The sequence below is a fragment of the Streptomyces sp. NPDC107538 genome, assembly GCF_055657445.1.
In genome coordinates this window covers 1-54,933 of the sequence record NZ_JBVKAY010000015.1, presented here as the reverse complement: position 1 = coordinate 54,933, position 54,933 = coordinate 1, and the positions used below count along the sequence as shown (strand labels likewise).

The following is a 54,933-nucleotide window of genomic DNA, read 5'->3' as shown; positions in this document are numbered from 1 at the left end:
GAGGGCCAGGACGCCTATGACGGGGGTGTCGCTCATGGGTGCCTACCAGCCCCGGTTCGCGTAGCGCTCGGCCTCGGGGAGGGTGTCGCAGTTGATGCCGACCATGGCCTCGCCCAGGTTGCGGGAGGCGTCCGCGATGATCTTCGGGTCGTCGTAGAAGGTGGTGGCCTTCACGATGGCGGCGGCGCGCTTGGCCGGGTCGCCGGACTTGAAGATGCCGGAGCCGACGAAGACGCCCTCGGCGCCGAGCTGGCGCATCAGCGCGGCGTCGGCCGGGGTGGCCACGCCACCGGCGGAGAAGAGGACCACGGGCAGCTTGCCCAGCTCGGAGACCTCCTTGACCAGCTCGTACGGGGCGCGCAGCTCCTTGGCGGCGGCGTACAGCTCGTTGTTGTCGAAGCCGCGCAGCTTGGCGATCTCGTTCTTGATCTGGCGCAGGTGGCGCACGGCCTCGACGACGTTGCCGGTGCCGGCCTCGCCCTTGGAGCGGATCATCGCGGCGCCCTCGGCGATACGGCGCAGGGCCTCACCGAGGTTGGTGGCGCCGCAGACGAAGGGGGTGGTGAAGGCGAACTTGTCGCTGTGGTTGACCTCGTCGGCCGGGGTGAGGACCTCGGACTCGTCGATGTAGTCCACGCCGAGGGACTGCAGGACCTGGGCCTCGACGAAGTGGCCGATGCGGGACTTGGCCATGACCGGGATGGAGACGGCCTCGATGATGCCCTCGATCATGTCCGGGTCGGACATCCGGGCCACGCCGCCGTCCTTGCGGATGTCGGCCGGGACCCGCTCCAGGGCCATGACCGCGACCGCGCCCGCGTCCTCGGCGATCTTGGCCTGCTCCGGGGTGACGACGTCCATGATCACCCCGCCCTTGAGCTGCTCGGCCATGCCGCGCTTCACGCGGGCGGTGCCGGTCTCGGGGGTCTGGGCGGTGGGGTTGGAGAGCGTGCTGGACACGGGATTGACCTCGCTCGGGGAAGGGGGTTCTGCGATCTGTGCAGTCGATCTGTGCAGTCGATCTGTGCAGTCACCGAGGAAACGCGAGGGGGGCAGGCCACGGCAAGGGCCAATGGGGAGGCGGTGGATCGTTTTGGTGGGGTGCGTCGTCGGGTGCGGGCCCGGTGGGGCTTCTCGCGCAGTTCCCCGCGCCCCTAAAAGATCAGGCCCCTGCGGGCCTGAAAAGCCACGGCCCTGCGGGCCTGGAAGAGCAGCCCTCCGCGGCCTGAAAGGCGACCGACGGCGGGCCTGAGGAGCACGGGGCGCAGCCCCTGCTTTTCAGGGGCGCGGGGAACTGCGCGAGAAGCCCCACGCACCCGCACCCGCCAACGCAACCCGCACCCCCGAGCCACTAGGCGCCCGAAGCCAACGCCCCCGGCGGCTCGTCGTCCATCTCGAAGGCCATCGGAAACGGCGCATGCCCGGCCAGCCGGAACCAGCGGACCTTACGATGCCGCCGCAACGCCCGCGCCGCCCGCACCGCGTCGTTGTGGAAGCGGCGGGCCATGGGAACCCTCCGCACGGCCTGCGCGAGCTCGTTCGCCGCGTCCTCCCCACCCGGCGCCTCCCGCACCACCTCCACCTGCTGCGGGTCCGCGAACACGGCCCGCAGCGCCTGGCTCAGCTCGCTCTCGGCGACCTCGCGCTGCTCCTCCTCGGCCTGCCGCGCCGCGTGCGCCGCCTCGTAGAGGACGATCGAGGCGGCCGGGTCCAGCACCCCGGAGGTGGCCAGTTCCTGGGCGACCGACGCGCGGCGCAGCAACTGCGCGTCGAGCGCCGCGCGGGCGGCATCGATGCGCGCGTGCAGTCGGTCCAGTCGTCCCGCGGTCCAGCTCAGATAGAGACCGATCGCGAAGAGGACGACCGCGATCCAGATGAGTGTCGAAGTCACGGGCGGCAAGGCTACTACCGGCCCCCGCACACCCCCGGCCGACCCGGCTCCCCCTCGGTCCCGGACGAACTCACCGCGCCCGCCCTCAGTCCCTCACGAACCCCAACCGCGCCCGCAGCCCCGCCCGTTCGTCCGCCGCGACGGAGGCCGCGCCCTCCGTGACCGTCTCGTAGACGCCGAGGATGTCGGCGCCGACGGTCGACCAGTCGAAGCGCCGGACATGCGCGCTGCCGCGTTCGCGCAGCTCGGCGCGGCGGGCCGGGTCGCCGAGCAGCCGTACGGCGGCCGTGGCGAGGGCGTCCGCGTCCTCGTTGGCGAACAACTCGCCCGCGCCGCCCTGGTCCAGGACCTGGGCGAAGGCGTCGAGGTCGGAGGCGAGGACGGGCGCCCCGGCGGACATCGCCTCGACGAGGATGATGCCGAAGCTCTCGCCGCCGGTGTTGGGGGCGACGTAGACGTCGACGCTGCGCAGGAAGCGGGCCTTGTCCTCGTCGCTGACCATGCCGAGGAACTCGACGCGGGAGCGCAGTTCCTTGGGCAGGGTCTCGACCGCCTCCTTCTCGTCCCCGCGCCCGGCGACCAGCAGCCGAGCCTTGGGGCGCTCGGCGAAGATCCTCGGGAGGGCCTTCATCAGCACCGGCAGCCCCTTGCGGGGTTCGTCGATGCGGCCGACGAAGCCGAGGGTGTCGCCCTGCCAGTCGGGGTGGGGCTTGGCGCGGGCGAAGAAGTCGACGTCGACGCCGTTCGGGATGACGACCGCGTCGCCGCCGAGGTGTTCGACGAGGGTGCGGCGGGCGTACTCGCTCACCGCGATCCGCGCGCTGATCTTCTCCAGGGCGGGCTGGAGGATCGGGTAGGCCGCGATCATCGCCCGGGAGCGCGGGTTGGAGGTGTGGAAGGTGGCGACGATGGGTCCCTGCGCGGCCCAGCAGGCCAGCAGGCCGAGCGACGGGGAGGCCGGCTCATGGATGTGGATCACGTCGAACGTGCCGTCGTGCAGCCAGCGCCGCACCCGGGCCGCCGAGAGGAAACCGAAGTTGAGCCGGGCGACCGAGCCGTTGTACGGCACCGGGACCGCTCGGCCCGCGGAGACGACGTACGGCGGCAGCGGGGTGTCGTCGTCGGCGGGGGCGAGCACCGACACCTCGTGGCCGAGGCGGATGAGGTGGTCGGCCAGGTCGCGGATGTGGAACTGGACTCCCCCGGGCACGTCCCAGGAGTACGGGCAGACGATCCCGATCTTCACGGGCGTCCCTTCTCGGATCCGGGGGCCTCGGAACCGGTCTCGGAACCGGCCTCGGGAGCGGCTTCGGACCCGGTCCCGGGACTCTTCGCGGGGTCGAGGTCCGCGAGCCACAAGCGCTGGAGCATGTGCCAGTCCTCCGGGTGGTCGGCGATGCCGGTGGCGAAGGCGTCTGCCAGCGCCTGTGTCATGACAGACGTCTTCTCGGCGCGGGTACCTGCCTCGGGTACCTCGACCGGGGCGTGCACGCGTCCCCGCATGACGGGCGAGTCGTCGTACCAGAGCGTCACCGGCAGCAGCAGCGCGCCGGTCTGCTGGGCGAGGAGGGCCGGTCCGGCGGGCATCCGGGTCGGCTCGCCGAAGAAGTCGACCTCGACACCGGACGCGGAGAGATCGCGGTCGGCGACCAGGCAGACCAGGCCGCCGTCGCGCAGCCGCCGGGCGAGGGTGCCGAAGGCGGAGCCGCCGCTGTGCGGGAGGACCTCCATGCCGAGGCCCTCGCGGTAGGCGACGAAGCGGTCGTAGAGCGTCTCGGGCTTCAGGCGTTCGGCGACCGTCGTGAACGGCGTCTTCAGCTCGGTGGTGACCCAGGCGCCGGCGAGGTCCCAGTTGGCCAGGTGCGGCAGCGCGAGTACGACGCCCCGGCCGGCGGCGAGGCCGTCGGTGAGGTGGTGCAGGTCCTTGGGGTCGAAGCCGGTCCTGACGCGCTCCTCGCTCCAGGCGGGGAGGCGGAACGACTCCATCCAGTAGCGCAGATAGGAGCGCATGCCCGCGCGGGACAGCTCGGCCAGGCGCTCGGGGCTCGCGCCGGGCACCACGCGCGCGTAGTTGGATTCCAGGCGGCGTACGAGGGGGCCGCGCCGCTTCCAGGTGGCGTCGGCGATCGTCCGGCCGAGGCGTACGGCGACGGGCTCCGGGAGCTTCTTGACCGTGCCCCAGCCGAGGCCGTACAGCCCGTCGGTGAGCCGCTCCCGCAGAGCGCTCACGGGGTGGCCTCGCTGTTGCGGGTGGTGTCCGGGGCCTCCTGGGCGGCTGCCGCGGCGGCCTCCGCCTCGGCCTCTGCGGACTCGCGGCGGACGGTGACGACCCGCTGGATCAGCGTGACGAAGCTGCCGACGGCGACGATCCACAGGGCGATGGGCAGCAGGACGTCGATACCGGGCACACCGAACGCGTGCAGACCCGAGAGCCCGGCCGCGACCAGCGAGATCACCAGGCGCTCGGCACGCTCCACCAGGCCGTTCACCGCCACCGGCAGTCCGATCGACTCGCCGCGCGCCTTGGTGTACGACACCACCTGGCCGCTCGCCAGACAGAAGATCGAGACGGCGCACAGCACGTTGTCGTCGCCGTTGCCCGCGTACCAGAGGGCGAAGCCGCCGAAGATCGCGCCGTCGGCGACCCGGTCGAGCGTGGAGTCGAGGAAGGCGCCCCAGCGGCTGGAGCGGCCCATCTGCCGGGCCATGTTGCCGTCGACGAGGTCCGAGAACACGAAGAGCGTGATGACGATCGTGCCCCAGAAGAACTCGCCCCGGGGGTAGAAGACCAGCGCGCCCGCGATCACTCCGGCGGTGCCGAGGAGCGTGACCGTGTCGGGGCTGACGCCCCTGCGGATCAGAAACGCGGCGAACGGTGTGAGGACACGCGTGAAGAATGCACGCGCGTACTTGTTCAGCATGGCCTTCCCGAGGGTCGGTGTCGCCGCGTGGCCCCTGTTGGCCATCCGGCTGGCCCATCGTAGCCACGCGCGCGCGTGTGCGACCGTCGGGCACCAGCCCGCCGTGTCCTGTCCGGATCGCGCCGGTGGCGGGGTGCGTCGCGACGCGGGTGCCCCGGGGCTCACAGGTACCGCGCGGAGCGATCGCGTCCCTCGTATGGACGAGCGGTGACGCGAGTGCAAAGCTCGAAGACACCGCGGGCGTCATCGGGGCCGCCATCGCACGCGGATCCGCATGTCCGCGCCCGCGCCCACAGTGACCTCACCGTGCACGGGAGGCAGGACCATGGGCGACAAGGCGAACACCCACCCCGGAGCCGCCGGCAGGGCTACGGCGGCCGACCACCCCGCGTCCGTACGGAATGTGGTGCTGGTCGGCCACTCCGGTTCGGGCAAGACGACTCTGGTGGAGGCTCTCGCGCTGACGGCGGGAGCGGTGAACCGGGCGGGCCGTGTGGAGGACGGCGGCACCGTCTCCGACTACGACGAGATCGAACACCGGCAGCAACGCTCGGTGCAGCTCTCCCTCGTCCCCGTCGAATGGGGCGGGTACAAGATCAATTTGTTGGACACCCCCGGATACGCCGACTTCGTCGGGGAACTCAGGGCCGGTCTGCGAGCGGCGGACGCGGCCCTTTTCGTGGTCTCGGCCTCCGACGGCGTGGACGGCTCGACCCGCATGGTGTGGGAGGAGTGCGCGGCGGTCGGGATGCCCCGGGCGATCGTGGTGACGCACCTGGAGGCCGCGCGGGCGGACTTCGAGGAGATGACCAGGAGCTGCGCGGAGACGTTCGGCGGGGACGACCCCGACGCCGTACTGCCGCTCTATCTGCCGCTGCGCGGCCCGCAGGGGCCGGACGGGCACGCGCCCGTGACCGGACTGACCGGGCTGCTGTCGCAGAAGCTGTTCGACTACTCCTCCGGCGAGCGCAAGGAGTCCGAGCCGGGCCCCGAGCAGCTGCCCGCCATCGAGGAGGCCCGTAACCGGCTCATCGAGGGGATCATCGCCGAGAGCGAGGACGAGACCCTCATGGACCGCTATCTCGGCGGCGAGGAGATCGACATCAACACGCTCGTCGACGACCTGGAACGGGCCGTCGCGCGCGGGGTCTTCCACCCCGTGCTGGCCGCGGCGCCCGCGGCCGACGGCGCGAAGCAGGGCCTCGGCACGGTCGAGCTGCTCGAACTGGTCACCGGCGGCTTCCCCACCCCGCTGGAGCGCGAGACGCCCGTCGTCACCACCCCGGAAGGCCGCCCCCGCGAGATCAAGGCGACCTGCGACCCGGACGGACCGCTGGTCGCCGAGGTCGTGAAGACGGCCAGCGACCCCTATGTGGGCCGTATCTCGCTGGTGCGGGTCTTCTCCGGGACCCTGCACCCCGACGAGACGGTGCATGTCTCCGGGCACGGGCTCGCCGACCGGGGGCACGAGGACCACGACGTCGACGAACGGATCGGCGCCCTGTCCACACCGTTCGGCAAGCAGCAGCGGACCCTCACGCACTGCATCGCGGGCGACCTCGCGTGCGTGGCGAAACTGAGTCGCGCGGAGACCGGGGACACGCTCTCGGCCAAGGACGACCCGCTGCTCATGGAGCCGTGGGAGATGCCCGACCCGCTGCTGCCGCTGGCCATCCAGGCGCACAGCAAGGCCGACGAGGACAAGCTCTCCCAGGGCCTCGCGCGACTGGTCGCCGAGGACCCGACGATGCGGCTCGAACAGAACCAGGACACGCACCAGGTGGTCCTGTGGTGCCTGGGTGAGGCACACGCCGACGTGGCCCTGGAACGGCTGCGCAGCCGCTACGGCGTCCAGGTCGACGTCGTGGCGCACCGGGTCTCCCTGCGGGAGACGTTCGCCGACCGGTCGGCCGGGCGCGGGCGGCATGTGAAGCAGTCCGGCGGGCACGGACAGTACGCGATCTGCGAGATCGAGGTGGAGCCGCTGCCCGGCGGCTCGGGCATCGAGTTCGTCGACAAGGTCGTCGGCGGCGCGGTGCCCCGGCAGTTCATCCCGTCCGTCGAGAAGGGGGTGCGGGCGCAGGCCGCCAAGGGCGTCGCGGCCGGCTATCCGCTCATCGACGTACGGATCACTCTGCGGGACGGCAAGGCGCACTCGGTGGACTCCTCGGACGCCGCGTTCCAGACGGCGGGCGCGCTCGCGCTGCGCGAGGCCGCGGTGGACGCGAAGATCCATCTCCTGGAGCCGGTGGCCGAGGTGTCCGTGCTGGTCGGGGACTCGTACGTGGGCCCGGTGATGAGCGATCTGTCCGGGCGGCGCGGCCGGGTCGTCGGCACCGAGCAGGCGGGCGGGGGACGCACGCTCGTCCGGGCCGAGGTGCCGGAGATCGAGATCGACCGGTACGCCGTCGACCTGCGCTCCCTGTCCCACGGCACCGCGCGCTTCGGCCGGCGCTACACACGGCACGAGCCGATGCCCTCCCATGTGGCGGAGAAGGTCCGCGAGCGGACGAAGGAGCACTGAGCCCGAGCGCCGGGGGCGGGCGGTTCCGGCCGTCCGCCCCGGATACGGGGGAGGTGCGGGGGCGCGCGAGGGGCCCAAGTCCGGTGCACGGGCGGTGGGTTCCGTGAATGTCCGTTCTTCGCGCCGCGCGATGTCCGTGGCTGCGGATACGCTGATCACCTGATCGACAAGTATGGCTCGATCAGGACCGGATCGGGTTATGACCTGATCAACAGGTGTGCGGAGCACGGAAGTCGGGAAGAGCCGCAGGAGCGAGTGTGCGGCGATGGGGGCGGCGGCGGTGGCGGACGAATTCGATTTCACTCCCGGGGCACAGGTGCCGCTGACGGGCACCGCGGGCCAGACCGCGGCGACGTACGCCCTGGCGTCCGCGGCCTACCGGGACAACGAGATCGCGGAGATCCTCAAGGCCAACAACGACTGGCACAAGTCCTCGGTCAAACCGGGCCGCAAGTGGGCCACCATCTTCCGGCCGAATCTCGGGGAGGCGTTCTCCAACGCGGTCCGGGACCGCATGGTCGGCGCGGGCCGCAAACCGCTCATCCAGTCCTTCGGCATGGAGCCCCAGGTCGTCGTCGAGCACTGCCTCGCGGCGAACAACATCCGCCGGGACCGCGACAACCGGCTGTCGGCGGTGATGGTCCTGTGCGGTCTGCTCTTCCTGCCCGGACTGCTGCTGTGGCTGCTGGTCTTCCAGATCCGTACGACGATCGCCAAGCGTGACGACAAACGGGCCGGTGCCCTCGGCACCACCCTGCTGGTCGCCGTGGGCGCGCTCGCCGTGATCTTCCTGTTGAAGATGCCGTTCGACGGCTTCTGGGCCTGGTACGCGCGTGCGTGCGTCGTGCTGCCCGTGGTCGGCTGGTTCTGGGCCAAGCAGATCTGCGAGCGCGCCGCCAAGGACCTGCGGGACCGCTGGTCGGGGCTGCTGGCCGGCGGCGGCATCGGCGCCAAGATCCCCGAGGCCGTGCCCGGCAGCCCCGGCGAGACCAAGGCCGAGCAGCTGCGCAAGGAACTGGCCCGGCTCAGCGCCGAGCAGCGCTCCAACCTCGTCTTCTACGCCGGCCCCAAGGGCATCCTCGGCATGGGCACCCGCTGGGGTGCCTGGCAGCTCGCCGAGGACCTCCTGCCGGCCGACTCCGGCAAGGAGATCCACCCGTTCCGCAGCTGGGACGTCATACGCGCCATCCACGACCAGCTGCGCATGCTGGAGCGCACTCCCCTCAACACCGGTGGTTTCACGGCGCCTTCGATCAAGCACTGGATCGTCAGCCCCATCGGCGAGGGCGCCGGCGCGGTCGCCCGGCCCGACAGCACCGACGTGGACGCGTACCAGTACAAGAACCACGCCATACAGGAGATCTGCAACAAGCAGCATTTCGGCAGCGGCAACCGGCACTACCTGGGCGTGCAGTGGACGCTCTGGGACGGCCAGTTGATCATCACCATGCTGGTCACGGTCACCGTGCTGCACCAGACGCTCCGCATCGAGGTGACCGGGCACGCCCTGGGCCCGGTGCACGGCCTGTTCACCACCGGACCGGCGGCCAAGGAGAAGGAAGTCCAGAAGTCGCTGCGGTTCTGGGAGACCCGCAAGATCAAGCTCCCCCTCGTCGACACCGACGAGGTCGTACGGCTCACCGCGCGCGCCCCGCTGACCTGGTACCCGCCGCTGCTCAACTGGCTCGGCGGCTCCATCGGCCTGCCCGAGCCGTTCGGACTGCGGCACGCCTGGGCCGACCAGCCGTGGCGGCACCGCTTCATGGCCGACGACGCGCTGCGCGCCGCCACGCCCGTGCTCCGCGTGGTGCACAACGCCGCGATCAAGGTGCTCAAGGAGAACGGCGTCGACACCGAGAAGTTCGGGACCCGGGCCGGGTTCCTCAGCGGGGCGGTACAGGACGCTTCGCCGCGGAAGGCTGACCTCTACGACGCGTGAGCGCTGCGCCGGCCTTGGCCGGGGGGTGCGTGGGGGTGGGGCGCCGATTTCGGGTGCGGGCCCGGTGGGGCTTCTCGCGCAGTTCCCCGCGCCCCTGAAAAGCCGGGGCTGCGCCCCTTTGCTTTTCAGGCCCCGCCCCCGGTCGCCTTTCAGGCCGCGGAGGGCTGGTCTTTCAGGCCCGCAGGGGCCTGGTCTTTTAGGGGCGCGGGGAACTGCGCGAGAAGCCCCACGCACCCCGCAGACGAACAACTACCTGACCCGGCAGTCACACGGTGGGCCACGCCTCCGCGAGCATCTTCCTCGTGTCGGCCAGGAGCTGCGGGAGGATGCGGGTGTGGCCGACGACCGGCATGAAGTTGGTGTCGCCGCCCCAGCGGGGCACGATGTGCTGGTGGAGGTGGGCCGCGATACCGGCCCCCGCGACCGTGCCCTGGTTCATGCCGATATTGAAACCGTGCGCACCGGACGCGGTGCGCAGCGCGGTCATGGACTGCTTGGTCAGCTCGGCCAGCTCGGCGGTCTCCGCCCCGGTGAGGTCCGTGTAGTCGGCGACGTGCCGGTAGGGCACGACCATGAGGTGGCCGCCGTTGTACGGGTAGAGGTTGAGCACCGCGTACACATGCTCCCCGCGCCTGATGACCAGGCCGTCCTCGTCCGATTTCGCCGGGATCGAGCAGAACGGACAGCCGTCGTCGGCCCCGGGGCCGGTCGGCTTGTTCTCACCCTGGATGTACGCCATCCGGTGGGGCGTCCACAGGCGCTGGAACGCGTCCTGCGTTCCCACTCCGATCTGCTGCTCCGGCTCACTCGTCATGCAGTGCAGCATATGGCTTCGCCCGTTCGCGGCGTGTCGCCGGGTGCCGGGGCGGGACGGGCGGGGCCAAGCTGAGGCGATGGACCACGACAGCCGCGCGCTCCGCTGGGAGCAGCGCAACGGACGCGTCCTCGCCGGGGCGTCGGCCCTCTTCCTCACCTCGTACGCGGTACGGGTGCTGGCCCACGACCTCTCCCGGGGCTGGCTCGATCTCTGTCTCGCGGTGACCCTGCTGTGCTGGGCGGTCTTCGCCGTCGACTACGCGGCGCGCTGGCGGCTGAGCGGGCTGGGCCCGAGCTTCGTCCGCGTCCACTGGCTGGACACCCTGGTGCTTCTCCTGCCGCTGCTGCGACCGCTGCGGATCGTCCAGATGCACGACGCCGTGCAACGTCACCACGACCGGCCCCGGCTCTCCCTGCACGCGCGCGTGGCCGTCTACGCGGGCCTGTCGGTGACCCTGCTCGGCTTCACCGGCGCCCTCGCGGTCTACCAGCAGGAACACGACGCACCGGACGCGACGATCCTGACCTTCGGCGACTCCGTGTGGTGGACCTGCGCCACGCTCGCGACGGTCGGCTACGGGGACGTCACTCCCGTGACCCCGATGGGCCGCTCCATCGCCGTGTTCCTGATGGCCTGCGGCCTCGCCCTGCTCGGCACGGTCACGGGGTCGTTCGGCACGTGGCTGCTCCATGTCTTCGCGCGGGAGGACGAAGAGAGGCCCCCGGGGAACTGAACCCCGGGGGCCTCCCACACCGTGCTTCTCAGATCTGGACGCGGTCCTCCACGACCTTCGCGATCTTGGCGATGGCCTCCTCGACGGGGATGCCGTTCTCCTGGGAGCCGTCGCGGTAGCGGAAGGAGACGGCACCGGCCGCCATGTCCTCGTCGCCCGCGATGACCATGAAGGGCACCTTGGCCTTCTGGGCGTTGCGGATCTTCTTCTGCATACGGTCGGAGGAGGCGTCGACGTCGACGCGCAGGCCCTTCTTCTTCGCCTCGGCCGCGAACTTCTGCAGATACTCCACGTGCGCGTCGCCGATCGGGATGCCGACCGCCTGGACGGGCGCCAGCCACGCCGGGAACGCCCCCGCGTAGTGCTCCAGGAGCACCGCGAAGAACCGCTCGATCGAGCCGAACAGCGCGCGGTGGATCATGACCGGACGCTGCTTGGAGCCGTCCGGACCGGTGTACTCCAGGTCGAAGCGCTCGGGCAGGTTGAAGTCGAGCTGGACCGTGGACATCTGCCAGGTGCGACCGATCGCATCGCGCGCCTGAACAGAGATCTTCGGGCCGTAGAACGCGGCGCCGCCCGGGTCCGGGACCAGCGGGAGGCCCTGCTTCTCGGCGACCTGTCGGAGCGTCTCGGTGGCCTCCTCCCACGCCTCGTCCGAGCCGACGAACTTCTCCGGGTCCTTGGTGGACAGCTCCAGATAGAAGTCCGTGAGCCCGTAGTCGCGCAGCAGGTTCAGGACGAACGTGAGCGTCTTGTCCAGCTCGTCCGCCATCTGCTCGCGGGTGCAGTAGATGTGCGCGTCGTCCTGGGTGAAGCCCCGGGCACGGGTGAGGCCGTGCACGACGCCGGACTTCTCGTACCGGTACACAGTGCCGAACTCAAACAAACGCAAGGGCAGTTCACGGTACGAGCGACCGCGCGCGTCGAAGATCAGGTTGTGCATCGGGCAGTTCATGGGCTTGAGGTAGTAGTCCACGCCCTCGTCGAGCTGCATGGGCGGGTACATGCCGTCGGCGTACCAGTCCAGGTGGCCCGAGACCTCGAAGAGCTTCCCCTTCGTGGCGTGCGGGGTGTAGACGAACTCGTAGCCCTCCTCCTCGTGCCGGCGGCGCGAGTAGTCCTCCATGACCCGGCGGATGATGCCGCCCTTGGGGTGGAAGACGGCGAGGCCGGAGCCGATCTCGTCGGGGATGGAGAACAGGTCGAGTTCGTTGCCCAGCTTGCGGTGGTCGCGCTTCTCGGCCTCGGCGAGGAAGTCGAGGTGCGCCTTCAGCTCCTCCTTGGAGGGCCAGGCGGTGCCGTAGATGCGCTGGAGCATCGGGTTCTTCTCGCTGCCGCGCCAGTACGCGGCGGCGTTGCGCATCAGCTTGAACGCCGGGATGTTGCGGGTGGTCGGCAGGTGGGGACCGCGGCAGAGGTCCTTCCAGCACAGGTCACCGGTCTTGGCGTCCAGGTTGTCGTAGATCGTCAGCTCGCCGGCGCCGACCTCGACGTCCGCGCCGTCGTCGGAGGAGGCCGAGCCCTTGAGGCCGATCAGCTCCAGCTTGTACGGCTCGTTCGCCAGTTCCTCGCGGGCGGCCTCGTCGGTGACGACGCGGCGCGAGAAGCGCTGGCCGCGCTTCTGGATCTCCTGCATCTTCTTCTCGACGGCCTTGAGGTCCTCGGGCGTGAACGGCTTCTCGACGTCGAAGTCGTAGTAGAAGCCGTCGCGGACCGGCGGCCCGATCCCCAGCTTCGCCTCGGGGAACAGCTCCTGCACGGCCTGGGCCATGACGTGCGCGGTGGAGTGGCGGAGGATGTTGAGGCCGTCCTCGGAGGAGATCTCCACGGCCTCGACGGTCTCGCCGTCCTTCACCTCGTACGCGAGGTCCTTCAGCTCACCGGCCACGCGGGCCGCGACGACGGTCCGTTCACCGGCGAAGAGGTCGGCGGCCGTAGTGCCCGTCGTCACCACGCGCTCGTCCCGCTCGGAATCGCGTTGGATGATCACACGGACGTCGGACACCGGTCTCTCCTGACTGAAGGGGACCACATACGAAATTTTTCGTATGTGGTCCCCGAATCGTACCGAGCCAAGGGCGCCCTCTGCGAAACGGTTAAGGACAGCGGCCGTCAGTCCCCTCCGCAGGCCTCCTCGAAGAACGCCGTGATCTCCGCGGTCTCCTGGAGCGACTTCATCAGCCGGTCCCGCTCGGCCTCGTCGACCTGCACGGGCGCGACCCCGTCGGCGCCGGTGAGCCTGCGGAAACCGCCCCGGCTCTCCAGCCTCCCGTGCACCCGGACCGGCAGACCGACGAGATGGGCCTGCCCCGCGATCCGGTACGCCTCCTCGTCCAGGGTCATCCGGACGTGCGGGACCTCGACGCCGGCGATGACCCGCAGCCGTACCGTGCCCTCGCCGCGCGCCCCCGACCGGCGCATCCGCACCACGGCCCCGGTGATCCGCACCGGCATGGCGGGTTCCTCGCGCAGATAGCGGGCCCCGGCCTCGCGCAGCACAGGCAGGTCGCCCGGGGAGAACTCGACGGGCTCGGCCGGTGGCGCCCCGCCTTCGGGGATCCCGGCGGCGGGTGCCCAGTCGACGGCGACGCGGGCGCCCTCGGTGCCGCGGACCAGGGCGACGAGGGCCTCGGTCAGTTCATGGCTGACCCCGGCCTCGACGGCGCCGTCGAAGGCGTCCATGCCGCCGGTGGCGCGCTGGTAGTCGATGGCCTCGCGGGTGGCGTACAGGGCCTGGTGCAGGCGTAAGGCGAGGGGGCGGCCGGTGGCCACGGGGACGAAGGCGGTGAGGCTGCGGCCGCCGGGGGCGGCGCCGACGAGGACGCCGTCGAGGGAGGCCGCGGCGGGCCGGCGGTGCCGGGCGCCGTAGTAGCCGGCGCGGGCGCGGGTGGCCAGCGCCGCCGCGAGGAGCATCTGGCGGGCGGCGGAGCGCAGTTGGTCCTCGACGACCCAGGAGGCGGTGCCCAGCGGGCCGGTCGGCACGTCCCGCCACCAGTGGATCTCGTCGCTGGGCACGGCGAGGGCGACCAGTACGTCCCGTGCGGCGGGCGAACCGCTGCGGGACAGCGCGGTGAGGGCTTCGCCGAGCAGGTCGTCGCTGTCGGGGAAGGCCCGGTTCTCGGGCACGAGCAGGCTCATGCCCCGCCCGGCCGGTCCCGGTGGGGTCCAGCGGCCGTACCGTCCGGCGGCTCCGCCGCGCCGCTGCCAGCCGTGCCGGCGCAGCAGGGCGCCGAGGACGGCCGGGTCGACCTGGGCGGGGTCGGGCGGCTGGGTCCAGGTGGGCTCGACGGGGTGGGCCCGCACGGGACGTACGGGTTCGCCGATGGGACGGCGTACGGACGGGTCCTCCTCGTGGGGACGGCTCGTCCGCGCGCCCTCGCCGCGGGGACGGCCCGTCGGCGCGTCCTCGGCGCGGGGGCGGCGGCCGGGCGGGTCGGCGCGGTGCGGGCGCCGGCCGGAGGCGTCGTCGTAGGGGCGTCGGCCGGGTCCCTCGCCGTGGGGGCGCGGGCCGGTGCCGTCGTCGTCGATGGGGCCGTGGGTCACGGTCTGCCTCCCGTTCCGACCCGCGTCATGATCTCGCAGAGCGCTCGGTCGTCGAAGATGCGCGAGGTCGGTATGCGCACGGTGGTGCGGCGCCTACCGGTGATCGGGTGTCCGGCGAGGTTGATCCAGTAGCAGCAGTGCCGCAGGTCGAGCCGGTCGTGGCCGGCGCGCAGCCACTGCTCCTGCGATCTGGGGACGATCATCACGACCAGGATCTTGTGCACCGAGACGGGGGTGCGGGCGAGCTTCGCGAGGTGCTGGTTGTCCAGGGTGAAGGAGAAGGACCGGCCCGGTGGGCTGGGCGGGAGCTGGTAGGTGGCCTTGAGCTGCACCTTGATGGTGACTTCGTCGTCGACGGTGTGGCCGGGCGAGCCGTGGCTGACGTGCCAGTCGATGCCGTTGTCCGGAAAGGGCTGGGAGAGCGAGCAGCCGGCCGCGGCTGCCACGGCGTGCAGATAGCCCACCTGCAGGGTCTCCATGCAGGCGGTGGTGGCGAGGGAGCCGCGGAGCGGTGCCGCGTGCTCGGGCAGCAGCCCGCCCCGCTCGGGCTGCGCTATGGCCATGACCAACAGCCTTCCCCTACTGGTGTTTCCCCGTGCCGGGCCTCTGAACTGCACGGACCCGTACTTCTGTTGTCTCCTTCCGGCGTACGGCGCAAACAGCCCGGGTATCACCAAACAGGCAGAAGACGGGACGTCAGCTGCCGTGGGTGAACGAGGAGTTGTGGACACATGACGTGTTGGTACGAGGGGCCCTTGGCGGCGTTCGACACGGAGACCACGGGTGTGGACGTCGAGACCGACCGGATCGTGTCGGCCGCCGTCGTCGTCCAGGACGCGCCCGGGACCCGCCCCCGGGTGACCCGGTGGCTGGTGAACCCGGGCGTGCCGGTGCCCGCCGGGGCGACGGCGGTGCACGGGCTGACGGACGAGCGGTTGCAGCGCGACGGCCGGTGGCCGGCGCCGGTGATGGAGGAGATAGCCAGGGCGCTGGCCGAGCAGGCGGTGCGCGGCCGTCCGCTGGTCGTGATGAACGCGCCGTTCGATCTGACCATGCTGGACCGTGAGTTGCGGCGGCATCGCGCCTCGTCGCTGGACCGCTGGTTCGAGACGACGCCGTTGCGGGTGCTCGATCCGCGGGTCCTGGACAAGCATCTGGACCGCTACCGCAAGGGCCGGCGCACGCTCACCGATCTGTGCGCGCACTACGAGGTCGTCCTGGAGGGCGCGCACGACGCGGGTGCCGACGCGCAGGCCGCGATGGACGTGGTGCGCGCGGTCGGGCGCCGTTTCGCGCCCCGGCTCGCGCGCCTGTCCCCCGCCGAACTGCACACGCTCCAGGCCGTCTGGCACGCGGCCCAGGCCCGCGGCCTCCAGGCCTGGTTCGCCCGCAGCGGCACGGAGGAAGCGGTCGACCCGGCGTGGCCGCTGCGCCCGGACCTGCCGGCGGCGGCCTGAGCGCCGTCAGCCGAAGACCGTCACGGGGCATGAAAAAAGCCGGTCCGCTCGATGCGGACCGGCCTTTACCCGGTGGGCGATACTGGGTTCGAACCAGTGACCTCTTCGGTGTGAACGAAGCGCTCTCCCACTGAGCTAATCGCCCGGGAACGGACTGAACAATACAGGCCCCGGCGGGTCTGGTTCAAACCGCTTGTCCCCGGGCCGTGAGGTACGTGAGGAGTCCGCGTCGTCCCGCGCGCATCATCAGCGCGTGGTTGGCGCGGAACACGGGCCGCCCCGGTACGGCGAGCCGTCGCATCAGGGGCTTGGTGACGTCGACCTCCTGGTCGTAGCGGGCGAGGGTGCCGGTCCCGTCGGCGGTGACCGTCCAGCGGGCCCAGCCGTCCAGGTCGCCGGTCATCCCGATCTCCAGGACCCCGGCGGCCTGGTCACGCCGTACCTCCCGCGCGGTGAAGGTGAGGTCGTACGGCAGGAGGGAGCGGATCCGGACGGTGCCGGTGAGGTCGTCGATCCGGGTCACCTCGCGGACCTGCGGCCACCAGCGCGGGTAGTCGTCGGCCCGCCGGAGCACGTCGTACACGGCGGCGGGCGGCGCGGGCAGGTTCCAGTGGCTTCGGAAGCGGTAGTGACACCAGTCCATGGGCGGATTCTGCCCGCACGGGGCGGTTTCGCGCGGGATCTGAGTACGTCCTCTGAGTATGCGCGCTCATGTCGTGCGGCGTGACCGGGACCACACTCCGACGCATGACGCATTTTCCGTCCCCTGCCGAGGAGTTGCGGGTCCTCGACGCCGAACTGCGGCACCTCGACGCCCGCCGCGCCGTCCTGCTGACCCGGCGCGCCTGGCTGGTCAACGCGCTGTACGCGGCGCGGCCCGCGCCCGTCGCACCAGCCGCGCGCCGTCCCGAGGCGTCGGCACCCGGCGTCCAGAACGTGCTGCTAGTCCTCGGGGGCGTGCTGCTGACCGTCGCGGCGATCGCGTTCACGCTGGTCAGCTGGGGACATATGGGTATCGCCGGCCGGGCCCTGGTGCTCGGCGCGGTCACCGTGGCCGCGCTCGGCGCTCCCGTGCCGCTCCTGCGCCGGGGTCTGCGCTCGACCGCCGAGGCGGTGGCCGGTCTCGCCCTCGCGCTGACGGTCCTGGACGCGTACGCCCTGCACGAGGTGGCGTTCGCCGGGGCGGACGGCACGGGGTACGCGGCGGTCGCGACGGCGGTGCTCGCGGTGACATGGGCGGCGTACGGCCGGGGCCTCCGCGCACCGGCGCCCGAGCCGGCGGACACCGACTCGACACTCCCCCGCACCACCCTCACTCTCGCCCTGCCCCTCCCCCTCGCCCTGGTTGCCGCTCAACTCCCCCTCCTTCTCTGGTCGTTCGCGACGAACGCGAGCGTGGAGACGGTCACGGCCGCACTGCTGGTGACAGCGGCGGCCGACACCGCGATCGCGCTCCGAGGGCCCCTGAAGCCGGTACGGATCGTCGCCATGGTGGGCGCGTTCGGCTGGGGTGCCTCGGGTGTACTGGCGGCCGGGTGGCTCTCGTGGGCCGCCGTCGGCCCGGGCGCCGTCGGCCCGGGCGCCGCCGCCCGTGCGGCGGCGCTCCTCGCCCTCGCGGCAGCGACCGCCCTGACGGCCGCCCGGCTCACGCCGAAGCCGGCCCTGGCCCTCGGCACCGCCCTCACCGGCGGGCTCCTCGCGGTGACCGGCCTCGGCGGCATCGCCCGCGCGGCCCTGCCCGAGGGGTGGACGGTTCCCGGCTATCTCCTCTGCGGGCTGGCCCTGTTGACAGCCGTACGGGCACACGCCCCCGAGCCCGTACGGCGCGGTCTCCTCCGCGCCTCCGCCGTCGTCCAGGTTCTCGCCCTGGTCACCGCGCTGCCGGTGGTGGCCATCGCGCTGCTGGGCCCGGTCGGCCTGCTGGAGCGCGTCTGGTCGGGTGCGCCGGCGGACGCCCGAGCGGCGGTGACCCTCGACGCGCCCTGGCCCCCGGACACGGCGGCCGTGCCTCTTGTGCTCGCCGTCGTCGCCGGGGTGCTGGCCCTGTCCGCGCGCACCGTGGCCGCAGGCACCACGCCCTGGCGCACCCCGGCCCGGGTCGGCGCCCTCGTCCTCGCCTGGGCGACGGCCCTGGTCCTCCCGGCGGTCCTCGAACTCCCGTACGCGGCCGGTCTGGTGGTGGACGGTCTGCTGATCGTGGCCCTGCTGGTCTTCGCGGGAACCGCACGCTCGGCGGAGCCCGAATCCCCCCAGCCGACCGACCCCGCGTCCCCCCAGCCGACCGAGCCGGTGTCCGCCGAGCCGACCGAGCCGGTGTCCGCCGAGCCGACCGAGCCGGTGTCCGCCGAGCCGACCGAGCCGGTGTCCGCCGAGCCGCTCCGGTCGGCGATCCCCGCGCGCCTCCGGTCGCCCCTCCCCCTCGCCGCCACCGTCCTGGCCCTGATCACCTCCCTGAGCCTGGCCCTGGCCTCCCTCGCCACCGAAGCGGCGACCCTCACGGTCCTTGCCACCTCGACCACCCTGTTCGCCACGGCCGCATGGCTCCGGCGCACGGACCTCGGCGCTCTCACCGCGCCCGCCGCCCTCGTCCACGTCACCGCCCTGACCTGCGCGATCGGCGCCTCCGCCGGCTGGGAGCCGCAGCACACGGCCCTGCTCGTCCTCACCGTCCCGACCGTCGCCGCGCTGCTCGCGGCCCGCCTCGACGACTCGCCCATGACCATTCCGGTCGAGGCGACCGGAGCCGCGGCAGGCCTCCTGGCCATCGCCCTCTCCGCCACCCACCCACCGCTGCTGGCTCTGACCCTGGCGCTCTGCGGAGTGATCGTCGCGGGTACGGCCGTACGACCGGACCGCCGGAACCTCGGCTACGTGGCCGCCGCGCTCTTCGTCCTGGCCTCCTGGGTACGGCTGGCGGTCTGGGAGGTCGGCTCACCGGAGGCGTACACGCTGCCGGTGACCGTCCCGGCCCTGATCGTCGGCCGACTGCGCCGGCGCCGGGACCCGGCGGCCTCGTCCTGGACGGCGTACGGCCCGGGACTCGCCGTCACCCTCGTCCCGAGCCTCGTCGCGGCCTGGGGCGACACCCACTGGCTGCGCCCCCTGCTGCTGGGCACCGCCGCCCTGGCCGTCACCCTCCTCGGCGCCCACCACCGCCTCCAGTCCCCCCTCCTCCTCGGCGGCACCACCCTCACCCTGGTCACCCTGCACGAACTGGCGCCCTACATAGCCCAGGTCGTGGACGCCCTCCCCCGTTGGGCGCCCCCGGCCCTCGCAGGCCTGGCCCTCCTCGCGGCAGGCGCCACCTACGAACAACGCCTGCGCGACGCACGCCGAGTACGGAACCTCCTCGGAAAGCTGACCTGAGGCGCGCGCCCCGTCAGGGGCGCGGGGAACTGCGCGAGAAGCCCCACCGGGCCCGCAGTTCCCCACCCACCCCAGGCACCCCGAACCCCCCGGCGCCCCCAGCGGAGCGTCACGGCATCTTGTCGCCCACCAGCGCCAGGTTCTGGATCGCCGCCAGCCCGTACAGCGCCGTCGCGTTGGTCGACACCCACGCCGCCTCACTGCCCGGTACGAGCGCCGTCGGCCCCTCGATCTTCTTCGTGGACCAGTCGGTCGACTCCTTGTAGTCCCAGGGGTCGGCGCTGTTGTAGAACTGCCGCCACGCACGGGCCGCCAGCTTGTCGTCGCCCAGTTGGACCGCCGCGTACGCGTCCTGCCGCGAGTGGCCCTGGAAGAGCAGCAGGGTCCCGAAGTTGGAGCCGTAGCGGGCGGTCTGCTCGGCCTTGGTCGCGTTGAAGTAGCGGCAGTAGTCGAGCCAGGCCTCCTTGAACTTGGGCATCTCGATCTGGTCGAGGAGTTCCGCGCACATCTCGACCAGCCCGAACATGGCCGACAGGTGCGAGACCCCGACCACGGGCTTGTCGGCGACGGCGAACTTCCCGGTGTCCAGGTCGTACAGCCCGTTGCCCTGGACGAAGCCGTTGGGCTGGGCGGCGATTGTCTCCATGGTCGACAGCACCCGTGCCTTGGCCTTCTCCCACTTGGGGCCGCGCCGCTCCCACTCGGTCAGCCACGCCGACACCAGGCCCGACCAGTCGGTGCCGAACCCGATCGACAGCGCGTTGCGGTCGGGGGTGTACGGCTCGGTGCGGATCTTGCGGATTGGATCGAGGACGAGGAACGTCTCGTCGGAGTCGACGTTGGCGTGCATGAGGTCGCCGACGCGTTCGTCGGCGGTGAGGAAGTAGTAGTAGCGGCGGTACGTGGTGTTGGCGATCCGCTGCTGCTTGGCGCTGTCGGCGTAGTGCTGGACGCCGTGCCGGGTGCCGAGGCCGGCCCACTTGCCGAGGTGGTACACGTCGACCTCGCCGGTGTGGCGGGTCATGGCCTCGGCGAAGCGGAAGATGTCCGCGCGACCGGAGCGCATGTACGCGAACCAGAGCCACAGGTCGGGCGAGAGTTCGGAGTTGTCCCAGGCGTAGCCGCCGACGTCGTAGCACCACTGGTGGCGGCTGGGGTCGTAGCTGTGCATGATGTCGCCGTAGTCCCAGAAGCCGTACCACCGGCGCATCTCCACCTGGTCCTTGTAGTAGGTGAAGAGGAAGTCGAGGTGGTCCTCGATCTTGGCCTTGGGGGCGGTGGAGCGGTCCGGTTCGGAGAAGAGCTGGCCGAAGACGCCCGCCTTGATGAGCTGCTTGGGCGGGGTGGCGAGCTGCGGGGGTGTGCGGACGGCCTCGACCTGCTGGGCCATGGCCTCGGCGCCGGGCGTGGACTCGTGGGCCCAGAAGAGGAGTTCGCTGGTGCGGGCGATGCCGTAGGGGGTGCCGAACTCGGGCTCGTAGTCCTCGTAGGTGATGTTGAGGCCTTCGAGCTGCTCGGGGTAGGTGTCCTGGCCCATGCCGTCGTGGTAGAAGCGCAGGTCCATGGGCTGCGCCTCGGGCGACCAGAGCCAGAGGGTGACCTCGGCGGTGTCGGTGTGGGCGTCGCGGATGTCGAGCTGGGCGGGGAACTTCTCCCAGAAGTCCCGCAGCCCGAACGCGAACCCGCCGGACGCGCCGCCGACGTAGCCGAAGCCGCTCGCGCGTCGGCCGCCGCCGGCCGGGATCCAGCCGTGGCCCTTCTTGGTGCGCTTGCGGACCCCGAAGCCGTCGGCGGAGAGCTGCGAGAGCGTGTAGTCGCCCCACTCGGGGATGTACTGGAGTCGGGTGGTGACCCGCTGGTCCCAGGTGGAGGGGTCGGGCAGCTTCTTGCCCTCGAACTGGGCGGTGCGCACGGCCGCGCCCGGGTCGCGCCGCAGCCCGGTGATGCCCTTCACGGCCTCCCGCAGCAGGCCCGTTCCCTCGCCGCCGATCCGGATGTGCCGGTCGTACGCGGCGTCGCGCATCGGCACCTCGAAGCGGACGCCGATGCCGCGGACGAAGTCACCGCCGGCCTTTCCGGGCTCCTGGTTGCCGTCGAAGGTGATGGTGTGCACCATGCGGAACGACTCGGCGCCCGCGTAGAAGTAGAGGCGGATCGAGAAGGGCAGCCAGCTGTGGCTTCCCTTGCGGTGCTTGCCGTCGATGCGGACCACGGCACGCACCGGGCCCTCCTGCTCGACCTCGACCTTGTCGATGAGGCTCTCGTAGCGCTGGGTCTTCTCCGTGCCCTGGTCGCCGTCCTCGATCTCGGGCTGGCGCAGCAGCACCAGATGGCCCTTCTGAGCGATCTCGGTGGAGCCGCGCAGCACGGACTTCACGAGCGTGGAGCCGGACTTGCCGATCTTGACGGTGATGACACCGGTCGACACGTCGATGGTGCCGCCGCTCTTGTCGACGGTGACCTTCTTCTCCGGCGCGGCCGGCGTGCCCGCGGCGAGGGTGAGCTTGCCTGCGCCGGCGCCCGCGCCCACCGCGTGCGCGGTCCACTTCACGGAGCCGTCGGGCCAGTAGCCGATCGGCCAGGACTGCACGGCCACGGCCTTGCCGTCCGCGTCAGTCAAGGAAAACGACTGTTCTTTTTCGTACGCGCCCTTCGGCCAGGGCACGCCGACTGTCGAACCGGGTGCGGCGCCGAGTCCGCCGTCCTCCAGCCAGTCCAGGGTCACCGGCTCGGCCTCGGCCGTCTCGGCTCTGGGCGCGGCCTGCGCGTGCGAACTCCCTAGCGCCCAGCTCATCTGCGTGGCGGCTCCGGCGACGGCGGCCGCCTTGAGAAGGGACCTGCGGTCGATGGGGGACATGGCCTTTCCTTTCCGAACGGGAAGTCCTGCGTGCGGGTAGTCAGGGGCATGACAGAGAGAGGTGCGGCGCCTCCGGAGACGCCGACCCGGGTACGGGGCACCGCCGCGGGTCAGCGGCGGCGCCGGTGCCGCTCCTCCACGGCGAGGGCCGCCGCCGCGACGGCCCCGAGGACCGGGACCGCCAGCGGCGCGACGAACCAGGCGGAACAGGCCACCACGGCCAGCCCGCCGACGAGCAGAAAGGATCCGGCAGGGTCGAGCACGGTCCGCCGCCCGGCCGCGCCGAGCAGGGCCCGCCAGGTGGTGCCGGGCCGCCACACCGCCGCCGCGCGCAGCCCGGCGACGACGGCACCGATCAGCGCGAGCACCCCGATCGCGCCGACCAGCGGCCCGCCCGGGATGCCGGCGCGTACGGCCAGGACGTCCACCCAGACCACCGCGCAGGCCGCCCATCCGGCGAGCCCGACGAGCCAGCCGCCGCGCACCGCCGCCCGGAAGTCGGCCACGAACTCCCGCCATCCGCCGCCCTCATGGGCGGTACGGCGCCTCAGATGCCGGGCGCCGGCGGCGAACGCGGCGGGGTACGTCACCAGCGGCAGCGAGGCCAGCGCGATCCACACCCCGGTGAGCAGACACTCGGCGAACAGCGCGAACCGCTGGGCGAGCAGGGACTCCTCACGGGGTGCGGCGGACTTCGCGGGGGCGCGGGTACGGGTGCGGGCCAGGGCCATGGTCAGCTCACCTCAGCCCTTCAGACCCGAGGTGGCCATACCGTCGATCAGATAGCGCTGGAAGGCGAGGAAGAAGGCGAGCACCGGCAGCAGTGCCACCAGGGACATCGCGATCATGCCGCCGTAGTTGGCCACGGCGTCCTGGTCCACGAACATCTTCAGCCCGAGCGAGACCGTGTACTTGTCGGGCTCGTTCAGATAGATCAGCGGGCCCATGAAGTCGTTCCAGGCGTTGATGAAGGTGAAGATCGCGCTGGTGATGAGCGCGGGCCGGCACAGCGGCAGCACGATCGACCAGTAGATCCGGAAGTGCCCGCAGCCGTCGAGCCGGGCCGCCTCGTCGAGCTCCTTGGGCAGGTTCCGCATGAACTGCACCATCAGGAAGACGAAGAACGCCTCCGTGGCCAGGTACTTCGGCAGCAGCAGCGGGGTGTAGGTGTTGATCAGGTCCATGTTGCGGAACAGCACGTACTGCGGGATCAGCAGCACGTGGTACGGCAGCAGGAGCGTGCCGATCATCAGCGTGAAGAGCAGATTGCGCCCGGCGAACCTGATCTTCGCGAAGGCGTACGCCGTCAGCGAGCAGGACACCAGGATCCCGACCACCGAACCGAGCGCGAGCGTGAGCGAGTTGAGGAAGAACGTGGAGATCGGGATGTCGGCGATGCCGTCGGAGAGCCGGGTGTAGTTGGTGATGATCGGGTCGCTCGGGAGCAGGTCCAGGCTGCCGATGATGTCGTCGCTGTCCTTGAAGGAGCCGCCGATCACCCAGATCACCGGGTAGAGGATCACCGCGAGGATGAGCAACGACCCGAGGTGCCAGGCGAGCGAGCCGGGCAGCTTGCGCCGGAGGGCACCCGACCCACCGGACGGGGCCGGTGCCGGGGCGATCTCGGTGGCCTGTGCGCTCATCAGGCGCCCTCCTCGTAGTGCACCCAGCGCTTCTGGGACCAGAACAGAACCGCCGTCACCAGGGCGACCCCGACGAGCAGCACCCAGGCCATGGCGGAGGCCAGGCCCATCCGGCTGTTCTCGAAGCCCTGGACGTACAGATAACAGGTGTAGACCATCGAGCCGTCGGCCGGACCGCAGGCGCTGCCGCCGGCGCCGCCACCGACGATGTACGCCGAGCTGAAGATCTGGAAGGAGTGGATCGTCTCCAGCAGGACGTTGAAGAAGAGGACCGGGGAGATCATCGGCAGGGTGATGTTCCAGAACCGCCGGAGCGTGCCCGCCCCGTCGACCTCGGCCGCCTCGTACAGCTCGCGCGGGACCTGCTTGAGACCGGCGAGGAAGATCACCATCGGGGCGCCGAACTGCCAGACGGTGAGCGCCACCAGGCTGTAGATGATCAGGTCCGGGTCACCGGTCCAGCCGCCGACGTCGATCCCGAAGAGCTGCTGCGTACGGTCGACGATGGCGTCGTCCGAGAAGATCGCCTTCCACACGATCGCGATGGAGACGCTCGCCCCGATCAGCGACGGAGCGTAGAAGGCGGCCCGGTAGAAGGCCTGCCCGCGCCGCTTCTGGGCCAGCAGCAGCGCCACACCGAGGGCGGCGAGCAGCTTGATCGGCGTACCGACGACGACGTACCAGAGCGTCACCTTCACCGAGTTCTGCCAGCGCGGATCGGCGAACATCTCGGAGAAGTTGTCGAGGCCGATCCACTTCGGCGCGTCGAACAGGTTGTAGTCGGTGAAGGCGAAGTAGAGCGACGCGACCATCGGGCCCGCTGTCAGCAGCAGGAACCCGGCGATCCAGGGGGACATGAAGAGGTAGCCGGCCAGTGTCTCCCGGCGGCCCCGCCGCTTGAGTGCGGCGGGGCGCGGAGGCTTGGCCGGACGGTGCCGCGGCTCGGAGTCCTTGGTCAGGTCCTCCATCGCAGGGGCGTGTGTCACGGCGGTTCCCATCAGCTGCCGAGAGCCGTCTTCGACTCGGTGAAGAACTGCTTGACGGCGTCGTCGACCGACCGCTTGCCCAGGGCGAGCTCCTCGGCGATGCGCATGAATGCCGCCTCGCAGATGTCCGCGCCGTTCGGATGCGGGGTGATGGGTTCCAGGACGCCCGCCGCCACGAGGGACTCCTCGTACTCGGCGATGGCCTTGTTGACCGGGTCGGTCGGCTGGAACGCGTCGTACTGGGCCTGCGTCGCGGGCACTCCGCGGTCATAGCCCATGATCTTGGCGACCTCGGGATCGTGCACCATGAAGTCGATGAACTGTGCGACTTCCTTGGGGTGCTGGGTGCGCTTGGACGCGCTGAGCATGAGGGAACCGAGGTACTGCCCGGTCTTCTTGCCGTCGGTGGTCGGGATGGGCGCCAGCCCGTACTCGCTCTTGCCCTCGGAGGTGTAGCGGACGGTGAAGTTGTCCCAGGTGAACTCACCGGCGGCGAGTTCCGCGGCGACCGCCGACTTGGGCTTGGTCTGGGCGACCTTCTTGGGGTCGGCGAAGATGCCCTCCTCCAGGCCCTTCTCGGCCTTCGTCCACCAGGCCTTCAGGTCGGCCTCGGTGAAGCCGAGCCCGTCCTCGGTGAAGAACGCCTTGCCGTTCTGGCGCAGATAGAGGTCGTAGAGGTACATGACGCCGTACATGCCGCTGTCACCGGCCCGGCCCGCCTTCTCCCGGATCTTCTTCATCGCCGCGTCGAAGTCGTCCCAGGTCCAGCCCTGCTCCGGCTTCACGCCGGACTTGGTGTAGACGGGCTTGTCGATGACCAGGGCCATCGAGTTCGAGCCGACCGGGACGCCGAGCAGTTTTCCGTCGACCTCGCCGAACTTCTCCAGTCCGGCTCTGAAGCCGTCCATGGAGAGGTTGCCCGCCTCGACCTGGGGGCTCAGATCGAGCAGCACATTCTTCGCGTCATATTTCCGCAGGAAACCGATGGCATTCTGGAACACATCCGGCGGATTTCCACCGGAGGCCTGGGTGTTGAACTTCTTCCAGAAGTCGGGATAGACCTGGAAGTCGGTCTTCACCTTGATCTTCGGGTACTTCTTCTCGAAAAGCGCGATGGACTTCTTGATGCGCTGCGCGCGGTCCTCGGCGCCCCACCAGGCGTAACGGATCGTCACCGTCCCGTCTCCCGCGCCACTGCCCCCGCCACACGCCGTGGCCGTCGCCCCCAGCCCCGCGACGGCCAGTGAGGCTCCCGCCGCCTTGAGGACCGTCCGCCTCTCAACGTTCCTGTTTTGCTGCATGGTTGAGCCTCCCCGCGACGCCGAGTCCCGCGCCATGAATCGTTTCAAGTAAGCGCTTGCTGGCACAAGGTACGGAGCCCCTCAGGAGACGTCAATGATTCGGACAGGAATTGATGGAAAGCGCAGCGGCCGCCAGGCCGGGCGCGACGGCACCGCAGGTGACGGCAGCTCAACTGAAAGCCCAGGTAGGGGAGTTGCGATCGACGGGTCGAACGTCACAGGGGCCGGTGGACGACGAACGGACGAGACTGAAAGGAGTCAGTGGGGCGACCCCGGCACCGCTCGCCGAACCATCCCCGAAGCACGGCGGACCAACCGGACGCGGCCCCCGACCGCGGGCGCCGAAGCACCGGATCCGGCCAAAAAACGACGGATTCCGGAAGCATCGACACAGCCACTGACGGCCGTCGGCCAACCCGTGCCGAATCGCGGCCCATCGGGAGCCGTACGACCCTTCCGGCGCCCCGGAAACCCATGCCGGACCGCAACGAAAAGCGACCCGGCCCACGTTTCCGTGGACCGGGTCGCCATCATCCGGTGGGCGATACTGGGTTCGAACCAGTGACCTCTTCGGTGTGAACGAAGCGCTCTCCCACTGAGCTAATCGCCCGGACGCAGGAAGAACATTACCCCATGTCAGGGGATGCCTCCGACCACGTTCCGCAGCCCCGCACCGGCCCGCCCGTGATCACTGGTCCTTGATGTTCCAGGGCATCTCGAGGCCGAACTTCCAGACATAGACACCGACGAGAACGGCCACGATCACCAGGCCGATCGTCGTCAGAATGATGTTGCGCCGCCGGACCTTGGGGTCCAGGGCGCGCTCGGTGGCCTCGGTGACCTTCCGCTTGGTCCAGCGGAGCACCAGCTGGGCCCAGACGAATTCGGTCGCCCAGATCGCCATGCCGCCGAAGATCACGAGCCAGCCGGGGCCCGGCAGTGGCAGCATGATCACACCCGCTATCACCACCGCGAGGCCGACGATGAAGATCGCCACCTGCCAGCTGAGGTGCAGCATCCGCCGGGCTCTGACGAATTCCGGCGCACGAGATCCGAGCGGCGCTTCGTTCTTGGCCACATCGGCCTCACTGTTCGCTACGTTTGTGTCACTCTTCGTTCCGTCGGTCGCCACGGCGACCTCCCCCGTTCCGTAACTCCCCGTGTCCATACGGCCAAACCCTACCGGAGAGAAACCGGTCACCGGAATGGTCGTACCCACAGAAGACGGTCTCGGCCGGATGAGCTACCAAAAGCGACGCAAAACTCCCAGAGGGGTTTACAACGGCACCGTAGGTGGCATGTCGATTTCGCCGACGTGCGAATCCCCGAGCGCACACTGAGCGAAAGGCCTTGGCGCTTATGAACACCACGGTCAGCTGCGAGCTGCACCTGCGCCTCGTTGTGTCGAGCGAGTCCTCACTGCCCGTTCCAGCGGGACTGCGGTATGACACGGCCGATCCCTACGCCGTGCACGCCACCTTCCACACCGGAGCAGAGGAAACGGTCGAATGGGTGTTCGCCCGCGACCTCCTCGCCGAGGGGCTGCACCGGCCCACCGGCACCGGCGACGTCCGTGTCTGGCCGTCGCGCAGCCATGGCCAGGGCGTCGTGTGCATCGCCCTGAGCTCCCCGGAGGGCGAGGCCCTCCTCGAAGCCCCGGCGCGGGCCCTGGAGTCCTTCCTGAAGCGCACGGACGCCGCCGTGCCACCCGGCACGGAGCACCGGCACTTCGACCTCGATCAGGAGCTCTCGCACATCCTGGCCGAGAGCTAGGGCGAGGCCCACAGAGCCGCCCGGCGCCGTCCACTCGGGGAGACGGCTCGGGCCAAGACAACCGAATACGGCTTCAGGCCGACCCAACGACGCCGTCGTCGCGGACCTCCGCGCGGCGGCGTCGCCCTGTCGTCACCGAGCGCGACGGGATCGGGCACCAATCGCGCCCCTGGCCCGTTCCGCTCGTACCAGGGCGCTCCGGGGCCGGTCCGCACCGGTCCACCGCCTCGCCGAGCGATTACCATCGGCCAGCATCGGCGGGCGCCCGCCCGACCCTCGCAGGCCAGGGAGCGAAACGTGCTGATCACCCACGACACCCGGTGTTCCCTCGACGCCGTGGTGGATCTGGTGAACACCGTGCCGGAGAACGACGCGGCGACCGACGGGCTCGCGACCGTAGCCGCGCTCGCCGACTTCGTACGAAACCACGAGGTCAGCGATGTCGGTGTGCTGTCGGAGTTCGACCTCGCGGCCGTGCGCAAGGTCCGGGGCCGGTTCGCGGAGGTCTTCGCCGCGCCCGACGCGGCCTCGGCCGCCTCGGTCATCAACGAGCTGATCGCCGCGGCCGGCACCACGCCCCGGCTCACCGATCACGACGGCTACGACTGGCATGTGCACTACTTCGCGCCCGGCGCGTCGCTCGCCGACCATCTCTCGGCCGACTGCGGCATGGCGCTCGCCTTCTTCGTCGTCGCCGGGGAGCAGGAGCGGCTGCGCCGCTGCGAGGCCCCCGACTGCCGGCGCGCCTTCGTCGACCTCTCCCGTAACCGCTCGCGCCGCTACTGCGACAGCCGCACCTGTGGAAACCGTCTGCATGTGGCCGCCTACCGGGCGCGCCGCAAGGAGGCGGCGGGCTGAGGCGACGGTCGGCGGACGCGTGGGGTGCGGGGCTGACGGAGCCCTCGACGGGTGGCGTCAGGGGCTCCGTTTACGGCTCAGAGCATCAGCAGGTCGTGCAGTGACGCCATGAGCAGCAGGCAGCCGATCACCGCTAGGAAGATCATCAGCGGTGGCTGGGAGAGAGCGAAGAGACAACCTCGCCGCTCCTCCGGTGGGACGACGGTGTCGCTCTGTGTTGTTGTGTCCAGCATCTCGTGGCGATGATGACGCAGCGGAGACCCTCCGCGCGATCAACCGACCCGGAATGACGGAGAGTTCGCCAATATCCACAACGTACGGAGCGAACGTGATCACTTCGGCGTCGCGGCTCGACCTACTGTGTCGTTTCAGTCCGCGGCGGCCCGGCGGGTCAGATGCCGTGCTTCTTGAGGATCGCCTCGATGTCGCTGAAGTCGTCCGCCGCGGGCTTTCCCGCGCCGCCGGCCCGGGGTGATGCCGCCGGGCGTCCCGCCGGTCGGGCGCCCTGCCCCAGCGAGGGTGCGGAGGCCGCGGGGGCTATCGCCTCGGTGCGGGACGCCTTGGCCGCCTTGCGGTCCTTGCCGGTGACCCCGCGGCGCCGCTCCACGGCGCGGGTGGTCATGAACAGCAGCCAGGCGGCGCCGAGCACCCCGAAGCCGGCCCACGCGGTCGGACTGAAGGCGGTGTCGGCCACCCACTCGACGACCCCGGTCATCACCAGACCGAGGGGCACCAGGGAATAGGCGGCGATACGAGTCGCCCGGAGGAAACGCTTCCGATACGCCGTGATGGCGGCGATGCCCAGGCCTGCCGCGGCCACGGCGGCACAGACTGTCTCGGCAATCATCCGGTCCTCCAGGCGGTGCTCGGGCGGGCGGTCTCGTTCCGTCCCTTCCATCCTGCACCGCCACGCGTCCGATATGCCATGGTCCGGGAAGACCTCAGGGACATCTCCGGGTCGTCTCGGGGTCGGTGCCCCCTCCCGTTCCGGTCCGGCTCACTCCCCGGGAGCTGGGAGACTGGCCCCATGAACGACTCGTCCCCCGTACCGTCCGCCGTCGTCCTGGACGTCTGGTGCGAACTCCAGTGTCCCGACTGCCGAAGCGCCCTCGACGACATCCGCGCGCTGCGGGCCCGCTACGGCGACCGGCTCGACGTACGGCTGCGGCACTTCCCGTTGGAGAAGCACAAGCACGCCTTCGCCGCCGCGCAGGCCGCCGAGGAGGCCGCGGAGCAGGGGCGGGCGTGGCCGTATGTCGAGGCCGTGCTCGGCCGGGTCGAGGAACTGGACCGGGCCGGCGAGCCGTTCCTGGTCGAGGCGGCCCGTGAACTCGGGCTGGACGCCGAGGAGTTCGACACCGCGCTGATCGACGGCCGGCACATCCTGATCGTCGACGCCGACCAGGCCGAGGGCAAGGCGATCGGCGTGACCGGCACCCCGACGTACGTCATCGGCGGCGAGCGCCTCGACGGCGGCAAGAGCCAGGCGGGGCTGCGCGAACGGATCGAGGAGATCGCCGACCGGCTGCTGGCCGGCGGCGCCTGACCCCCACCTCACCCTCGCCGGGGCTCCGCCCGGCAGGCCCTCAGAGCAGGGGCTTGGACAGGTGGTGGGCCGTCGTCTGGTAGCCGAGCGAGTCGTAGAGGCATTCGGCCCGGACGTTCCCCGCGAAGACGTTGAGCGCGATGGTGGGCTTCCCGGCCGCCACGGCCTGGGCCTCGGCCAGCAGCATGAGCGTACGGCCGTGGCCTCTGCCCCGGTGGGCGGCGTCCGCCTCCACTTCGTAGACGAAGGCCTTGTCGTCGGTCAGCCACAGCCAGAGGGTGCCGACTCTCGTGCCCTCGTGTTCCAGCACGCTGAGGAGGCTGCCGGCGGAGGCCACGCCCTGCGGCAGGCATCGCACGTATTCCTCGCCGGCCCTGCCGTAGGCCTCCGCCTCGGGTACGCCGCGGCTGATCAGGTCCTGCGCGTAGCCCTCCAGGCCGTTCGCCTTCCAGGGCTCGTACTCGGCCTCGGTCATGGGCCGGCCCCGGCTGCCCTCGGGCAGGTCGGGCGGGGTGCCGTCTAGGGGCTTGGTCATGCTCCGGTTGCGCAGGACGTAGCCGAGTGCCTGGGTCAGGCGCAGGGCGGGCTCGGCGTCGGCCGGGACGCTGGTCTCGATGCGTCGGCAGCCCCAGCCCCGGGCGACCTCCTCGGCGGCGAGCGCGGCGACCGTGGCCCGGCCGCGCCGCCGGTCCGGTTCGTCGATCCACAGGTCCAGGATGCGGGCGGCCGTGGCCCCGGGGTCGGGGCGCGTGCCGAGGTGTATCCGGCCGACGGGACGGCTGTTCACACATACCTGGTAGCGGCGCGAACGGGACCCGTCGGCGGCGTGCTGAAGCGGCTCGATGGGCCGCAGGGTGGTGGTCATCAGGGGTGTTCTACCCGCCACGGCGCGCGGAGTCCGCCGAATATCCTCAGCCTTTACGGATCGAGCGCCGCATCGAGAGGTTCACGGATCGAGGTCGTCGCCGGAGCGCTCGTCGAAGATCCGCATGGCCTTCGCCGTCACGGGGCCCGGGGTGGTGGAGAGTTCGCGGGCGTCGACGCGGTGCACGGACTGCACGTCACGCAGGCTCGACGTCAGGAAGATCTCGTCGGCGCGGTCCAGGACGTCCAGCGGCAGGTCGGTCTCACGGGCGCCGGTCCATTCGACGACCAAGGCGCGGGTGATGCCCGCGAGGCAGCCGGAGGCGACGGGCGGGGTGTGGAGCTCGCCGTCGAGGACGACGAAGACATTGGAGCCCGTGCCCTCGCAGAGCTGTCCCACGGTGTTGGCGAACAGGGCCTCGGTGGCGCCCTGTTCGTGGGCGCGGGCGAGGGCGACGACGTTCTCGGCGTACGAGGTGGTCTTCAGGCCGGTGAGGACGCCGCGCTCGTTGCGGGTCCACGGGACGGTGATCGTGGCGGTGGAGTCGGCGCGCCGGGCGGTCTCGCCGAGGGCGACGACGAGGGTCGGGCCGTGGTCGCCGCGGTCGGAGCCGAGCGGGGAGACCCCGCCGGTGTAGGTGATGCGCAGCCGGCCGAGGGCCATCGGGTTGGCCTCCACGACGGCGGCGCAGGCGCGGCGGACCTCGTCGAGGTCGGGCTCGGGCAGGCCGAGGCCGCAGGCCGAGCGGGCCAGCCGGTCGAGGTGGCGGGTCAGCGCGAACGGCCGCCCGTCGACCGCCTTCGCGGTCTCGAAGACGCCGTCGCCCACGGTCAGTCCGTGGTCGAGGACGGAGACACGGGCGGAGTCGATGTCCTGCAGTCCGCCGTCGAGCCAGATCTTCACGTAAGGGTCCTCCCACTCGCCTCGTACGTCCCCGACGCTACCGCGAGCAGCCGGGCGGCCTTCAGCTCGGTCTCCCGCCACTCCGCCTCGGGGTCCGAGCCCCAGGTGATGCCCGCGCCCGTGCCGAAGCGCAGCTCGCCGGCCGTCCGGTCGATCCAGAAGGTGCGGATGCCGACGGCCAGCTCCGCGGTGCGCCGGTCGGCGTCGACCCAGCCGATGCCGCCGGTGTACGGGCCGCGCGGGGCGGTCTCCAGGGCGTCGATGATCCGCAGGGCGCTGGACTTGGGCGCGCCGGTGACGGAGCCGGGCGGGAAGGCGGCGGCGAGCAGCTCGGGCCAGCCGGCGGTCTCGGGCAGCTCGCCCCGGACGAGCGAGACGAGGTGGACCAGCCCGGGGTGTTTCTCGACGACGCAGAGGTCGGGCACGGTCACCGAGCCGGTGGCGCAGACCTGGCCGATGTCGTTGCGGACCAGGTCGACGATCATGACGTTCTCGGCGTAGTCCTTCTCCAGGAGGTCCGCTTCGGTGCGTCCGGTGCCCTTGATCGGGCCGGACTCGACGGTCCGGCCGTCGCGGCGCAGGAAGAGTTCGGGGGAGGCGGTGGCTATCTCGACGCCGTGCGCCGGGAGGCGAATCGTTCCTGCGAAGGGTGCGGGGTTGCCGCGGGCCAGCAGCGCGGTCAGGGCGTCCACGTCGGCGTCCGGGGCGACGGGCGCGGACAGCACCCGGCAGAGGTTGGCCTGGTACACCTCGCCGGCCGCGATGTGCTCACGGATCCGGCGGACGCCCGCCGTGTACGCGGCGCGGTCGAGCGAGGACGTCCAGTCGTCGACGCCCGGCCCGTGCCACTCCCCCGGCACCGGGGCGGGCGCGGGCTCGCGACGTACGTCACGGAAGCGCGCGCACACCAGACCGCCCTCGTAGTCCGCGCACACGGCCCAGAAGCCGGCGGAGTCCAGGGCGGCGGCGTCGCTGGTCACATCGGTGAGACCGGTGGCCACGAGGTTGCCGAAGCGGGCGAGCGGAGGGAGGTCGGACACACAGTCGAGTCTAGGACGGGTGCCTGGTGGGCGGCCCCGACCGGGTCTCGGACTGGACGCAGGGCAGCACGCTGCACAAACGCGTTTTTGTGCTGGCCCCGGAATCCGCTAGAGTTCAACTCGTCGCCGGGCCGCGGAAGCGGAACGGAAACGACAAGCGGACGTAGCTCAGTTGGTAGAGCGCAACCTTGCCAAGGTTGAGGTCGCCAGTTCGAACCTGGTCGTCCGCTCGCAGGAACGTGGGGGATCTTCCCGAACCCCCACAACTCCTGGTGGAGTGGCCGAGAGGCGAGGCAACGGCCTGCAAAGCCGTCTACACGGGTTCAAATCCCGTCTCCACCTCCAAGGACGATTAGCTCAGCGGGAGAGCGCTTCCCTGACACGGAAGAGGTCACTGGTTCAATCCCAGTATCGTCCACTGATCCGGTTCAACGGGTCCCCGCGCGATTAGCTCAGCGGGAGAGCGCTTCCCTGACACGGAAGAGGTCACTGGTTCAATCCCAGTATCGCGCACGCAAGATCCACCGCCTCCGGGCTGTGATCCCGAGGACGATTAGCTCAGCGGGAGAGCGCTTCCCTGACACGGAAGAGGTCACTGGTTCAATCCCAGTATCGTCCACACGCACCGAGCCCCCGACCGTCTCGTACGGCCGGGGGCTTCGTCGTGCGAGCGGGGGCGCGATGCGCCCCGCGCGCCTCAGCTGGAGAACAGCATGTGGCCGAAGCCCCGGTTGTGGTGACCCCCGTGGTGGCCGCCGTGGTGCCCACCATGGTGACCGCCGTGCGGGGCGCCCCAGGCCGGGGCGTTGTGGCCGCCGCCCGCCGGGTACTGCGGTGCGGCCGGCGGCGGGGGAACGCCCGGGCCGCCCGCCCACTGGCCCTCCAGGCGGGTCAGCGCCTCCAGCTCGCCGTAGTCGAGGAAGATCCCGCGGCATCCGCTGCACTGCTCGATCTGGACGCCATTGCGGTTGTAGGTGTGCATCGGCGCATGGCACTTCGGACACTGCATGTGCATGGTTCGGCTCAACTCCTCGCCGTTCGGTCCTGCTTCGCGTTACGCCAGGACAGACACTGTCCGGCTGCGGTCGGTTGCACCCTACTTCGGGAAAGGTTCCACCAACTCCGGCGGGATGCCTCCCATTCGGTCACATGCGTCCACAACGGACCGCTGGGCGTCGTCGAGGGGGCGGCCGGCCGCGGTGGACTTCGCGATCGCCAGGGCCGCGGTCTGCACGGTGAGTGCGCGGGCCGGTACGTCCAGTGCGGGCCAGGGGTCGCCGTGCGCGGGGACCGCCGGGCCGCCGGCCTGCCGGTAGGCGGTGAGGAAGCGGGTCCACTCGTCGGGGAGGAGGAGGCCGCAGGCGTACCAGGCGGCGGGGCGGGCGAGGTCCCAGGTGGGGACGCCCACGCCCAGGTCGTCGACGTCGATGAGCCGCCAGGGGCCGGTGGCCGCGGGGTGGCGGACGAGTTGGCCGAGGTGCAGGTCGCCGTGGCAGAGGGTGGTGGTGTCGGGCATGGGGGCCTCGGCTCTGGCCCAGGTCGGGAGGGTGTGCCAGGCACGGAGTACGGCGGGGGTGGCGGGGTCGTGGGGGGCGGTGGCGCGGAGGCGGGCGATGGCCTGGGCCGCCTTGGCCGGGCCCCGCATGGGTGGCAGGCCGGGGGGTGGGGGCCGTCGGTGGAGGTGAGCGAGGAGGGTGGCCGCGGCCTCCCAGGGGGCGTGCTCGGGGGCTTCGGGGTCGACCGGGGTGCCGTACGGCCAGAGCGTGACGAGGCGGTCGTGGAGGGGGGTGGGAGTGGGGTGCAGCGGGGCGAGGAGGGTGTCCGGGTGGGTGGTGGCGACCTGGAGGCGGAGGGTCAGGTGGGTGGGGTCGGTGTCGGGGGCGTGGGCCTTGGCGACGGTGTTCGCGTGGCGGACGACTGTGCCGTCGGGGCGTTCCGCGAGGACCGTGTCGGGGTGGGAGCAGGGGGTGGAGCCGGGGTGGGCCGTGCGGCGTAGCTTCGCCTTGAGGGCGGGGAGTACGGCGGGGTCGGCGCCTGTGCCGGTGTGTGTGCCGGTGGTGGTCATGGGGCCCCCTGCGTCCTGCGTCGTCGTACGGCCGTTGTCGTACGGCGCCGGGGCTGAGCCTACGTTTCGGGTGCGCCTTGCCGGGGGTTCCGGGCGGGGTTCCGCGGCTCGGCGGTCACGAGGCGCCGCCTGCGCCCACCCGTGCCGCCCCAGCGGCACGATTGCCCGCAGATTGGGCGGGGTGGGTGGGGGTGCAGGCGGAGGGGGTGTGGACGTCGTCGGGGGGTGTGGGGGAAAGACAACGCCCGCGCAGCTCCCCAGCTGCGCGGGCGTTTATTTGCCGTCCGCCGCACCCCCGTCCCCACGGGGTTTCATGGATGGATGTCCCCGCCCGGACCGCTCTTCCGGGCCTGGGGTCGCCGCTCAGCGCCCCAGCATCACACCCACGGACGACGCTTGTGTGACCACTGCTTCCCAGCCGCCGAAGGCGTACACGAGCAGGGCCGCCAGAGGGAGGACCATCGCGGTCGCCACCAAGGGGTGGCGACGACCCGGACGGCGGTCGGCGGTGAACGTCCTGCGCTCCCGTGTGCGGATCGCGGTCCGCGGTGCCGTGTGGGCCATGGTCCCTCCTCTGACCTTCTTGTCGATCTTGCGTTGTGGTTGGCAGCGGCGGGTGTCTGACCTCGGGGGACGAGTGCTGCACCCGCCGCTTGACCTCAAATCTAGGCGCGCGGCGGGTGCGGGTCGTCATGCCCTCGTACCGATTGGCGGGCCTCCCGGAGGATGAGCGATGACCTGCGGTGTACTCCCCAGGGTGGAGACGAGGTCCTAGGTCTCGGGGTCATCCCGGAAGGGACGCCCGGTCTGCCCCTTCTGTTACGCGGTCTGTTACGCGGTTTGCTACTCGGCCTGTTACGCGTCGCGCTCCGAGTCGGCCTCGCGGGGCACCGGCTGTTCGACCAGGGCCAGGACCCGGTTCGCCATGAACCTGGCGGTCCGTACCACGGTGCCGATGGGGGTCCCCCCGCGCGAGCGAAGCCGAGCGTGGGGGAGGGTGACTTCGCTCACTTCCACGACACCTCGGCGTACCGCCGTCTCCACCCGGCGGCCCGCCCTGCTCGCGATCACCTCGTAGGTACGCGTCGTGTCCCCGGCGTCCACGACTATCTCCACACGGTCACCCTTCACGGGTTCAATCCCCCTTCTGTGGCGGGTGGTTGGGATTACAGGCAGCCCAACACCGTCCCGAACTCCTGTTCCCTGACCACCCTTCAAGTTTCCCACCCGGCACTGACAATCCATCGAGTTGTGAGGGCGCGGCCTCTGCGCACCCCCGGCCGTGGAAACGTAAGCTGTGGCTCGTCAGACGGAACGGGCAGCGGGGATGAACATGGCGATGATGCGCCTGAGGCGCGAGGACCCGCGCGTCGTCGGCTCGTTCAGGATCCACAGACGGCTGGGCGCGGGCGGAATGGGCGTCGTCTACCTGGGCTCCGACCGGCGCGGGCAGCGCGTCGCGCTCAAGGTGATCCGCCCGGACCTGGCGGAGGATCAGGAGTTCCGGTCGCGGTTCGCGCGCGAGGTGTCGGCCGCGCGGCGGATCAGGGGCGGGTGCACCGCCCGGCTGGTCGCCGCCGATCTGGAGGCGGACCGTCCGTGGTTCGCCACGCAGTACGTTCCGGGGCCCTCGCTGCACGACAAGGTCGCCGAGGAAGGGCCCATGACGGCCGCCGATGTGGCCGCCGTCGGTGCCGCGCTCTCCGAGGGGCTCGTGGCGGTGCACGAGGCCGGGGTCGTCCACCGGGACCTGAAGCCGTCCAACATCCTGCTGTCCCCGAAGGGGCCGCGGATCATCGACTTCGGTATCGCCTGGGCGACCGGGGCCTCGACCCTGACCCATGTCGGTACGGCCGTGGGGTCGCCCGGCTTCCTCGCGCCCGAACAGGTGCGCGGGGCCGCCGTCACCCCGGCCACGGACGTCTTCTCCCTCGGGGCCACGCTCGCCTACGCGGCCACCTCCGACTCGCCCTTCGGACACGGCAGTTCGGAGGTCATGCTCTACCGCGTGGTGCACGAGGAGCCGCAGCTGCGCGGGGTGCCGGACGCGCTGGCCCCCCTGGTGCGGGCCTGTCTGGCGAAGGACCCCGAGGAGCGGCCCAGCACGCTGCAACTGTCGTTGCGGCTCAAGGAGATCGCCGCCCGCGAGGCGCAGGGGCTGGCCGATGTTCGGCCGCCCGCGCCGCGCAGCGATCCGGACCGGCCCTCGGGGCGGCTCGCGGAGCAGTACGTCGAGCAGCGGACGTTGCGGCAGCCGCCGGAGACCCGCAGGACGCAGCCGGGTCAGTCCGGGGCGCCCGGTACGCCGCCGCCGCGGAACGGTTCCCGTACGGGCGGGGGCGTTTCACGGACCGGGGGTGGCGGTTCACGGACGGGCGGTGGGTCCCGCTCCGGGGCCAGGCCCGTGCCGTCGCGGAACACCAGCGGGTCCGGGAAGCGGCCCGCGCCGCGCAGTGGGGCGGGGCGGTCGGGGCCGCGGAACACCGGGACGGGGCGCAGGCCCGCCAATCCCCGGCTGTTGCGGCAGCGGCTCTTCGTGTTCGTCGTGGTGACGTTGCTGGCCGCGCTCGGGATCGCCACGGCGCAGGGGTGTCAGGGGCCGGCTCGGGGGCTCGGGGGGGCCGGCCTCCGGCCTGAGCTGACGATGGTGGAGTCGGGCGGCAGTTGAGGGGTTGCTCCGGGCAGCGCGAAGAGCAGCGCTCGGGGCTACTGCTTGGTTGTTCACCGCGGGTGAGTGGGGGCTTGTCGCGCGGTTCCTCGCGCCCCTTACGGGGCCGGGTGCGGGCGGCCCGTTGCCACCGCGTAGAAGGCGACCGCCGCTGCCGCGCCCACGTTGAGGGAGTCGACTCCGTGGGCCATGGGGATGCGGACCCATTCGTCGGCGGACATGAGGGCCTTGGTGGAGAGGCCGTCGCCCTCGGCGCCGAGCATGAGGGCGACGCGGTCCATGTGGTGCGGGGCGGCCTCGTCCAGGGACTTGGCCTTCTCGTCCGGGGTGAGGGCGAGCAGGGTGAAGCCGGCGTCGCGGACCGCGTCGAGGCCCTTGGGCCAGGTGTCGAGACGGGCGTACGGGACGGAGAAGACGGCGCCCATGGAGACCTTGACGCTCCGGCGGTAGAGCGGGTCGGCGCAGTCCGGGGAGAGCAGGACCGCGTCCATGCCGAGGGCGGCGGCCGAGCGGAAGATCGCGCCGATGTTGGTGTGGTCGTTGACCGACTCCATGATCACCACGCGGCGGGCGGCGCCCAGGAGTTGGTCGGCCGTCGGCAGGGGCTTGCGCTGCATGGAGGCGAGGGCGCCCCGGTGCACGTGGTAGCCGGTGACCTGTTCGGCCAGCTCGGGGCTGACCGCGTAGACGGGGGCGGGGAGTTCGTCGATGACGTCGCGCATGACGTCGACCCACTTGGCGGAGAGCAGCATCGAGCGCATCTCGTAGCCGGCTTCCTTGGCCCGTCTGATGACCTTCTCGCCCTCGGCGATGAAGAGGCCCTCGGCGGGTTCGCGCCTGCGGCGCAGCTCCACGTCGGTCAGGCCGGTGTAGTCGCGCAGGCGCGGGTCGTCGGGGTCCTCAACGGTGATGAGATCGGCCACAGGGTGATACTGCCTTGTCCTGGGTGTGGTGCCAACGGCTTGGGACGGGTCGGGTTACCGGTGGTTACGGTTCCGCTCCGGCTACGGTCCGGGATCGTCTCCCGGGGGTCACGCCTCCGTCCCGGGCCCCACCTTCACGACCTCGCCGATCACGATGACCGCCGGCGGCCTGACCTCCCGCTCCCGCACGGTCTCGGCGACCGTGGCGAGGGTCGCGTCGACCCGGCGCTGGGCGGCCGTGGTGCCCTCCTGGATCAGGGCGACCGGGGTGTCCGGGGACTTGCCGTTCGCCACCAGCGTCTCGGCGATCCGGCCGATCTTGTCGACGCCCATCAGGATCACCAGGGTGCCGGTGAGCCGGGCGAGCGCGGGCCAGTCGACCAGGGAGCGCTCGTCGTCGGGGGCCACATGGCCGCTGACCACGGTGAACTCATGGGCCACGCCCCGGTGGGTGACCGGGATGCCGGCCGCGCTCGGGACCGAGATCGAGCTGGAGATGCCGGGGACGACGGTGCAGGTGATGCCGGCTTCGGCGAGGGCCTGGAGTTCCTCCATGCCGCGGCCGAAGACGTACGGGTCGCCACCCTTGAGCCGGACGACCGACTTGCCCTGCTTGGCGTGCTCGATCAGCGCGTTGTTGATCGCCTCCTGCGCCATGAAACGGCCGTACGGGATCTTCGCCGCGTCGATCACCTCGACGTGGGGCGGGAGTTCGGCGAGCAGGTCGCGCGGGCCGAGGCGGTCGGCGATGACGACGTCGGCCTCGGCGAGGAGACGCCGGCCGCGCACGGTGATCAGGTCCGGGTCGCCGGGGCCGCCGCCGACCAGGGCGACACCGGGGGTGCGGGTGCGGTGGTGGGGGGCGACGAGGGTGCCGTCGCGCAGACCCTCGACGACCGCGTCGCGGATGGCGGCGGTGTGGCGGGGGTCGCGGCCCTCGGCGCGGGCCGTCAGGACGGCGACCGTGACGCCCTCGCTGTGGCCGGTCGCCGGGGTCCACGCGGTGGCTTCCTCGGCGTTGTCGGAGCGGACGCACCAGACGCGGTGGCGCTCCGCCTCGGCGGAGGCACGGGCGTTCGCCTCCGGGTCGCCGGTGGCGATGAGGACGTACCAGGCCTCGGCGAGGTCGCCCTCCGTGTAGCGGCGCCGCTCCCAGGTCAGCTCGCCCGCGTCCACCATCGCCTCCACGGACGGGGTCGCCGACGGGGAGACGAGGAGGATGTCGGCGCCGGCCGCGATGAGGGCGGGGAGGCGGCGCTGGGCGACCTGGCCGCCGCCGATGACGACCACGCGGCGGCCGGTGAGGCGGAGGCCTACGGGGTAGGCGGGGTGTTCGGCCATGAGGGTGCGGCTCCCTGCGGGGCTTTGTGCGGGTGAGGTGCGCTGCGGCTCTGGAGCGCCTCTGACGTGCGGATTCTAAGGGGCGGGTGGGGGGTGCGGCTCGGCAGGTGCAGGGGCTGAGCGCCCTTGCTGAGTACAGCCCGGTGGGCACAGCCTGGTGGGCACAGCCTGGGCCGGGTCGGAGAAGAACCCGGCGCCCGCTCCCCCTGCTTGCTTCGCCTACTTCTCAGTTACCCCCGCCGAGTCGAACGTCGCGACCTCGTGCATCGCTCTCGCCGCGCTCTGGACGACCGGGAGGGCGAGGAGGGCTCCGGTGCCCTCGCCGAGGCGGAGGTCGAGGTCGACCAGGGGGCGGAGGCCCAGTTTCTGGAGGGCGGCCACGTGGCCCGGTTCGGCGCTGCGGTGGCCGGCGATGCAGGCGGCGAGGACCTCGGGGGCGATGGCGCGGGCCACCAGGGCGGCGGCGCCGGCGCTGACGCCGTCGAGGATCACCGGCGTACGCAGGGAGGCGCCGCCGAGGAGGAGGCCGACGATGGCGGCGTGTTCGAAGCCGCCGATGGCCGCCAGGACGCCGATGGGGTCGGCGGGGTCCGGCTGGTGGAGCTCGATGGCGCGGCGGACGACCTCGGTCTTGCGGGCGAGGGTCTCGTCGTTGATGCCGGTGCCCCGGCCGGTGACCTCGGCGGGGTCGGCGCCGGTGAAGACGGCGATCAGGGCGGCGGAGGCCGTGGTGTTGGCGATGCCCATCTCACCGGTGAGCAGGGCCTTGTTACCGGCCGCGACCAGGTCGCGGGCCGTCTCGATGCCCACCTCGATGGCCTGCTTGGCCTCCTCGCGGGTCATCGCCGGGCCGGTCGTCATGTCGGACGTACCGGCACGCACCTTGCGCGGCAGCAGCCCCGGGGTGGCCGGGAGGTCGCTCGCCACGCCCACGTCGACGACGCAGACCTCGGCGCCCACCTGGGCGGCGAAGGCGTTGCAGACCGCTCCCCCGCCGAGGAAGTTGGCGACCATCTGGGCCGTCACCTCCTGCGGCCAGGGGGTGACGCCCTGGGCGTGGACACCGTGGTCACCCGCGAAGATCGCGACGGCCGCGGGCTCCGGGAGCGGCGGCGGGCACTGCCGGGACAGGCCGGACAGCTGGGCGGAGATGATCTCCAGCATGCCGAGCGCGCCGGCCGGCTTGGTCATGCGCTTCTGGCGTTCCCAGGCCTCGCCGAGCGCCTTGGCGTCCAGCGGGCGGATACCGGCGACGGTCTCGGCGAGCAGGTCGTGCGGTTCGGCGCCGGGCAGGGCGCGGCGGCCGTACGTCTCCTCGTGGACGACCCAGGACAGCGGGCGGCGCTTGGCCCAGCCCGCCTGCATCAGCTCGGGCTCCTCCGGGAACTCGTCGACGTACCCGACGCACAGGTACGCCACGACCTCCAGGTGCTCGGGCAGGCCGAGGGCGCGGACCATCTCGCGCTCGTCGAAGAAGCTGACCCAGCCGACGCCGAGGCCCTCGGCGCGGGCCGCGAGCCAGAGGTTCTCGACCGCGAGGGCGGAGGAGTACGGGGCCATCTGCGGCTGGGTGTGGCGGCCCAGGGTGTGCCGGCCGCCGCGGGTGGGGTCGGCGGTGACGACGATGTTGACCGGGGTGTCGAGGATGGCCTCGATCTTCAGTTCCTTGAACTGCTTGGCCCGGCCCTTCGGCAGTGACTTCGCGTACGCCTCGCGCTGGCGCTGGGCCAGTTCGTGCATCGTGCGGCGGGTCTCGGCCGAGCGGATGACGACGAAGTCCCAGGGCTGCGAGTGGCCGACGGAGGGTGCCGTGTGGGCGGCCTCCAGGACGCGGAGCAGCACGTCGTGCGGGATCGGGTCGTCGCGGAAGCCGTTGCGGATGTCGCGGCGCTCGCGCATGACCTTGAGGACGGCCTCGCGTTCGGCGTCGTCGTAGGCGGGGGCGGCGGGGCCCGTGGGCCGCCGCACCTGGTCCGGGGCCTCCTCCGGTGCCTCGTCCCGAGCGTCTGCGGGTGCGTCTTCTGGTGCGTCTTCGGGTGCTTCTTCCACCGGGGCCGTGCTCTCTTCGGCTGCTGCTGTCTGTGCTGCCTGCGCGTCCGCCGCGTTCTGCGCCGTCGCCTCGCCGTCTTCCTGGTCGGCGGCCCTGGTGTCCAGGTCCTCGGCGTTCTGGAGGACATCGGGGTGCGCGTCGGCCGACGCCGCGAGCGGTTGCGGTACGACGATCGTCTCGGCCTCGGAGTCCCTGGGGGCGGGGACCGTGGCCACGCGCTCCCCTTCCTGCTGCAACGACGGGACGACCATGCCGTGGGGCGGGGCCGGGGCCTGCTGCGGGCTGGTCGGCACCGAGCCGTCCACGGGCACGGACTCGCCCGGCTGCTGATCGTCGGCGTCGGCCTGGGGCGCGGGCTCTGCGGGGGCGCCCGCGAGGGGCGCGTCGGGGGCGTGCTCGGCCGGGGTCCGCACCACGGCGCCCTGGGGGGCGTCGATCTGGGAGGCCACCGGGGTCGGCGCCTCGACGGGGGGCTCAGCGGCGGGGGGTTCAGCGGCTGCGGGGTCCACGGTCGTGGGGTCCATGGTCGCGGGGGCCATGGCGGCCACCGGGTCGGCCGCGGGCTCGGCGGGGGCGGGCGCGGCCTCGCCGGTCGGCTGGGGCGCCTGGTCGGTGGGGGTCGGTTCCGGGGCGGCCGTGGTGTCGGCCGACGGGTCCGGGGCGGTTGCCTCCGTGGTCTCGGGCTCGGGCGCGGCCTCCGGGGCGGGCGGCTGCGTGGCCTCCGGGTGGGGGGCGGATTCGGCGGGCTGCGCCGCCGGGACCTCGGGCTGGTCCGTGGTCGAGCCTTCGACCGGGTTCTCGTCCGGGATCGGGGCCAGGTTCTCGTCCTGGTCCGCGGCGCGTGCGATCGGGTCGGTGACCTGCGGAGTCTGCACGGCGGGCAGGGGCTCCGGCTGGGCCGGGTCCAGCGGCTGGAACTCGTCGGTCGCTGCCTCGGTCTCCGCTACGGGCACGGGCTCGGGCTCAGTGTCAGCCTCGGGCCGCGCGGGCTCCTCCGGGGCCTCCGGGGCACCCGGAGCCGCGACCTCGGCCGTCCCGGCCTCCGCCGAGTCCTCGGAGTCCTCGGAGTCCTCGGAGTCCTCGGAGTCCTGGGGGTCCTGTGCGGGGGCGGTGTCCTGCGCCGGAGCCGGTGCGGCGTCGGCGGTCGGCTCGTCCGGGGACGGGAGGGCGGTCCCGTCGGCCGGCGCGGGGACCTGGAGCTGCGGGTTCGGCAGGCCGGCGGCGGTCTGCTCGTCGGCCTCGGCGGGCGTCGGCTGGTGCTCGGGGGTGGCGGCCTCGGCCGCGGGTGCGTCGGCCTGTGCGGGGACAACGGCCGCCTCGTCAGCCTGTGGCGCCACGTCGGCCTCGATGACCTGGGCCGGAGCGGCCGTGGCGACGGACTCGGCGCTCTCCTCGGGCTCCTGCGGGGCCTGGGGGACGTCCTGGGCCTCGGCGACGGTCTGGGCCTGGACCGGCTCGGGGTCCTGGGCGGCCGGGGGGAAGGGGGTCGTCTCCGGCAGTTGCGCGGCGGACAGGGCCTCCTCGGCGGCTTGCGGCTCGGCGCCCTGCGGGTCATCGGCCGACGGAGCCTGCGCGGCGTCCACGGCGGCCGGGGCCTCGGTGGCTTCGGGTGCCGAGGGGTCGGCGGGTGCCTCCATGGGCGTAGGGCCTGCGGCCGGGTCTTCGACCGCCTCCGGGACCTCGGTCTCTACGGCGGCCGAGGCCTCGACCGCCTCCGGAACCTGAGCGTCGAGGGCGGCCGGCGCTTCCACGGCCACGGAAACCTCGACCTCGGCCGCAGAGACCTCGGACTCGGCGTCGGCCACGAGGACCTCAGCCTCAGCCACGGGGACCTCGGCCTCCTCCGGCTCCTGGAGCTGCGCGGCGACCGGCGTCCCCACGGCCTCCGGCGTCCGGAACTGCGCGACCGCGGCCTCCTGGGCCAGGGCGTAGGCGGCGTCCTGGGCCTGGTGGAGGGCCTCGAGATCCTGGATTTCTTCCGGTGCGTCCGCGGTCTGCGGGGCCTCCGCCGCCAGGGGCGTCTCCGCCACGGCGACGGAGAGCTGTGCCTCCTGCGGAGCGACCGTTTCTGCAGCCGCTCCCCCTGCGGGCACTCCCGGCGCGGGGGCGGCCGGGGCGCCGACCCACTGCGACACGGGCTGCTGGGGCACGTCGAGGTACTCGGGGCCGGTGGTGGGCGGGCCGGGGTGGCGCAGGGCGCCGGGCGGGACGGGGGCACCCGCCGGGCCCCGGTCGGCGAGGGAGCGGACCGGGCTGGCGGAGGCGTCGGGGGTGGGCGGACCGAGGTGCAGCGGGCGGCGGGCCACCGGCGGCTGCGGGACGGGCGTCGCGACGGGAGTACGGACGGCGCTGAGGTCGTGCGAGCCGCTGTCGCGGCCGGACATCTCGTGCGGGCCCGGCTCGTGGACGACCTGGACGACGGGCTCGGGAGCGGGCGGCGGCATCTCGTTGCCCCAGGCGCCCTGGGCGCCCGGCAGCAGGAGGTCCTCGTCCTCGGCGGCGGTTTCGGAGAGGTAGGTGTACGCACCCGGCGCGGGGACGCCCGGCTGCTCCACCATGCCTGCACTCTCCGGCAGTCCCTCGCCCGGGACCTGGCCGGTGTCGGTCATGCGTACCCCTCGCCCATCGGTTAGTGCCTCCATGCCAGCTGGCCCGGGAACGGCGCACCTACCGCCCCACTGTGGAGAACGAGCGTGCGTGCCCAGCGGCACGTGACGACCCGCCTGCATGTCGACAAAGCCATTGAAGGGCCATTGTCCCGGTCGTCCCCCCGTCGCGACAGCTTGATCCGCGACGGTCCGCTGTGGACTGCGCCACGTTGCGCGTCCTCCCCGTTGCGCCGTACCACACACGCCCTCAAAACGGGCGCGCTTTTAGGACATTGACCGACGAAGTGCCGGGTGCCGAAGTGCGGTACAACAGTCCGCCAGCCTACCGCGCCGGTACGACAACCGGATCACAGGGAACGTTCGGGCAGCGTCCCGCTGAGCAGGAACGCGACGCTCCGTTCCCGCTCCGTCCAGGCCCTTGTGTCGAGTTCGACGGACTGGACGAAGTCGCAGCGGACCTCGTACCCGTGTTCGGTCAGGTCCCGGCCGATGCGCTCTGCGGCGGGGCGGGTGAGGGCGTGGGTGACGATGCGCTGGGGCCGGCGGTCGACGACGGCGGAGACCACGGCCGCTCCCCCGCCGCCGACGCGTACGACGTCGGGTTCGGGGAGGTTCTCCAGGACGTGCGGGGCGGCGCCGTGCACGACCTGGAGTTGGACGCCGAAGCGGCGGGCGGCGAGGGTCGTACGGCCGCAGGCCTCGGGGTCGCGGTCGACGGCTATGACGGCGGCGCCGCAGCGGGCCGCCTCGGTGGCGAAGGCGCCGCTGCCGGAGCCGATGTCCCACACGAGGTCGCCCACGCGCGGGCCCAGGCGGGCCAGTTGGGAGGAGCGCAGCAGTTCGGCCTCGCCCTCGCCCAGGTGGTGGCCGTAGACGCCGGAGGGCTGGGCCCAGCCGCGCGGTCCGGTGCCGGGGTCGCGGCCGGCGAGCCAGCCGCCGCCCTCGACGGCGCCGGCGTGGCCGCCTATGACGATGACGAGGTTGGGGTCGCGCCAGGTGCGGTCGACCGCCTTGTCGGAGGCGACGATGGTGACCCGCTCGCGTTCGGTGCCGAGTTCCTCGCCGACCACGAAGGTGCGGTGAACTCCGTCGAGGAGCAGGCCGAGTTCGGCGGGTCCGGCGCCGGGCGAGGTGAGGACGGCGACCTTGGTGTGGGCGCGGCACACGTTCACCGCGCGGCGCAGCGTACGGCGGTGGGCGACGACCACCTGGGCGTCGTCCCAGGGCATGCCGGCGCGGGCGAAGGCGGCGGCCACGGAGGAGACGCCGGGGACGACCTCGACCTCCAGGCCGAACTCGGGGTCCCTGAGGGTGCGGACGACGCCGAAGAAGCCCGGGTCGCCGTCGGCGAGGACCACAGCGGTGCCTCGGTGGCCGGCGATACGGCGGGCGGCGAGGGCGACGCTGCCGAGCCGGATGCGCTCGGCGGCCGGGGGCACTTCGGGGAGGGCGAGGTGGTGGGCCGCGCCGGCCACCAGGGTGGCGGCCGCGAGGGCGGAGCGCGCCGCGGCGGTCAGGGGGGAGCCGTCCCAGCCGATCACCGTGACCCGGTCGGCCATCGTCGTCAGTCTCCAGAGTCTCTTCGCAGGTCGTCGGGGATGCCCGCGGAGGTCCCGTGAGACTACCTGGTGACGTGGTGGGCCCCGGCGGCCGGGCGTGCGGCCTCGCGTGCCCGTGGGTGGTTCAGTTCCAGTCCGAGTAGGACCCGAAACCACCACTGTCGGCCAGTTCCTCGCTGACGCCCTCGATGTCCTCCGGGAGGAGGCTCCAGACGATGAAGTCGGTACGGACCTCGGTCCAGCCGTCCTCGGCGGTGCGGGCGCGCGCTATGCAGGCGTTGCGCAGCACGCCCTCGCTGATACAGCCGATCTTCTGCGCGACCTGCTGCGAGGCGGTGTTGTCGGCGGCGGTGCGCAGCTCGATCCGTTCGAACTTCTGCTCGCGGAACAGCCATTGGGCGGTGGCGAGGGCGGCCTCGGAGGCGTACCCCTCGCCGCGCGCCCAGGGGGCGACGACGTACGACAGTTCCGTCGCCCGCACGTGCCAGTCGGTCTTCGTCAACTGGATGACGCCGACCAGGCGCTGGGTGAGGAACTCGGTGACCGCGAGGTCGAGGCCGCGTCCGGAGGTGCGTTCGGTGGGCGCGTACTCGGTGATCCAGGTACGCGCCTCGCGTTCGGTGAAGGGCTGCGGGACCTCGGTCCAGGTCATCACCTGTTCGTCGTTCATCATCTCGGTGAACGCCTGGATGTCGTCCTCGTCGAACGGGCGCAGAACCAACCGATCCGTGCTGATGGAGATGTCGGGAAAGGTGCTCATCATGCGCCGCTCCGTAACCTTCGAAAACTTTGAGAGCCTGCTGAACTGCCCAGCATGCAGCATGAAAGCACTGAATCGCACCACAGGGGTCCACTCCCCGTGAGGGAGCGGACCCCATGCGTGGCGATACGCCGTATACGTACGGTCAGAATATGTACGGATCGGGGAACGGTCAGAAGGACGGGATGACGGAGCCGTTGCTCCACTTGTCCTCGATGAACTTCCTGACCTCGTCCGAGGTGAGGAGCTTGGCGAGCTTCTTGACGCGCGGGTCGTCCTCGTTGCCCTCCTTGACGGCGAGGAAGTTGCCGTTCGGGTTGTCCTTGGCGGGCTCGACGGCGAGGGCGTCGTCGGCGGGCGAGAGGTCGGCCTCGATGGCGTAGTTGCCGTTGATCACGGCGGCGTCGACGTCGTCCAGGGAGCGCGGGGTCTGGGCCGCCTCCAGCTCCTTGAACTCGAGCTTCTTCGGGTTCTCGGTGATGTCGGCGGGGGTCGCGTCGGTGCCGACGCCGTCCTTGAGCGTGATGATCCCGGCGGAGTCGAGGAGCTTGAGGGCACGCGCCTCGTTGACCGTGTCGTTCGGGACGGCGACGGTCGCGCCGGTCTTGAGGTCGTCCTTGCTCTTGACCTTGTTCGAGTAGAGGCCGAGCGGCTCCAGGTGCACGGTGACGACGGGCACGATGTGGGTGCCCCTCTCCTTGTTGAAGTCGTCCAGGTACGGCTGGTTCTGGAAGTAGTTGGCGTCCACGGAGCCGTCCTCGGTCGCCGGGTTCGGCAGGACGTAGTCGGTGAACTCCTTGACCTCCAGGTCGAGGCCCGCCTTCTCCGCCAGGTTGTCCTTGACGAAGTTCAGGATCTCGGCGTGCGGAGTGGGGCTGGCGGCGACGACCAGCGGGCCGCTCGTGTCGGAGGCGGAGTTCTCCCCCGCGCCGCAAGCGGTGAGCCCGAGGGTGAGGGCCCCGGCGGCGAGGACGGCGGTGGTGAGCTTGGCGGTGTTACGCACGAAAAGTGCCTTTCCTTTTGGGTGGAGCGGTCCCGTCGTGGGTGGGACGGGAAATCTGTGGGTGCCCGGGATGCGGGGGTCAGGTCTTGGCGGCCCGGCCGCCGCGCCGGTGCAGGGCGCGGGCGGCGAAGTCGCCGGCGAACTGGATGACGGAGATGACGACCGCGAGGACCGCCACGGTGATCCACATCAAGTCGGTCTCGAAGCGCTGGTAGCCGTACCGGATGGCGATGTCGCCGAGGCCGCCCGCGCCGACGGTGCCGGCCATGGCCGAGTAGCCGATGAGGGCGACGACGGTCGTGGTGGCGGAGGAGATCAGCGAGGGCAGGGACTCGGGGACGAGGACCCGGCGGACGACGGTCCAGGTGTTGCCGCCCATGGCCTGCACGGCCTCGACGAGCCCGTGGTCCACTTCGCGGACGGCCGTCTCGACGAGGCGCGCGAAGAACGGGATCGCGCCGATGGCGAGCGGCACGATCGCGGCCTCACGGCCGATGGTCGAGCCGGTGACCCAGCGGGTGAAGCCCATCAGGGCGACCATCAGGATGATGAAGGGCATCGAGCGGGCGATGTTCACGATCTGCCCGATGACCTTGTTGGCGAGGACGTTCTGGAGCAGGCCGCCCCGGTCGGTGAGGACGAGGAGGATGCCGAGCGGGAGTCCGCCGACGATCGCGATGAGGGTGGACCAGCCGACCATGTAGAGGGTGTCCCCACACGCCTGCTCCAGCAGCGGTCGCATCTCGGACCAGGTCACTTGGCACCTTCCTTCGCCAGTACCGGCTCCTGGCCGACGACATCGATCCGCAGGCCCTGTTCGCGCAGGAAGCCGACGGGGACCACGTTGTCCTCGTAGCGGCCGGGCAGTTCGATGCGCATCCGGCCGATCTGGAGGCCGCCGACGGTGTCGATGGCGGCGCCGAGGATCGAGATGTCGATGTTGTACGTGCGGGAGAGCTGCGAGATGACCGGCTGGGTGGCGGCCTCGCCCTGGAAGGTGACGTCGAGGACCGTGCGGTCGTCGCCGGTGGTCTCGCCGCCGACCGGGAAGAGGGCGGCGGCCAGTTCGGAGCCGGGGGTGGCGAGCAGTTCGCTGACGGTGCCGGATTCGACGATGCGCCCCTTCTCCATGAGGGCGGCGGAGTCGCAGATGCTCTTCACGACGTCCATCTCGTGCGTGATGAGCAGGACGGTCAGGCCCAGTTGCCGGTTCAGGTCGCGCAGCAGCGTGAGGATCGAGCGGGTGGTCTCCGGGTCGAGGGCGCTGGTGGCCTCGTCGGAGAGCAGCACCTTGGGGTCGCCGGCCAGGGCGCGGGCGATGCCGACGCGCTGCTTCTGGCCGCCGGAGAGCTGGGCCGGGTAGGCCTTGGCCTTGTCGGCGAGGCCGACGAGGTCGAGGAGTTCCAGGGCCTTGCGGGAGCGCTCCTTGCCGGACCTGCCGAGGATGTCGAGGGGGAGTTCGACGTTGTCCTGGACCGTGCGGGAGGAGAGCAGGTTGAAGTGCTGGAAGACCATGCCGATACGGCTGCGGGCCTGGCGGAGTTCGCGGCCCGCGCGGGGGCCGCGGCCGGCGAGGGCGGTGAGGTCCTGCCCGGCGACGGTCACGGTTCCGGAGGTGGGGCGTTCGAGGAGGTTGACGCAGCGGATGAGCGAGGACTTGCCGGCGCCGGACTGGCCGATCACGCCGTACACCTCGCCCTCGCGTACCTGCAGATCGACGCCGTCGAGGGCGGTGACCTCGCGGCCGCGACCTCGGTAGACCTTGGTCAGGCCCGTTGTGGTGATCACTGGATTTCCGTCACTGTCGAGTGCGCGGGCGTGGGTGTGCCCGGGCACGGGTGCAAGCGGTCAGGGACGCGACACGGTTCTCGCGGTGGCGATGGAACCGGGGGGAGAACATGTGCGCGAGGCGGCTCGGTCCGTCGGACGGAGCGGCGTGCGGGGTCTGCCGGCAGGCTCTAGCAGGCGCACATTCGACACATACAACGAGCACCGGGCGTCATCGTCGCCTCGGTCGCAGGGGTGCGGTAGCTCGTCGTGGTCATGAGATCAGTAAAACAGATGTAGGGAGCAGGTGAGAGCGGGCCGTCCGTATAGCGGACGCTCCTGGGAGGCATTTCCGCAGGTGTGGACCGATGGTGTCCACTCTGTGGGCATAGGCCGCTGTGGCCAATGCCACGATGGCGGGCCTGCGGGTGGTGCGGCCCGGGGCCGGGCGCGGCGGGGGTTTTGGGCCGTAATAGGGTCGCGGCATGCTTGTAGCCCTGACGGTGACGACCGCCGTCGCCGCGCTTCTGCTCGCCGCCTGGTGCGGCTGGGCCGCGTATCGCGATCAGCCGACCAAGGACTGGCACTTCATCGGCATGGCCGTGGTGTCGGTGCTGGCCCTTGTGCAACTGGTGGTCGGGATCGTGCAGTTGGCGCGTGGGGAGAAGCCGGAGCAGGGGACCACGATCTTCGTCTCCTATCTCCTCGGGGCGTTCGCCTGTGTTCCGGTGACCGGGTTCATGTCACTGGCGGAGCGCACCCGCTGGGGCAGCGCGACCGTCGCGGCGGGCGGCGTGGTCCTGGCCGTGCTGCAGGTGCGGCTCTATGACATCTGGGGAGGCTGAGATGGCGGTCGCTCCGCGGGAGAAGCCGGGGACCGGGCGGGCGCGGCTCATCAGCGGGCCGGGGATGCTGCTGGTCTGGCTGTACGGCGTGATGGTCGTCGGGGCCGTGTCGCGGTCCGCCGTGCAGATCTCGACGGAGTTCGAGCACGCGCCGCTCGCGTACTCGCTGTCCGCGGTCGCCGGGGTCGTGTACGGGTTCATCACGTACTCGCTGGTGCGGGGCGGGGAGTTCGCGCGGCGGGCGGCGCGGTTGTGCTGCGCGGCCGAGCTGCTGGGTGTGCTGGTCGTGGGCACCTGGACGATGGTCGAACCGTCCGCCTTCCCGGACGCGACCGTCTGGTCCGACTTCGGCATGGGATACCTGTTCATTCCCGTGCTGCTGCCGATCACCGCGATGTACTGGCTGAGGAAAGGCGCGCGTCAGGGGGAGGCCGCCTGAGGATCGTCAGGCGGCTGCCGGTCCGTCGTGGCTGGTCGCGCCCGCGCGGCGGAGCCGCATATCGATACAGCCTCGCGCCCCTGACGGGGCGCCCCCCTCACGCCGTCGTCGCGTACGCCTCCGCCGGCTTCTCGAGGATCACCATCGGTACGCCGTCCTGCCCCTGGCTGGTGCCGACCGTCTCGTAGCCGACCCGGCGGTACAACCGCAGGTTGCCCTCGCTGCGGTGGCCCGCGCTGAGGCGGAACTTCGTGGCGCCGTGCTGCTCGGCGAGGGCCGACTCGGCGGCGCGGAGGAGCCGCGCGCCGATGCCGTGGCCCTGGAGGCGCGGGTGGACGCAGAGTTTGCCGATGGCCGCGGTGCCGTCGGTGTCGAGGGCGCCGCGCACGGAGCCGACCACCTCGTCACCCAGCCGGGCCACGAAGACGCAGTCCGAGGCGACCTCCGCGCGGACGGAGTCGAGGCTCTGCACGAGCGGATCGATGCGGTAGTTGCCGTACAGTGCCGCCTCGCTCTGGAAGCACAGGTACTGCAGCCTGAAGATCTGCTCGGCGTCCTGCTCGGTCGCCACCGAGATGGTCACGCTCATGCCCATGTGTGCACGCCTCCCGCTCACCTGCTCACCCGATGTCCTTCACTCCTATCCCCGTGGTTCGCGTGCCGCAACCTCCGCGGTCAGCAATCGTCGAAGACATCCCAGACATCGGGAACGTTCCGGACCGAGGCTGCCCTGTGAGATACCCAACTCGCCCGCGATCTCACGGTAGGTGAGGTCCTGCGGGGACAGCAACGCGGCGAGGAGCCGGGGGCAGCGGCCGGGGAGTCGGCGTACGGCCGCGTAGAGCGCGCGGCGGCGGGCGGCCGTGAGGGCCTGCTGCTCGGGGCCGGGCGCGCGGTCGTCGGCGGGTTCGGCGGCGTAGGGCTGTTCGAGCCGGGCCTTGCGGCGGCTGAGGCGGGCCTCGAAGCGGACGGCGCTGCGCAGCCAGCTCTCCGGGTCCTCGGGTGGGCCGTCGGCGTCGAGGCGTTCCAGCAGGCGCAGCCAGACCGCCTGTTCCAGGTCGCCCGCCTCTGCGCCGGCCGCGTACGCCTCCGCCGACACCTCCGCGACCAGCAGGGGGCGGAGGCCGGTGAGCATGTCGTGAGTCATATGCCCCGGGACGCCGCCGCCCCGGCGGGGGTTGCCGGGGCGGACGGGAGTCACCCCAATCGGGGGACGGGGCTCAGTCGTTGACGGCCGGGGCCACCGGGCGGGTCGTCAGTCGCCGACGAAGTCCGCGTGGGCCAGCAGGCCGGTGTCGGGGTTGTCGGTGAAGATGCCGTCGATGCCGGTGTCGAAGTACACCTTGAACGCGGCGAACGCGTCGCCGTAGGCGTTGGCGTCCGTGCCCTTGCGGAAGTTCGCGGGCAGGAAGGTGTTCTCGTTGCGCATGGTGTAGGGGTGCAGGATCAGGCCCTTGGCGTGCGCGTCGGCGACGAGCGTGGTCGGCGTGGTGAGGTTGCCGGCCGAGTCGCGCGGGATGATCAGGTCGAGCGTGGGACCGATGCCGTTGGCGTACGAGGCGATCCAGGCGAGGCCGGCCGGCTTGACCAGGTCGGCGACGGTGCGCGGGTCGCCGGCCTCGACGAAGTCCCAGGGGCGGGTGGCGGCGCCGGAGAGCAGCACGACGAGAGGGCTGTCGACCAGGCGGTTCAGCCGCTGGATGCTGCTCGGCTCGAAGGACTGGAGGAAGACCGGCGAGTTCTTCTTGTGCCGGTCGTACTTGCGCAGCAGCTTGGCGAGGGGTTCCTCCAGGCCGAGGCCCAGCTTGCGGAAGTAGGTGGGGTGCTTGGTCTCGACGTGCAGCCAGATCCGCCTGCCCCGCTTCCTGCCCTCCTTGTCGGCCCAGCGCAGCACCTCCTCGAAGGAGGGGATCCCCCAGCGGCCGTCGTAGAGGGTGTTCTCCTGGCGGTTGCCCGGGATGCGCTCCTTGGCGCGCAGGGTCTTCAGCTCGGCGAGGGTGAAGTCCTCGGTGAACCAGCCGGTGTAGGTGACCCCGTCGACGACCTTCGTGGTCTTGCGGCCCGCGAACTCGGGGTGGGCGGCGACATCGGTCGTGCCGGTGATGTCGTTCTCGTGACGGCATACGAGATGGCCGTCCTTGGTGGGTACGAGGTCCTGTTCGATGACGTGCGCGCCCAGGTCGAGGGCGAGCTGGTACGAGCCGAGGGTGTGCTCCGGGCGGTAGCCGCTGGCGCCGCGGTGGGCGATGATCGTCGGCACCGGCAGGCCGCGGTAACCGCCGCCCGAGTGACCGGCCGACCGCGCGTCCGCCTTCGCCTCGTCCGCTCTCGCCCCGGCCGGCAGTCCGAGGACCGCTCCGCCCGCGCCGAGCACCGCGGCACCGAGCAGCGCCCGCCGGCCCGTTCCGCTTCCCTGCTCGTCCGAGTCCTGCGACTGCCGCGACTGCTGCGTCCCCATGAACGGCTCCTCCACCGTGATGCCCTGCACCTGTCAAAGCGGGACGATCGTAGGTGTCCCGAGGTGACCGCCGGGAGACCTGGGACCGAACACGCGGAAGACGCCTTATGTCGCACCGGAGGCGGAAGTTGACGGAGTATCTGTTCGGGGACGCGACATACGTCACATGTCACGCCCTGGTGACGGCCCGCCACCTCTGCGTCACCGCAGGTAAAGCAGCGTCAAACACGTCAAAAATCTGTATCTGCTCGGTGAACCCGATGTGCGCGGGCCTGTGAGCCGGGAGTATCGTCCTCACCTGCACAGACTTGTACCGGAACGCTTGACATGGGAGGGCCCGTTGTCCCGCTTCGTGCTCATCAAGGCAGTGCTCGGACCGATCATGCGCCTGATGTTCCGCCCCCGGGTGGAAGGCGCGGAGCACATTCCGGGGGACGGTCCGGTGATCCTCGCCGGCAACCATCTGACCTTCATCGACTCGATGATCCTGCCGCTGGTCTGCGACCGGCAGGTCTTCTTCATCGGCAAGGACGAGTACGTCACCGGCAAGGGGATCAAGGGCCGTCTGATGGCCTGGTTCTTCACCGGGGTCGGCATGATCCCCGTCGACCGCGACGGCGGCCGGGGCGGGGTCGCCGCGCTGATGACCGGGCGGCGGATCCTGGACGAGGGCAAGGTGTTCGGTATCTACCCCGAGGGGACGCGGTCGCCCGACGGACGGCTGTACCGGGGGCGGACCGGGATCGCGCGGCTGACGCTGATGACCGGGGCGCCGGTGGTGCCGTTCGCGATGATCGGGACGGACAAGATCCAGCCGGGTGGGGCGGGATTGCCTCGGCCGCACCGGGTGACCGTGCGGTTCGGTGAGGCGATGGAGTTCTCCCGGTACGAGGGGATGGACCGGGACCGGTATGTGCTGCGGGCGGTGACCGATTCCGTGATGGCGGAGGTCATGCGGTTGTCGGGGCAGGAGTACGTGGACATGTATGCGTCGAAGGCGAAAGAGGCGGCTTAGCTCCGCCGGTTCGGCCGCCGGGGACATCGGTCGTTTGTCGGGGGCGGGTCGGTGGGGCTTCTCGCGCAGTTCCCCGCGCCCCTGACCTTGCTGCTCCCAAGTGGTCGGCTCCGCAAGTCCTTCGGGGGTTGAGCAAGCTGCCGGTGCGGCGGGGGGTGAATTTCCGCTGGAACGCTGGTTCAGCCAGGAGGCGTGCACAGGGGTGTGGACCAGCACCGTGTTCGGGAACGCAGCGGTCTTCAGCCGCTCGCGCTCGGCGGGGGTCGCGGCTGTCGCACGGGCCCTCCCGTCAGTGGCTGACCCCGAGGAGCAGGGCGCGCTGTGGCTGGTGCGCGCGGCGGGGGGGGGGGGTCGGGGCCGGGGCGGCCCACAGGAATGGGAACAGAGGCACGAGACCGAGCAAAAACCAGGGGGTGGAGAGCGCGACGGGCGGGAAGAGTAGAAACCCCCAAAAAAGCGAGACAACCC

At 71.4% G+C, this 54,933-nt stretch carries 49 protein-coding genes and 7 tRNA genes (1 of these 56 only partly in view); 17 read left to right on the top strand and 39 right to left on the bottom strand.

The window, feature by feature from the left end; translation table 11 throughout:
- The 6 genes from pdxT to pgsA form a co-directional block, all read right to left on the bottom strand.
- A protein-coding gene (pdxT, locus tag ACZ7MG_RS35840; RefSeq protein WP_471389775.1) for a pyridoxal 5'-phosphate synthase glutaminase subunit PdxT crosses the window boundary here: on the bottom strand, nucleotides 1-36 show its beginning. It extends 573 nt beyond the left edge of the window; only the first 36 of its 609 coding nucleotides appear in the window; the start codon lies at nucleotides 34-36; the stop codon falls past the left edge of the window.
- Between the two features lie 6 nt (nucleotides 37-42).
- Nucleotides 43-960, bottom strand: a complete 918-nt coding sequence (gene pdxS, locus ACZ7MG_RS35835) for a pyridoxal 5'-phosphate synthase lyase subunit PdxS (protein WP_336539608.1) — start codon at nucleotides 958-960, stop codon at nucleotides 43-45.
- 391 nt (nucleotides 961-1,351) lie between these two features.
- Nucleotides 1,352-1,891, bottom strand: a complete 540-nt coding sequence (locus ACZ7MG_RS35830; RefSeq protein ID WP_471389773.1) for a LemA family protein — start codon at nucleotides 1,889-1,891, stop codon at nucleotides 1,352-1,354.
- Nucleotides 1,892-1,976: 85 nt separating this feature from the next.
- Complete coding sequence (locus tag ACZ7MG_RS35825; protein ID WP_471389770.1) at nucleotides 1,977-3,137, bottom strand: glycosyltransferase family 4 protein; 1,161 nt, start codon at nucleotides 3,135-3,137, stop codon at nucleotides 1,977-1,979.
- Nucleotides 3,134-4,120, bottom strand: coding sequence for a phosphatidylinositol mannoside acyltransferase (locus ACZ7MG_RS35820; protein WP_471389767.1), 987 nt, complete (start codon nucleotides 4,118-4,120; stop codon nucleotides 3,134-3,136). Before ACZ7MG_RS35820 ends, ACZ7MG_RS35825 begins: the two co-directional genes overlap by 4 nt.
- Nucleotides 4,117-4,857, bottom strand: coding sequence for a phosphatidylinositol phosphate synthase (pgsA, locus tag ACZ7MG_RS35815; protein ID WP_471389764.1), 741 nt, complete (start codon nucleotides 4,855-4,857; stop codon nucleotides 4,117-4,119). The genes ACZ7MG_RS35820 and pgsA overlap by 4 nt, the downstream gene beginning before the upstream one ends.
- Nucleotides 4,858-5,137: 280 nt before the next feature.
- Here pgsA and ACZ7MG_RS35810 point away from each other — a divergent pair, with 280 nt between their 5' ends.
- Together ACZ7MG_RS35810 and ACZ7MG_RS35805 are read left to right on the top strand one after the other, a co-directional pair.
- Complete coding sequence (locus ACZ7MG_RS35810) at nucleotides 5,138-7,336, top strand: elongation factor G-like protein EF-G2 (RefSeq protein ID WP_471389761.1); 2,199 nt, start codon at nucleotides 5,138-5,140, stop codon at nucleotides 7,334-7,336.
- A gap of 265 nt (nucleotides 7,337-7,601) precedes the next feature.
- On the top strand, nucleotides 7,602-9,275 hold the full coding sequence (locus ACZ7MG_RS35805; RefSeq protein ID WP_471389758.1) for a hypothetical protein: 1,674 nt from the start codon (nucleotides 7,602-7,604) through the stop codon (nucleotides 9,273-9,275).
- A 265-nt stretch (nucleotides 9,276-9,540) separates the two neighbouring features.
- Here ACZ7MG_RS35805 and ACZ7MG_RS35800 read toward each other — a convergent pair whose 3' ends face one another.
- The gene (locus tag ACZ7MG_RS35800) at nucleotides 9,541-10,101 is read right to left on the bottom strand and encodes an HIT family protein (protein WP_471389755.1); all 561 of its coding nucleotides are present in this window, start codon (nucleotides 10,099-10,101) and stop codon (nucleotides 9,541-9,543) included.
- Nucleotides 10,102-10,168: 67 nt separating this feature from the next.
- On the opposite strand from ACZ7MG_RS35800, the gene ACZ7MG_RS35795 reads away from it, so the two are divergent.
- On the top strand, nucleotides 10,169-10,825 hold the full coding sequence (locus ACZ7MG_RS35795; RefSeq protein WP_471389752.1) for a potassium channel family protein: 657 nt from the start codon (nucleotides 10,169-10,171) through the stop codon (nucleotides 10,823-10,825).
- A gap of 28 nt (nucleotides 10,826-10,853) precedes the next feature.
- On the opposite strand, the gene thrS is transcribed toward ACZ7MG_RS35795, so the two are convergent.
- The 3 genes from thrS to ACZ7MG_RS35780 form a co-directional block, all read right to left on the bottom strand.
- On the bottom strand, nucleotides 10,854-12,830 hold the full coding sequence (gene thrS, locus ACZ7MG_RS35790) for a threonine--tRNA ligase (protein WP_471389749.1): 1,977 nt from the start codon (nucleotides 12,828-12,830) through the stop codon (nucleotides 10,854-10,856).
- A 107-nt stretch (nucleotides 12,831-12,937) separates the two neighbouring features.
- On the bottom strand, nucleotides 12,938-14,368 hold the full coding sequence (locus tag ACZ7MG_RS35785) for a hypothetical protein (protein ID WP_471389746.1): 1,431 nt from the start codon (nucleotides 14,366-14,368) through the stop codon (nucleotides 12,938-12,940).
- Nucleotides 14,365-14,931, bottom strand: coding sequence for a DUF4365 domain-containing protein (locus ACZ7MG_RS35780; RefSeq protein ID WP_471389743.1), 567 nt, complete (start codon nucleotides 14,929-14,931; stop codon nucleotides 14,365-14,367). Before ACZ7MG_RS35780 ends, ACZ7MG_RS35785 begins: the two co-directional genes overlap by 4 nt.
- 168 nt (nucleotides 14,932-15,099) lie before the next feature.
- On the opposite strand from ACZ7MG_RS35780, the gene ACZ7MG_RS35775 reads away from it, so the two are divergent.
- Nucleotides 15,100-15,825 (top strand): exonuclease domain-containing protein, encoded by a 726-nt coding sequence (locus ACZ7MG_RS35775; protein ID WP_471389740.1) that lies wholly within the window; start codon nucleotides 15,100-15,102, stop codon nucleotides 15,823-15,825.
- A 73-nt stretch (nucleotides 15,826-15,898) separates the two neighbouring features.
- On the opposite strand, the gene ACZ7MG_RS35770 is transcribed toward ACZ7MG_RS35775, so the two are convergent.
- Together ACZ7MG_RS35770 and ACZ7MG_RS35765 are read right to left on the bottom strand one after the other, a co-directional pair.
- Nucleotides 15,899-15,970 (bottom strand) — tRNA-Val (locus ACZ7MG_RS35770).
- Between the two features lie 39 nt (nucleotides 15,971-16,009).
- The gene (locus tag ACZ7MG_RS35765) at nucleotides 16,010-16,468 is read right to left on the bottom strand and encodes an SRPBCC family protein (protein ID WP_471389737.1); all 459 of its coding nucleotides are present in this window, start codon (nucleotides 16,466-16,468) and stop codon (nucleotides 16,010-16,012) included.
- Nucleotides 16,469-16,572: 104 nt separating this feature from the next.
- On the opposite strand from ACZ7MG_RS35765, the gene ACZ7MG_RS35760 reads away from it, so the two are divergent.
- Complete coding sequence (locus ACZ7MG_RS35760) at nucleotides 16,573-19,191, top strand: SCO7613 C-terminal domain-containing membrane protein (RefSeq protein ID WP_471389734.1); 2,619 nt, start codon at nucleotides 16,573-16,575, stop codon at nucleotides 19,189-19,191.
- 109 nt (nucleotides 19,192-19,300) lie between these two features.
- Here ACZ7MG_RS35760 and ACZ7MG_RS35755 read toward each other — a convergent pair whose 3' ends face one another.
- The 7 genes from ACZ7MG_RS35755 to ACZ7MG_RS35725 all read right to left on the bottom strand — a co-directional run bounded on the left by ACZ7MG_RS35755 (nucleotide 19,301) and on the right by ACZ7MG_RS35725 (nucleotide 27,146).
- Nucleotides 19,301-22,048 carry an exo-rhamnogalacturonan lyase family protein gene (locus ACZ7MG_RS35755; RefSeq protein ID WP_471389731.1) on the bottom strand — a complete coding sequence of 916 codons (2,748 nt, stop codon included), beginning with the start codon at nucleotides 22,046-22,048 and terminating at the stop codon, nucleotides 19,301-19,303.
- 110 nt (nucleotides 22,049-22,158) lie between these two features.
- Nucleotides 22,159-22,779, bottom strand: a complete 621-nt coding sequence (locus ACZ7MG_RS35750; RefSeq protein WP_471389729.1) for a hypothetical protein — start codon at nucleotides 22,777-22,779, stop codon at nucleotides 22,159-22,161.
- Between the two features lie 12 nt (nucleotides 22,780-22,791).
- Nucleotides 22,792-23,691 (bottom strand): carbohydrate ABC transporter permease, encoded by a 900-nt coding sequence (locus ACZ7MG_RS35745; protein WP_471389726.1) that lies wholly within the window; start codon nucleotides 23,689-23,691, stop codon nucleotides 22,792-22,794.
- The gene (locus tag ACZ7MG_RS35740; protein ID WP_471389723.1) at nucleotides 23,691-24,689 is read right to left on the bottom strand and encodes a carbohydrate ABC transporter permease; all 999 of its coding nucleotides are present in this window, start codon (nucleotides 24,687-24,689) and stop codon (nucleotides 23,691-23,693) included. Before ACZ7MG_RS35740 ends, ACZ7MG_RS35745 begins: the two co-directional genes overlap by 1 nt.
- Nucleotides 24,689-25,978: an ABC transporter substrate-binding protein gene (locus tag ACZ7MG_RS35735; RefSeq protein ID WP_471389720.1), complete on the bottom strand. Its 1,290-nt coding sequence runs from the start codon at nucleotides 25,976-25,978 to the stop codon at nucleotides 24,689-24,691. Before ACZ7MG_RS35735 ends, ACZ7MG_RS35740 begins: the two co-directional genes overlap by 1 nt.
- A gap of 538 nt (nucleotides 25,979-26,516) precedes the next feature.
- Nucleotides 26,517-26,588: transfer RNA gene (locus ACZ7MG_RS35730), tRNA-Val, on the bottom strand.
- Between the two features lie 78 nt (nucleotides 26,589-26,666).
- Entirely contained in the window at nucleotides 26,667-27,146 is a 480-nt protein-coding gene (locus ACZ7MG_RS35725; RefSeq protein WP_471389717.1) for a TIGR02611 family protein, read from the bottom strand.
- A 191-nt stretch (nucleotides 27,147-27,337) separates the two neighbouring features.
- On the opposite strand from ACZ7MG_RS35725, the gene ACZ7MG_RS35720 reads away from it, so the two are divergent.
- Nucleotides 27,338-27,751 (top strand): SsgA family sporulation/cell division regulator, encoded by a 414-nt coding sequence (locus ACZ7MG_RS35720; RefSeq protein WP_004002642.1) that lies wholly within the window; start codon nucleotides 27,338-27,340, stop codon nucleotides 27,749-27,751.
- A 297-nt stretch (nucleotides 27,752-28,048) separates the two neighbouring features.
- Nucleotides 28,049-28,609 carry a CGNR zinc finger domain-containing protein gene (locus ACZ7MG_RS35715; RefSeq protein ID WP_471389715.1) on the top strand — a complete coding sequence of 187 codons (561 nt, stop codon included), beginning with the start codon at nucleotides 28,049-28,051 and terminating at the stop codon, nucleotides 28,607-28,609.
- A 77-nt stretch (nucleotides 28,610-28,686) separates the two neighbouring features.
- Here the strand turns inward: ACZ7MG_RS35715 and ACZ7MG_RS35710 are convergent, their stop codons facing one another.
- Nucleotides 28,687-28,842, bottom strand: a complete 156-nt coding sequence (locus ACZ7MG_RS35710; RefSeq protein WP_179203361.1) for a hypothetical protein — start codon at nucleotides 28,840-28,842, stop codon at nucleotides 28,687-28,689.
- 158 nt (nucleotides 28,843-29,000) lie between these two features.
- On the bottom strand, nucleotides 29,001-29,456 hold the full coding sequence (locus ACZ7MG_RS35705) for a hypothetical protein (RefSeq protein WP_471389711.1): 456 nt from the start codon (nucleotides 29,454-29,456) through the stop codon (nucleotides 29,001-29,003).
- Between the two features lie 180 nt (nucleotides 29,457-29,636).
- Between ACZ7MG_RS35705 and ACZ7MG_RS35700 the strand changes: the two genes are divergently transcribed.
- Nucleotides 29,637-30,155, top strand: a complete 519-nt coding sequence (locus tag ACZ7MG_RS35700) for a DsbA family protein (RefSeq protein WP_471389708.1) — start codon at nucleotides 29,637-29,639, stop codon at nucleotides 30,153-30,155.
- Nucleotides 30,156-30,195: 40 nt separating this feature from the next.
- Here the strand turns inward: ACZ7MG_RS35700 and ACZ7MG_RS35695 are convergent, their stop codons facing one another.
- The 3 genes from ACZ7MG_RS35695 to ACZ7MG_RS35685 all read right to left on the bottom strand — a co-directional run bounded on the left by ACZ7MG_RS35695 (nucleotide 30,196) and on the right by ACZ7MG_RS35685 (nucleotide 32,963).
- Nucleotides 30,196-31,020: a GNAT family N-acetyltransferase gene (locus ACZ7MG_RS35695; protein ID WP_471389705.1), complete on the bottom strand. Its 825-nt coding sequence runs from the start codon at nucleotides 31,018-31,020 to the stop codon at nucleotides 30,196-30,198.
- 81 nt (nucleotides 31,021-31,101) lie between these two features.
- Nucleotides 31,102-31,923, bottom strand: coding sequence for an aminotransferase class IV (locus ACZ7MG_RS35690; protein WP_471389702.1), 822 nt, complete (start codon nucleotides 31,921-31,923; stop codon nucleotides 31,102-31,104).
- Entirely contained in the window at nucleotides 31,920-32,963 is a 1,044-nt protein-coding gene (locus tag ACZ7MG_RS35685) for a chorismate-binding protein (protein ID WP_471389699.1), read from the bottom strand. Before ACZ7MG_RS35685 ends, ACZ7MG_RS35690 begins: the two co-directional genes overlap by 4 nt.
- Before the next feature lie 157 nt (nucleotides 32,964-33,120).
- Here ACZ7MG_RS35685 and ACZ7MG_RS35680 point away from each other — a divergent pair.
- The 5 genes from ACZ7MG_RS35680 (at nucleotide 33,121) to ACZ7MG_RS35660 (ending at nucleotide 33,582) form a co-directional block, all read left to right on the top strand.
- Nucleotides 33,121-33,193: transfer RNA gene (locus tag ACZ7MG_RS35680), tRNA-Gly, on the top strand.
- Between the two features lie 41 nt (nucleotides 33,194-33,234).
- A tRNA-Cys gene (locus ACZ7MG_RS35675) sits at nucleotides 33,235-33,308 on the top strand.
- A 1-nt stretch (nucleotide 33,309) separates the two neighbouring features.
- Nucleotides 33,310-33,381 (top strand) — tRNA-Val (locus ACZ7MG_RS35670).
- A 23-nt stretch (nucleotides 33,382-33,404) separates the two neighbouring features.
- Nucleotides 33,405-33,476: transfer RNA gene (locus tag ACZ7MG_RS35665), tRNA-Val, on the top strand.
- A 34-nt stretch (nucleotides 33,477-33,510) separates the two neighbouring features.
- A tRNA-Val gene (locus ACZ7MG_RS35660) sits at nucleotides 33,511-33,582 on the top strand.
- A 78-nt stretch (nucleotides 33,583-33,660) separates the two neighbouring features.
- Here the strand turns inward: ACZ7MG_RS35660 and ACZ7MG_RS35655 are convergent.
- From ACZ7MG_RS35655 to ACZ7MG_RS35640, 4 genes are all read right to left on the bottom strand, one after another.
- Nucleotides 33,661-33,972 (bottom strand): TFIIB-type zinc ribbon-containing protein, encoded by a 312-nt coding sequence (locus tag ACZ7MG_RS35655; RefSeq protein ID WP_471389993.1) that lies wholly within the window; start codon nucleotides 33,970-33,972, stop codon nucleotides 33,661-33,663.
- Between the two features lie 87 nt (nucleotides 33,973-34,059).
- Entirely contained in the window at nucleotides 34,060-35,028 is a 969-nt protein-coding gene (locus ACZ7MG_RS35650) for a phosphotransferase family protein (protein ID WP_471389696.1), read from the bottom strand.
- 363 nt (nucleotides 35,029-35,391) lie between these two features.
- A complete protein-coding gene (locus tag ACZ7MG_RS35645) occupies nucleotides 35,392-35,592 on the bottom strand; it encodes a hypothetical protein (RefSeq protein WP_020114444.1) in 201 nt (66 codons plus the stop codon).
- A 291-nt stretch (nucleotides 35,593-35,883) separates the two neighbouring features.
- On the bottom strand, nucleotides 35,884-36,159 hold the full coding sequence (locus ACZ7MG_RS35640; RefSeq protein WP_471389693.1) for a hypothetical protein: 276 nt from the start codon (nucleotides 36,157-36,159) through the stop codon (nucleotides 35,884-35,886).
- Between the two features lie 196 nt (nucleotides 36,160-36,355).
- Here ACZ7MG_RS35640 and ACZ7MG_RS35635 point away from each other — a divergent pair, with 196 nt between their 5' ends.
- The gene (locus ACZ7MG_RS35635; RefSeq protein WP_471389990.1) at nucleotides 36,356-37,696 is read left to right on the top strand and encodes a serine/threonine-protein kinase; all 1,341 of its coding nucleotides are present in this window, start codon (nucleotides 36,356-36,358) and stop codon (nucleotides 37,694-37,696) included.
- Nucleotides 37,697-37,794: 98 nt separating this feature from the next.
- On the opposite strand, the gene ACZ7MG_RS35630 is transcribed toward ACZ7MG_RS35635, so the two are convergent.
- From ACZ7MG_RS35630 to ACZ7MG_RS35595, 8 genes are all read right to left on the bottom strand, one after another.
- A complete protein-coding gene (locus tag ACZ7MG_RS35630; protein ID WP_471389690.1) occupies nucleotides 37,795-38,619 on the bottom strand; it encodes a TrmH family RNA methyltransferase in 825 nt (274 codons plus the stop codon).
- 108 nt (nucleotides 38,620-38,727) lie between these two features.
- On the bottom strand, nucleotides 38,728-39,960 hold the full coding sequence (cobA, locus tag ACZ7MG_RS35625) for a uroporphyrinogen-III C-methyltransferase (RefSeq protein ID WP_471389687.1): 1,233 nt from the start codon (nucleotides 39,958-39,960) through the stop codon (nucleotides 38,728-38,730).
- A 219-nt stretch (nucleotides 39,961-40,179) separates the two neighbouring features.
- Nucleotides 40,180-44,619, bottom strand: coding sequence for a nicotinate-nucleotide--dimethylbenzimidazole phosphoribosyltransferase (gene cobT, locus ACZ7MG_RS35620; protein ID WP_471389684.1), 4,440 nt, complete (start codon nucleotides 44,617-44,619; stop codon nucleotides 40,180-40,182).
- A gap of 347 nt (nucleotides 44,620-44,966) precedes the next feature.
- Nucleotides 44,967-46,178, bottom strand: a complete 1,212-nt coding sequence (gene cbiE / locus ACZ7MG_RS35615) for a precorrin-6y C5,15-methyltransferase (decarboxylating) subunit CbiE (RefSeq protein ID WP_471389681.1) — start codon at nucleotides 46,176-46,178, stop codon at nucleotides 44,967-44,969.
- A gap of 124 nt (nucleotides 46,179-46,302) precedes the next feature.
- Nucleotides 46,303-46,941 (bottom strand): GNAT family N-acetyltransferase, encoded by a 639-nt coding sequence (locus ACZ7MG_RS35610; RefSeq protein WP_471389678.1) that lies wholly within the window; start codon nucleotides 46,939-46,941, stop codon nucleotides 46,303-46,305.
- Nucleotides 46,942-47,110: 169 nt separating this feature from the next.
- The gene (locus ACZ7MG_RS35605; RefSeq protein ID WP_471389675.1) at nucleotides 47,111-47,941 is read right to left on the bottom strand and encodes a MetQ/NlpA family ABC transporter substrate-binding protein; all 831 of its coding nucleotides are present in this window, start codon (nucleotides 47,939-47,941) and stop codon (nucleotides 47,111-47,113) included.
- 79 nt (nucleotides 47,942-48,020) lie between these two features.
- Nucleotides 48,021-48,698 carry a methionine ABC transporter permease gene (locus ACZ7MG_RS35600; RefSeq protein ID WP_471389672.1) on the bottom strand — a complete coding sequence of 226 codons (678 nt, stop codon included), beginning with the start codon at nucleotides 48,696-48,698 and terminating at the stop codon, nucleotides 48,021-48,023.
- Entirely contained in the window at nucleotides 48,695-49,729 is a 1,035-nt protein-coding gene (locus ACZ7MG_RS35595; protein ID WP_471389670.1) for a methionine ABC transporter ATP-binding protein, read from the bottom strand. Before ACZ7MG_RS35595 ends, ACZ7MG_RS35600 begins: the two co-directional genes overlap by 4 nt.
- Nucleotides 49,730-50,193: 464 nt before the next feature.
- Between ACZ7MG_RS35595 and ACZ7MG_RS35590 the strand changes: the two genes are divergently transcribed.
- Nucleotides 50,194-50,553 carry a hypothetical protein gene (locus ACZ7MG_RS35590; protein WP_467334913.1) on the top strand — a complete coding sequence of 120 codons (360 nt, stop codon included), beginning with the start codon at nucleotides 50,194-50,196 and terminating at the stop codon, nucleotides 50,551-50,553.
- The gene (locus tag ACZ7MG_RS35585) at nucleotides 50,534-50,992 is read left to right on the top strand and encodes a hypothetical protein (protein ID WP_471389666.1); all 459 of its coding nucleotides are present in this window, start codon (nucleotides 50,534-50,536) and stop codon (nucleotides 50,990-50,992) included. The genes ACZ7MG_RS35590 and ACZ7MG_RS35585 overlap by 20 nt, the downstream gene beginning before the upstream one ends.
- A gap of 97 nt (nucleotides 50,993-51,089) precedes the next feature.
- On the opposite strand, the gene ACZ7MG_RS35580 is transcribed toward ACZ7MG_RS35585, so the two are convergent.
- The 3 genes from ACZ7MG_RS35580 to ACZ7MG_RS35570 all read right to left on the bottom strand — a co-directional run bounded on the left by ACZ7MG_RS35580 (nucleotide 51,090) and on the right by ACZ7MG_RS35570 (nucleotide 53,450).
- Nucleotides 51,090-51,587, bottom strand: coding sequence for a GNAT family N-acetyltransferase (locus ACZ7MG_RS35580; protein ID WP_471389663.1), 498 nt, complete (start codon nucleotides 51,585-51,587; stop codon nucleotides 51,090-51,092).
- A 45-nt stretch (nucleotides 51,588-51,632) separates the two neighbouring features.
- Nucleotides 51,633-52,139: an RNA polymerase sigma factor gene (locus ACZ7MG_RS35575; protein WP_471389660.1), complete on the bottom strand. Its 507-nt coding sequence runs from the start codon at nucleotides 52,137-52,139 to the stop codon at nucleotides 51,633-51,635.
- Nucleotides 52,140-52,247: 108 nt separating this feature from the next.
- Nucleotides 52,248-53,450, bottom strand: a complete 1,203-nt coding sequence (locus ACZ7MG_RS35570; RefSeq protein ID WP_471389658.1) for a glycerophosphodiester phosphodiesterase — start codon at nucleotides 53,448-53,450, stop codon at nucleotides 52,248-52,250.
- Between the two features lie 340 nt (nucleotides 53,451-53,790).
- On the opposite strand from ACZ7MG_RS35570, the gene ACZ7MG_RS35565 reads away from it, so the two are divergent.
- A complete protein-coding gene (locus tag ACZ7MG_RS35565; protein ID WP_045557177.1) occupies nucleotides 53,791-54,465 on the top strand; it encodes a lysophospholipid acyltransferase family protein in 675 nt (224 codons plus the stop codon).
- Nucleotides 54,466-54,933 lie beyond the last annotated feature (468 nt).

Excerpts from the sequence above, each read along its gene's own strand:
- pgsA (WP_471389764.1), bottom strand. The coding sequence starts at position 4,857 with ATGGCCAACAGGGGCCACGCGGCGACACCGACCCTCGGGAAGGCCATG.
- ACZ7MG_RS35810 (WP_471389761.1), top strand. The coding sequence starts at position 5,138 with ATGGGCGACAAGGCGAACACCCACCCCGGAGCCGCCGGCAGGGCTACG.
- ACZ7MG_RS35805 (WP_471389758.1), top strand. The coding sequence starts at position 7,602 with ATGGGGGCGGCGGCGGTGGCGGACGAATTCGATTTCACTCCCGGGGCA.
- ACZ7MG_RS35800 (WP_471389755.1), bottom strand. The coding sequence starts at position 10,101 with ATGCTGCACTGCATGACGAGTGAGCCGGAGCAGCAGATCGGAGTGGGA.
- ACZ7MG_RS35795 (WP_471389752.1), top strand. The coding sequence starts at position 10,169 with ATGGACCACGACAGCCGCGCGCTCCGCTGGGAGCAGCGCAACGGACGC.
- ACZ7MG_RS35780 (WP_471389743.1), bottom strand. The coding sequence starts at position 14,931 with ATGGCCATAGCGCAGCCCGAGCGGGGCGGGCTGCTGCCCGAGCACGCG.
- ACZ7MG_RS35775 (WP_471389740.1), top strand. The coding sequence starts at position 15,100 with ATGACGTGTTGGTACGAGGGGCCCTTGGCGGCGTTCGACACGGAGACC.
- ACZ7MG_RS35765 (WP_471389737.1), bottom strand. The coding sequence starts at position 16,468 with ATGGACTGGTGTCACTACCGCTTCCGAAGCCACTGGAACCTGCCCGCG.
- ACZ7MG_RS35760 (WP_471389734.1), top strand. The coding sequence starts at position 16,573 with ATGACGCATTTTCCGTCCCCTGCCGAGGAGTTGCGGGTCCTCGACGCC.
- ACZ7MG_RS35755 (WP_471389731.1), bottom strand. The coding sequence starts at position 22,048 with ATGTCCCCCATCGACCGCAGGTCCCTTCTCAAGGCGGCCGCCGTCGCC.
- ACZ7MG_RS35750 (WP_471389729.1), bottom strand. The coding sequence starts at position 22,779 with ATGGCCCTGGCCCGCACCCGTACCCGCGCCCCCGCGAAGTCCGCCGCA.
- ACZ7MG_RS35745 (WP_471389726.1), bottom strand. The coding sequence starts at position 23,691 with ATGAGCGCACAGGCCACCGAGATCGCCCCGGCACCGGCCCCGTCCGGT.
- ACZ7MG_RS35740 (WP_471389723.1), bottom strand. The coding sequence starts at position 24,689 with ATGGGAACCGCCGTGACACACGCCCCTGCGATGGAGGACCTGACCAAG.
- ACZ7MG_RS35735 (WP_471389720.1), bottom strand. The coding sequence starts at position 25,978 with ATGCAGCAAAACAGGAACGTTGAGAGGCGGACGGTCCTCAAGGCGGCG.
- ACZ7MG_RS35725 (WP_471389717.1), bottom strand. The coding sequence starts at position 27,146 with ATGGACACGGGGAGTTACGGAACGGGGGAGGTCGCCGTGGCGACCGAC.
- ACZ7MG_RS35720 (WP_004002642.1), top strand. The coding sequence starts at position 27,338 with ATGAACACCACGGTCAGCTGCGAGCTGCACCTGCGCCTCGTTGTGTCG.
- ACZ7MG_RS35710 (WP_179203361.1), bottom strand. The coding sequence starts at position 28,842 with ATGCTGGACACAACAACACAGAGCGACACCGTCGTCCCACCGGAGGAG.
- ACZ7MG_RS35705 (WP_471389711.1), bottom strand. The coding sequence starts at position 29,456 with ATGATTGCCGAGACAGTCTGTGCCGCCGTGGCCGCGGCAGGCCTGGGC.
- ACZ7MG_RS35700 (WP_471389708.1), top strand. The coding sequence starts at position 29,637 with ATGAACGACTCGTCCCCCGTACCGTCCGCCGTCGTCCTGGACGTCTGG.
- ACZ7MG_RS35695 (WP_471389705.1), bottom strand. The coding sequence starts at position 31,020 with ATGACCACCACCCTGCGGCCCATCGAGCCGCTTCAGCACGCCGCCGAC.
- ACZ7MG_RS35655 (WP_471389993.1), bottom strand. The coding sequence starts at position 33,972 with ATGCAGTGTCCGAAGTGCCATGCGCCGATGCACACCTACAACCGCAAT.
- ACZ7MG_RS35650 (WP_471389696.1), bottom strand. The coding sequence starts at position 35,028 with ATGACCACCACCGGCACACACACCGGCACAGGCGCCGACCCCGCCGTA.
- ACZ7MG_RS35645 (WP_020114444.1), bottom strand. The coding sequence starts at position 35,592 with ATGGCCCACACGGCACCGCGGACCGCGATCCGCACACGGGAGCGCAGG.
- ACZ7MG_RS35635 (WP_471389990.1), top strand. The coding sequence starts at position 36,356 with ATGAACATGGCGATGATGCGCCTGAGGCGCGAGGACCCGCGCGTCGTC.
- cobA (WP_471389687.1), bottom strand. The coding sequence starts at position 39,960 with ATGGCCGAACACCCCGCCTACCCCGTAGGCCTCCGCCTCACCGGCCGC.
- cobT (WP_471389684.1), bottom strand. The coding sequence starts at position 44,619 with ATGACCGACACCGGCCAGGTCCCGGGCGAGGGACTGCCGGAGAGTGCA.
- cbiE (WP_471389681.1), bottom strand. The coding sequence starts at position 46,178 with ATGGCCGACCGGGTCACGGTGATCGGCTGGGACGGCTCCCCCCTGACC.
- ACZ7MG_RS35610 (WP_471389678.1), bottom strand. The coding sequence starts at position 46,941 with ATGATGAGCACCTTTCCCGACATCTCCATCAGCACGGATCGGTTGGTT.
- ACZ7MG_RS35590 (WP_467334913.1), top strand. The coding sequence starts at position 50,194 with ATGCTTGTAGCCCTGACGGTGACGACCGCCGTCGCCGCGCTTCTGCTC.
- ACZ7MG_RS35585 (WP_471389666.1), top strand. The coding sequence starts at position 50,534 with ATGACATCTGGGGAGGCTGAGATGGCGGTCGCTCCGCGGGAGAAGCCG.
- ACZ7MG_RS35580 (WP_471389663.1), bottom strand. The coding sequence starts at position 51,587 with ATGGGCATGAGCGTGACCATCTCGGTGGCGACCGAGCAGGACGCCGAG.
- ACZ7MG_RS35575 (WP_471389660.1), bottom strand. The coding sequence starts at position 52,139 with ATGACTCACGACATGCTCACCGGCCTCCGCCCCCTGCTGGTCGCGGAG.
- ACZ7MG_RS35570 (WP_471389658.1), bottom strand. The coding sequence starts at position 53,450 with ATGGGGACGCAGCAGTCGCGGCAGTCGCAGGACTCGGACGAGCAGGGA.